Source organism: Parasegetibacter sp. NRK P23, from assembly GCF_023721715.1.
Lineage (GTDB): Bacteria > Bacteroidota > Bacteroidia > Chitinophagales > Chitinophagaceae > Parasegetibacter.
The window spans coordinates 115,344-173,014 of record NZ_JAMDLG010000007.1 but is presented as its reverse complement, the minus strand read 5'-3'; the positions used below and the strand labels follow the sequence as shown (position 1 = coordinate 173,014).

The 57,671-nt window shown below is 48.4% G+C and carries 47 protein-coding genes (2 of these 47 cut by a window edge); 17 read left to right on the top strand and 30 right to left on the bottom strand.

All coding sequences use genetic code 11. The features are described from left to right. The 6 genes from M4J38_RS17395 to M4J38_RS17370 form a co-directional block, all read right to left on the bottom strand. Positions 1-255 carry the beginning of a hypothetical protein gene (locus M4J38_RS17395; RefSeq protein ID WP_251761078.1) on the bottom strand. The gene continues 270 nt to the left of window position 1, outside the view, so the window shows 255 of its 525 coding nt (coding positions 1-255); the start codon lies at positions 253-255; the stop codon falls past the left edge of the window. A gap of 188 nt (positions 256-443) precedes the next feature. Continuing rightward, the gene (locus M4J38_RS17390; RefSeq protein ID WP_251761077.1) at positions 444-965 is read right to left on the bottom strand and encodes a hypothetical protein; all 522 of its coding nucleotides are present in this window, start codon (positions 963-965) and stop codon (positions 444-446) included. A 191-nt stretch (positions 966-1,156) separates the two neighbouring features. Beyond that, a complete protein-coding gene (locus M4J38_RS17385) occupies positions 1,157-1,672 on the bottom strand; it encodes a hypothetical protein (RefSeq protein ID WP_251761076.1) in 516 nt (171 codons plus the stop codon). 120 nt (positions 1,673-1,792) lie between these two features. Continuing rightward, complete coding sequence (locus M4J38_RS17380; RefSeq protein WP_251761075.1) at positions 1,793-2,983, bottom strand: tyrosine-type recombinase/integrase; 1,191 nt, start codon at positions 2,981-2,983, stop codon at positions 1,793-1,795. A gap of 251 nt (positions 2,984-3,234) precedes the next feature. Beyond that, on the bottom strand, positions 3,235-4,278 hold the full coding sequence (locus M4J38_RS17375) for an asparaginase (protein ID WP_251761074.1): 1,044 nt from the start codon (positions 4,276-4,278) through the stop codon (positions 3,235-3,237). Further along, positions 4,275-5,048 carry a TatD family hydrolase gene (locus M4J38_RS17370; protein WP_251761073.1) on the bottom strand — a complete coding sequence of 258 codons (774 nt, stop codon included), beginning with the start codon at positions 5,046-5,048 and terminating at the stop codon, positions 4,275-4,277. The genes M4J38_RS17375 and M4J38_RS17370 overlap by 4 nt, the downstream gene beginning before the upstream one ends. Positions 5,049-5,160: 112 nt before the next feature. Between M4J38_RS17370 and M4J38_RS17365 the strand changes: the two genes are divergently transcribed. Next, the gene (locus M4J38_RS17365; RefSeq protein ID WP_251761072.1) at positions 5,161-6,027 is read left to right on the top strand and encodes a hypothetical protein; all 867 of its coding nucleotides are present in this window, start codon (positions 5,161-5,163) and stop codon (positions 6,025-6,027) included. Positions 6,028-6,134: 107 nt separating this feature from the next. Here M4J38_RS17365 and M4J38_RS17360 read toward each other — a convergent pair whose 3' ends face one another. The 3 genes from M4J38_RS17360 to M4J38_RS17350 are packed head-to-tail and all read right to left on the bottom strand — an operon-like array spanning position 6,135 to position 7,360. Then, on the bottom strand, positions 6,135-6,758 hold the full coding sequence (locus tag M4J38_RS17360) for a polysaccharide deacetylase family protein (RefSeq protein ID WP_251761071.1): 624 nt from the start codon (positions 6,756-6,758) through the stop codon (positions 6,135-6,137). A 3-nt stretch (positions 6,759-6,761) separates the two neighbouring features. Further along, positions 6,762-7,142 carry a hypothetical protein gene (locus M4J38_RS17355; protein ID WP_251761070.1) on the bottom strand — a complete coding sequence of 127 codons (381 nt, stop codon included), beginning with the start codon at positions 7,140-7,142 and terminating at the stop codon, positions 6,762-6,764. Further along, positions 7,142-7,360, bottom strand: a complete 219-nt coding sequence (locus tag M4J38_RS17350) for a hypothetical protein (protein WP_251761069.1) — start codon at positions 7,358-7,360, stop codon at positions 7,142-7,144. Before M4J38_RS17350 ends, M4J38_RS17355 begins: the two co-directional genes overlap by 1 nt. A 74-nt stretch (positions 7,361-7,434) precedes the next feature. Here M4J38_RS17350 and gltX point away from each other — a divergent pair, with 74 nt between their 5' ends. The 4 genes from gltX to M4J38_RS17330 all read left to right on the top strand — a co-directional run bounded on the left by gltX (position 7,435) and on the right by M4J38_RS17330 (position 11,424). Then, positions 7,435-8,979, top strand: a complete 1,545-nt coding sequence (gltX, locus tag M4J38_RS17345; protein ID WP_251761068.1) for a glutamate--tRNA ligase — start codon at positions 7,435-7,437, stop codon at positions 8,977-8,979. Next, entirely contained in the window at positions 8,976-9,392 is a 417-nt protein-coding gene (locus M4J38_RS17340; RefSeq protein ID WP_251761067.1) for a cobalamin B12-binding domain-containing protein, read from the top strand. Before gltX ends, M4J38_RS17340 begins: the two co-directional genes overlap by 4 nt. Positions 9,393-9,899: 507 nt before the next feature. Then, positions 9,900-10,562: an outer membrane beta-barrel protein gene (locus M4J38_RS17335; RefSeq protein WP_251761066.1), complete on the top strand. Its 663-nt coding sequence runs from the start codon at positions 9,900-9,902 to the stop codon at positions 10,560-10,562. Positions 10,563-10,647: 85 nt separating this feature from the next. After that, the gene (locus M4J38_RS17330) at positions 10,648-11,424 is read left to right on the top strand and encodes an enoyl-CoA hydratase/isomerase family protein (RefSeq protein WP_251761065.1); all 777 of its coding nucleotides are present in this window, start codon (positions 10,648-10,650) and stop codon (positions 11,422-11,424) included. A 78-nt stretch (positions 11,425-11,502) separates the two neighbouring features. Here the strand turns inward: M4J38_RS17330 and M4J38_RS17325 are convergent, their stop codons facing one another. The 5 genes from M4J38_RS17325 to M4J38_RS17305 all read right to left on the bottom strand — a co-directional run bounded on the left by M4J38_RS17325 (position 11,503) and on the right by M4J38_RS17305 (position 19,995). Further along, the gene (locus M4J38_RS17325; RefSeq protein ID WP_251761064.1) at positions 11,503-13,488 is read right to left on the bottom strand and encodes a M1 family metallopeptidase; all 1,986 of its coding nucleotides are present in this window, start codon (positions 13,486-13,488) and stop codon (positions 11,503-11,505) included. 391 nt (positions 13,489-13,879) lie between these two features. Further along, positions 13,880-16,816 carry a pitrilysin family protein gene (locus M4J38_RS17320; protein WP_251761063.1) on the bottom strand — a complete coding sequence of 979 codons (2,937 nt, stop codon included), beginning with the start codon at positions 16,814-16,816 and terminating at the stop codon, positions 13,880-13,882. Positions 16,817-16,901: 85 nt separating this feature from the next. Next, on the bottom strand, positions 16,902-18,128 hold the full coding sequence (locus tag M4J38_RS17315; protein WP_251761062.1) for an FN3 domain-containing metallophosphoesterase family protein: 1,227 nt from the start codon (positions 18,126-18,128) through the stop codon (positions 16,902-16,904). A 323-nt stretch (positions 18,129-18,451) separates the two neighbouring features. Continuing rightward, the gene (locus tag M4J38_RS17310) at positions 18,452-19,207 is read right to left on the bottom strand and encodes a geranylgeranylglyceryl/heptaprenylglyceryl phosphate synthase (protein ID WP_251761061.1); all 756 of its coding nucleotides are present in this window, start codon (positions 19,205-19,207) and stop codon (positions 18,452-18,454) included. A gap of 65 nt (positions 19,208-19,272) precedes the next feature. Next, positions 19,273-19,995 carry a DUF2490 domain-containing protein gene (locus tag M4J38_RS17305; RefSeq protein WP_251761060.1) on the bottom strand — a complete coding sequence of 241 codons (723 nt, stop codon included), beginning with the start codon at positions 19,993-19,995 and terminating at the stop codon, positions 19,273-19,275. Positions 19,996-20,347: 352 nt separating this feature from the next. Between M4J38_RS17305 and M4J38_RS17300 the strand changes: the two genes are divergently transcribed. Continuing rightward, the gene (locus tag M4J38_RS17300; protein ID WP_251761059.1) at positions 20,348-20,827 is read left to right on the top strand and encodes a YcxB family protein; all 480 of its coding nucleotides are present in this window, start codon (positions 20,348-20,350) and stop codon (positions 20,825-20,827) included. Here M4J38_RS17300 and M4J38_RS17295 read toward each other — a convergent pair whose 3' ends face one another. From M4J38_RS17295 to M4J38_RS17280, 4 genes are all read right to left on the bottom strand, one after another. After that, complete coding sequence (locus tag M4J38_RS17295; protein WP_251761058.1) at positions 20,828-22,159, bottom strand: TolC family protein; 1,332 nt, start codon at positions 22,157-22,159, stop codon at positions 20,828-20,830. It lies immediately after the preceding gene. An 11-nt stretch (positions 22,160-22,170) separates the two neighbouring features. After that, positions 22,171-25,290 carry an efflux RND transporter permease subunit gene (locus M4J38_RS17290; RefSeq protein ID WP_251761057.1) on the bottom strand — a complete coding sequence of 1,040 codons (3,120 nt, stop codon included), beginning with the start codon at positions 25,288-25,290 and terminating at the stop codon, positions 22,171-22,173. A gap of 6 nt (positions 25,291-25,296) precedes the next feature. Beyond that, the gene (locus M4J38_RS17285; protein ID WP_251761056.1) at positions 25,297-26,376 is read right to left on the bottom strand and encodes an efflux RND transporter periplasmic adaptor subunit; all 1,080 of its coding nucleotides are present in this window, start codon (positions 26,374-26,376) and stop codon (positions 25,297-25,299) included. 130 nt (positions 26,377-26,506) lie between these two features. Next, positions 26,507-26,944 carry a GNAT family N-acetyltransferase gene (locus M4J38_RS17280; RefSeq protein ID WP_251761055.1) on the bottom strand — a complete coding sequence of 146 codons (438 nt, stop codon included), beginning with the start codon at positions 26,942-26,944 and terminating at the stop codon, positions 26,507-26,509. 85 nt (positions 26,945-27,029) lie between these two features. Between M4J38_RS17280 and M4J38_RS17275 the strand changes: the two genes are divergently transcribed. From M4J38_RS17275 to rnc, 3 genes are read left to right on the top strand one after another with little or no spacing between them, the layout of a single operon-like run. Further along, complete coding sequence (locus tag M4J38_RS17275) at positions 27,030-27,266, top strand: acyl carrier protein (protein WP_026751146.1); 237 nt, start codon at positions 27,030-27,032, stop codon at positions 27,264-27,266. A gap of 38 nt (positions 27,267-27,304) precedes the next feature. After that, positions 27,305-28,558: a beta-ketoacyl-ACP synthase II gene (gene fabF / locus M4J38_RS17270; protein WP_251761054.1), complete on the top strand. Its 1,254-nt coding sequence runs from the start codon at positions 27,305-27,307 to the stop codon at positions 28,556-28,558. A 5-nt stretch (positions 28,559-28,563) separates the two neighbouring features. Beyond that, positions 28,564-29,292, top strand: coding sequence for a ribonuclease III (gene rnc, locus M4J38_RS17265; RefSeq protein WP_251761083.1), 729 nt, complete (start codon positions 28,564-28,566; stop codon positions 29,290-29,292). Positions 29,293-29,488: 196 nt separating this feature from the next. Here rnc and mce read toward each other — a convergent pair whose 3' ends face one another. Beyond that, positions 29,489-29,893, bottom strand: coding sequence for a methylmalonyl-CoA epimerase (gene mce / locus M4J38_RS17260; RefSeq protein WP_251761053.1), 405 nt, complete (start codon positions 29,891-29,893; stop codon positions 29,489-29,491). Between the two features lie 143 nt (positions 29,894-30,036). Between mce and M4J38_RS17255 the strand changes: the two genes are divergently transcribed. The 4 genes from M4J38_RS17255 to fumC all read left to right on the top strand — a co-directional run bounded on the left by M4J38_RS17255 (position 30,037) and on the right by fumC (position 33,884). Next, complete coding sequence (locus M4J38_RS17255) at positions 30,037-31,254, top strand: IscS subfamily cysteine desulfurase (protein WP_251761052.1); 1,218 nt, start codon at positions 30,037-30,039, stop codon at positions 31,252-31,254. A 76-nt stretch (positions 31,255-31,330) separates the two neighbouring features. Next, positions 31,331-31,750, top strand: coding sequence for a Fe-S cluster assembly scaffold IscU (iscU, locus tag M4J38_RS17250; protein ID WP_251761051.1), 420 nt, complete (start codon positions 31,331-31,333; stop codon positions 31,748-31,750). A 14-nt stretch (positions 31,751-31,764) separates the two neighbouring features. Next, positions 31,765-32,097, top strand: a complete 333-nt coding sequence (locus tag M4J38_RS17245; RefSeq protein ID WP_251761050.1) for an iron-sulfur cluster assembly accessory protein — start codon at positions 31,765-31,767, stop codon at positions 32,095-32,097. 389 nt (positions 32,098-32,486) lie between these two features. Then, positions 32,487-33,884 carry a class II fumarate hydratase gene (gene fumC / locus M4J38_RS17240; protein WP_251761049.1) on the top strand — a complete coding sequence of 466 codons (1,398 nt, stop codon included), beginning with the start codon at positions 32,487-32,489 and terminating at the stop codon, positions 33,882-33,884. A gap of 70 nt (positions 33,885-33,954) precedes the next feature. Here the strand turns inward: fumC and M4J38_RS17235 are convergent, their stop codons facing one another. Together M4J38_RS17235 and M4J38_RS17230 are read right to left on the bottom strand one after the other, a co-directional pair. Continuing rightward, positions 33,955-37,113 (bottom strand): glycoside hydrolase family 2 TIM barrel-domain containing protein, encoded by a 3,159-nt coding sequence (locus tag M4J38_RS17235; RefSeq protein ID WP_251761048.1) that lies wholly within the window; start codon positions 37,111-37,113, stop codon positions 33,955-33,957. A gap of 54 nt (positions 37,114-37,167) precedes the next feature. Then, the gene (locus M4J38_RS17230; RefSeq protein WP_251761047.1) at positions 37,168-38,823 is read right to left on the bottom strand and encodes a glucose/sorbosone family PQQ-dependent dehydrogenase; all 1,656 of its coding nucleotides are present in this window, start codon (positions 38,821-38,823) and stop codon (positions 37,168-37,170) included. A gap of 182 nt (positions 38,824-39,005) precedes the next feature. Between M4J38_RS17230 and M4J38_RS17225 the strand changes: the two genes are divergently transcribed. Both M4J38_RS17225 and M4J38_RS17220 read left to right on the top strand, forming a co-directional pair. After that, the gene (locus M4J38_RS17225; protein ID WP_251761046.1) at positions 39,006-41,249 is read left to right on the top strand and encodes a T9SS type A sorting domain-containing protein; all 2,244 of its coding nucleotides are present in this window, start codon (positions 39,006-39,008) and stop codon (positions 41,247-41,249) included. A gap of 207 nt (positions 41,250-41,456) precedes the next feature. Then, positions 41,457-43,688 (top strand): T9SS type A sorting domain-containing protein, encoded by a 2,232-nt coding sequence (locus tag M4J38_RS17220; RefSeq protein WP_251761045.1) that lies wholly within the window; start codon positions 41,457-41,459, stop codon positions 43,686-43,688. A gap of 15 nt (positions 43,689-43,703) precedes the next feature. Here the strand turns inward: M4J38_RS17220 and M4J38_RS17215 are convergent, their stop codons facing one another. From M4J38_RS17215 to gldF, 6 genes are all read right to left on the bottom strand, one after another. Next, positions 43,704-44,534: a hypothetical protein gene (locus M4J38_RS17215; protein ID WP_251761044.1), complete on the bottom strand. Its 831-nt coding sequence runs from the start codon at positions 44,532-44,534 to the stop codon at positions 43,704-43,706. Between the two features lie 90 nt (positions 44,535-44,624). After that, the gene (locus M4J38_RS17210; protein ID WP_308217829.1) at positions 44,625-45,290 is read right to left on the bottom strand and encodes a lipoprotein signal peptidase; all 666 of its coding nucleotides are present in this window, start codon (positions 45,288-45,290) and stop codon (positions 44,625-44,627) included. 39 nt (positions 45,291-45,329) lie between these two features. Continuing rightward, positions 45,330-47,816, bottom strand: coding sequence for a bifunctional UDP-N-acetylmuramoyl-tripeptide:D-alanyl-D-alanine ligase/alanine racemase (locus M4J38_RS17205; RefSeq protein WP_251761042.1), 2,487 nt, complete (start codon positions 47,814-47,816; stop codon positions 45,330-45,332). Positions 47,817-47,818: 2 nt separating this feature from the next. After that, positions 47,819-48,748, bottom strand: coding sequence for a TerC/Alx family metal homeostasis membrane protein (locus tag M4J38_RS17200; RefSeq protein WP_251761041.1), 930 nt, complete (start codon positions 48,746-48,748; stop codon positions 47,819-47,821). 29 nt (positions 48,749-48,777) lie between these two features. Continuing rightward, positions 48,778-50,472 carry a gliding motility-associated ABC transporter substrate-binding protein GldG gene (gene gldG, locus M4J38_RS17195; RefSeq protein WP_251761040.1) on the bottom strand — a complete coding sequence of 565 codons (1,695 nt, stop codon included), beginning with the start codon at positions 50,470-50,472 and terminating at the stop codon, positions 48,778-48,780. Between the two features lie 7 nt (positions 50,473-50,479). Then, positions 50,480-51,202, bottom strand: coding sequence for a gliding motility-associated ABC transporter permease subunit GldF (gene gldF, locus M4J38_RS17190; RefSeq protein WP_251761039.1), 723 nt, complete (start codon positions 51,200-51,202; stop codon positions 50,480-50,482). Positions 51,203-51,337: 135 nt separating this feature from the next. On the opposite strand from gldF, the gene M4J38_RS17185 reads away from it, so the two are divergent. Next, positions 51,338-53,413 (top strand): T9SS type A sorting domain-containing protein, encoded by a 2,076-nt coding sequence (locus M4J38_RS17185; protein WP_251761038.1) that lies wholly within the window; start codon positions 51,338-51,340, stop codon positions 53,411-53,413. Positions 53,414-53,576: 163 nt separating this feature from the next. Here the strand turns inward: M4J38_RS17185 and M4J38_RS17180 are convergent, their stop codons facing one another. The 3 genes from M4J38_RS17180 to M4J38_RS17170 are packed head-to-tail and all read right to left on the bottom strand — an operon-like array spanning position 53,577 to position 55,946. After that, complete coding sequence (locus M4J38_RS17180; RefSeq protein WP_251761037.1) at positions 53,577-54,797, bottom strand: ABC transporter permease; 1,221 nt, start codon at positions 54,795-54,797, stop codon at positions 53,577-53,579. Then, positions 54,797-55,195, bottom strand: a complete 399-nt coding sequence (gene rbfA, locus M4J38_RS17175; RefSeq protein WP_251761036.1) for a 30S ribosome-binding factor RbfA — start codon at positions 55,193-55,195, stop codon at positions 54,797-54,799. The genes M4J38_RS17180 and rbfA overlap by 1 nt, the downstream gene beginning before the upstream one ends. 7 nt (positions 55,196-55,202) lie before the next feature. After that, positions 55,203-55,946 (bottom strand): glycosyltransferase family 25 protein, encoded by a 744-nt coding sequence (locus M4J38_RS17170; RefSeq protein WP_251761035.1) that lies wholly within the window; start codon positions 55,944-55,946, stop codon positions 55,203-55,205. 151 nt (positions 55,947-56,097) lie between these two features. Between M4J38_RS17170 and M4J38_RS17165 the strand changes: the two genes are divergently transcribed. Beyond that, positions 56,098-57,671, top strand: partial view of an ABC transporter ATP-binding protein gene (locus M4J38_RS17165; RefSeq protein WP_251761034.1) — the 5' portion only. The gene runs 253 nt beyond the window's last position; only the first 1,574 of its 1,827 coding nucleotides appear in the window; its start codon is at positions 56,098-56,100; its stop codon lies beyond the right edge, outside the window.

The window sequence follows — 57,671 nt, the reverse complement described above, 5'->3', positions numbered from 1 at the left end:
TATCTCGTCAACAAAAGCCATTGCATAATCAATGGCCGCCTGTCTTCGATCGGGAAGAGTTATATTTAGTTCCTTAAGCGAAAAATCAAAATAATAGTCAATAACAAAAGAAGATTCGGATTCACCGAGTCCAGCAAGTATCCGAAGCGATGGGCTATCGAATCCTTCTTCAAGCCCGATCATACCGACAGAAGGAAGTTGGCTTTTTGTCAAGTTTCCCGTCACATACTTTGCTATCTGTTGTCTGAAATTCATTATTTGTACGTCGCCATAAAATTGTGCATAACGTAACGGCTTTGCGATGGCCGGGATTTAAAATCGTAAACAGTCTTGCCGTGAGTGAATTTACTTTGAAAACCAAACATCACGTTACCCGTCTTACCCGGCTATTGCAAAACTATTGTTGCCTGCTGCCATATTTTAGAAACAGTCAGTTAGTTGTGCTAAAAATGTTTTAGTAACACAGAGTCTTTGTCAACTGAATTTGCAATAATAGAATCTAATTTGTCAATCACTTCTGCCCTTAATCTTTTACTCATTCGCTCTTTCTCTGTTTTGTCAATGTAAACTTTATCTCTTGGATTTTCAATAATCATTTCATCCCTGTCAACATTATAAGCCATTCGGACATCTATGCCTTGCCATTGTACACAATAAATTTCTTTGGGTGATTTGTCAAAATAGAATTTTGTCATATTAATAAACTTATATCCAGAAGTCATATGTGCACTTGGATCGTCATTAGGAACTTTATATTCGGGAAATATGGCCAGAAAAGTGTCCGCATACTTCTCATAATATTGTTGCTGATATCTGTAATTTTCGATTGTTGTCACTGAGCCTAAACCTGAACCGGCTTGATACAAGCCGCCATTATTACAAGACCTTGCGAATAGTATTACAAATACTACAAAGACAATCAAAATTGTCAAACCGATGTAACCTAAAATTTTACCAATTGTCATTATGATGTGTCAAGGAGTGGTTGCAGGCAACGGTACGGCTTACTGATGGACGGGAGTTTGGAAACGTAAACAGTCTTACTGTGACTGAATTTACTTTGAAAAATGAACATTGAGTTTACCGTCTTACCCGGCTAGCAGTAAACCGCTGTTAGCACCAGTTATTTTCCCATCAATCTGTCCGATATACTTCTTTATTCTTTCTTGTCACGGAATTTTTCAACTACTTCGCCTGTCGGTAAACCAAGATATCGAGTCGCATTATATGCCACCAAATATTCTTTATGATTTCGGTAACTTTGATGCAATTCTGTAATTCGCTTGTCTTTGAAGTCAGGCAAATAATACAAAACGTCAATAAGTTCATATTGGTTAGTTATTCTCGGCATTGTTTCAAGAACAATTTCTATCATTTTGGTGTCCTGACATATTTGAAAAATCGAATGTGCAATGGTCACTTTCATTGCACCTTTACTTTTGTCGAGCAAGTCATAAAGTTTAGGCAATGCATCTTTTGATTTTATATGTCCAAGTCCAACTATTGGCCAATTGTCTTTTAGGCTTACAACGTCAATAAGTTCAACTTCTGCAATTTTCATCTGCTCGTCAGTCAAGTTGTCAAGCAGCTCAAGAGGAACACCGTCCTTTCTCTGTGCCCAAGTATTCGCTTCTAAAAACTCCTTTCTAAATATGTCTAGATTATTTGTCACCGTCTTTTTTTTATAATTGGTGCTAACTCCCTATTATGCGCTCCCATTCAATTTCTACCTCACTCCCTACTCCCCCAGCACCATTTATATATATCAGTAACCGCATAGTTAAAAAATATACTACATCAATTTGAGATCATCGATCGGACTAACAACCTGCAACAAATCCCGATTCGTTACATGAAGATACCTCAAAGTAGTCTTTATGTCGTTGTGGCCTAATAACTTCATAATCATTGTTACATCCGTCCCCTTATCCAGTAAATGCGTGGCAAAACTATGTCGCAACGCATGGATGCTGCCTGGCTTTAAGATGCCCGCACGCTTCTTGGCACGCTCTAAAACCAATTGCAAACTTCGCGCACTGTATGGATGCCCCGGATGCTGCCCACTAAACAAATACCCTTCCGCCGCAACCTTGTATTCCTTTTTATACTCGCGGAGTACAATCACCAAAACCGGACTTAATTGTACGATCCGGTCTTTTTTACCTTTAGCCCTGTGGATAAAAATACAACGACGCCCTTCATCGACCTGAGGGACACGCAAAGAAATTGTCTCACTTACCCGTAAGCCGGCACTGTACGTTAACATCAACATGGTACGGTGCTTCAGGTTACCCGATGCTTTTATAATGGAAGTAATCTCATCCTGGGTGAAGAACCGGGGTAAAAGTAAAGGCTTCTTGGGACGGGGAATATCAAAAAAGAACTTCTCCTTATTCAATACCCGTTCATAATAGTATTTTAAAGCATTTATTCTACTGTGTAAGGAGCTTTCGGTCAAACCGTCGGTTACACATTTCTGGAGATACCGCCTGATGTCTTCAGGGGAAAGATGCTCGGGGGAAATGGGACCAAGTAGCTTAAAAAAGACATGCAGCTCGTTTCGGTAAGTTGTAATCGTGCTCTTGCTGTAATGTTTTAAGACAAGATGCTGTACCACCCGCTTCAATACCGCTTCATTTACCGGCGAAAGCTCTGGATAAGATCGACCGGTTAAGGCATAAGCACGGAGTGTATCTTTCCCAGGATGCTCCACATCGGAAAAAACAGGCTCCTCATTGGCTTTACGCTCTTCAAGGAACTGCTTTAATTCAATGGTGTCCAGTTCTACTTTTCCCGAAAGGAGCTTTTTGAGCCGGTCAAAAATATCTTTCTCTAATGGGATATACCAACACCGGTGGGTTCTGCTCCAACGGGCCAGTAACTCCTTCCGCAAAATCGCATTGACAGAAGGGTAATGTTCATAATATAACCCCATCCAATCCTGACCTCTATGGTGAAGAGGTCGTACATACATCGTGATCATAATTATCCTTTTGATGATTATGACCGCAGACGATGAATAAGGAAATATTTTTCAAATATCTACTTATCCAGGGGGATGTCAAACCGTGTTTTAACTGGAAATGATGGGGATTTTCACCTATTCAGTAAGTTCCGTACAATGCTTCGCCTCCTCACTCACATAATGGTTCATGGTAAGGTTTATGGGGAATCTACAAACCAATTTAGGAACTTTTCTGAAAACGCCAAAGGGCGCCCGACTTATTTTTTTCGTTAATCCGTGGTCATTTCACCGCGGAGTGATGTCTGCATCAGTCTTTTGATATCCGATTTGGAAAGGTTCTGGCCAAGCAGGAACATCAACTTGGTGACCGCCGCCTCGAAGGTGAGGTCGTAACCACTGATGACACCCGCTTCCTGGAGGTATTTGCTGGTCTCGTATCTGCCCAATTCCACCGCTCCACCATCGCATTGAGTGATGTTCACGATGATCAGGCCCGATTTGATGGCCTTTTTTACAGAGTCGATGAACCACTGCTGGGTGGAGGCGTTGCCACTCCCCCAGGTTTCCATGATTACAGCACGCGCGTTGGGCGTCTGGAACACCGCATCCACAGTGGTTTGGGTAATGCCGGGGTAAAGCCGAAGTACTGCAATGTCCTGGTTCAGTTTCTTGTGCACCTTTAACGGAAGTTCCGGATGTTTAAGGATGAACTGACGCTGGTATTTGATGGTAATGCCCGCTTCCGCAAGCGGAGGATAGTTCATAGAGTAAAAAGCTTCGAATTTCTCGGCATTGTATTTTTTAGAACGGTTGCCGCGGAAAAGCTGGTAATCGAAGAAGATACATACTTCTGGTACCAACGATTTGTTACCCCTCCTGGCCGCCGCTATTTCCAGGGCCGTGATGATGTTCTCGCGGGCATCGGTGCGGATTTCACCAATCGGCAACTGTGAACCGGTAAGTACCACGGGCTTTCCTAAGTTTTCCAACATAAAACTCAATGCTGAAGCCGTGAAAGCCATGGTATCGGAGCCATGGAGTACAACAAAGCCATCGTACTGGTGGTAGTTCTTTTCGATGATCTTCGCCAGCTCAATATATGACTGGGGGAGCATATTGGAAGAATCGACCGGAGGATTGAAAGCGTGTACCTGGAACTCATAGCCCAAACGGATGATCTCGGGAATGTTGTCGCGGATTTCCTTAAAACCGATGGGACGCAAGGTGCCCAATACATCGTCATATACCATCCCCACCGTTCCTCCCGTGTAAATAATGAGGATACGTGGCGTGGTGCGGTTAGCAGCAGTCATAATGCAGGCGTAAATAGTGAGGCCGCATTGGCAGTGGTGATCCTGGCCACTTCTTCCACATCCATCTCTTTCACCTCGGCCAATTTGGCAATAATATGTGTAAGGTAACTACTTTCATTTCTTTTTCCACGGAAAGGTACCGGGGTAAGGTAAGGCGCATCCGTTTCCAATACAATGTGCTCCAGCGGAATATCTTTCAGCACTTCCGGCAGACCAGCATTCTTATAGGTAAGTACGCCGCCAATGCCCAGTAAAAACCCCTGTTGTACAATCTGCCTCGCCAATTCCGCACTTCCGGAAAAGCAATGGAAAACACCTTTCAACCCACCATCCCGGAACTCTTTTACAATGTTGATGCACTCCTGCGTGGAATTGCGGGAATGGATCACGATGGGAAGGGAATACTCCTTCGCCCAGCCAATCTGGGTTCGGAACGCTTCATATTGCTGGACCTCAAAGGTTCTGTCCCAGTAAAAATCAAGTCCTATCTCACCTACAGCGGCAAATTTCCTTTGTTGTAACCATTGCCTTACAATCTCGAGTTCTTCCAGGTAGTTTTCTTTTACATAACAGGGATGCAGCCCCATCATGGCAATACATTCCCCCGGAAACCTTGCTTCCAGTTCAAGCATGGAAGGAATGGCCGTACTGTCGATGCCAGGCAGGTAAAAACGTTTTACGCCCGCTGCTTTCGCTCTTTCAATCACCTGGTCTATGTCCGCTGTAAATTCTTCTCCGTATAAATGGCAATGGGTGTCCACCAATTCCATAACTCCCCCTGTTTTGCGCAAAGGTGGAAAATTTCCACGAATAATTAAACCTCACATAAGATTAGCCTTCCCAGGAACGTTATAGAACGCATTTTTACCTTAAAACCACTTTATGAAAACAGTACGTTTACCGCTACGCGGCGTTCTTGCCGCGGCCACATTCAGTTTGTTGTTCATTTCCTGCGATAAAAATCCCATCGCTAAAATCCTGGAAGAAAAAGAAGCCACCGTACTTTCCGCCGAAACGGATGTTACCGCAGAAGCCGCCTTTGATGATGTTTTTAATAATGTAATGGGCGTGAATGATGAGGTAGGTATGGCAGGAACAGGCGCCTTCGGAAGGGTGAATGAACCCTGGCACTGTTACACGGTCACCGCTACCAAACTGGACGCACCCAGAACCTTCCCCCTTAAAATTGTTGTAGACTTTGGCACAGGCTGCACCGGAAGGAATGGTGTGCTCAGAAAAGGTAAGATTATTACGACTTACTCCAACCGTCTCACGGTAAAAGACGCCACAGCCGTTACTACTTTTGAAGGCTTTTCTGTAAATGGTGTTAAGCTGGAAGGCACCCACACGATTACGCAATTAGGCAGTATCAACGATACGTTGAAGTTTGGACTGAAGATCGAAAATGCCGTTGTTACGAAAGAAAACGGGGAAGCCGCCGCATGGCAAAGTACCAAAACGCTGAAACAGATTGGCGGAAACAGTACGCTTTACCAGCCCGGTGATGATGTGTACAGCCTTACGGGGGAATCGAACGGAACGGTAACTTTGTCAGGGAACGAATACAGCTGGTCGAAAAGGGTGATTAACCCGTTGATAAAGGCAAACAGCTGTGAATATATCCAATCGGGAAGTGTGGGTATCAGCCGGAACGGGAAGGAAAATACGATCAATTTTGGAGACGGAACCTGCGATAATAAAGCCACCATTACCATAAATGGCATCTCCGTAACAATTACTTTGAGATAAAAATAAATTGTTATACCTTAGTCAAAGTTTTCATAGGGTACGGATTAAAAACGGGCCAGGGTTTCTACCCCGGCCCAAACTTTTTATAGCCCCAGGTAGTCATTCTGTCAGTATGGTATAACCGAAAACCGGTACCCCAACGCCGAAAAATGTGATAAGGTTTGTGGAAGTGCGACCCGAAGTCTTGGGAACGCTTTGATGCTGTCGTGAAATACAATAATTGAGCCAGAACCCCCATGAAGGATAATATTTTGTGCACAACGCTCCGGGGTTAGTTTTAGATCAAAGTCTCCACTCAGTACCGTCCACATGATGATATCGTATCCCAGTTTCTCTTTTATTTGCTTTAGCTGGAACCTCGAAATCCGTCCATAAGGCGGACGAAATAAAGTGGAATCGATGTACTTCCCTGCTTCCACCACATCGTTGATGTAGGTGGTATCATCCGTTTTCCAGCCATTCAGGTGCTTCCAGGTGTGGTTCCCTACCCTATGCCCCTCCGTTAAAATACGTTCATACAATCCGTGATTTTCTACCACGTTCTTTCCAATACAAAAGAAGGTTCCCTTCGCATCGTATTTCGCCAGTTCATCCAGTACAAAGGTGGTAGCCTCCGGGTGCGGACCATCATCAAACGTGAGGTATAGCACTTTCTCCTCCGAAGGAATTTCCCAGGTACAGGAGGGATATAATTTTCTCAGCAACCAGGGTGTTTTTACGAGGTAAGACATCTTCTATTCTGTATGGTCAATAATATCATTTTCTGATCCGCCATGCGCCCACAAATAAGCCAGTCCGCCCAACAGGTAACACAATACATCTATCCAATCCGCTGTGAAACGCGGACTCATCAATGGAAATAATCCTTCTACCAATAAACTGATATAGATCACCGCGGAAAATACATCGGTCGCACCCAGTGTTTTTCTATCGCCCCATACCCATCCTTCCACAGCAAGACCCCGTAAAAAAACGGGCATAAAAACAAGGGGATCCAACCAGTTGTCAAGCCATTCAATATGAATATGCCACACCCTTACCATCAATTGGTGCAGTGCAAACAGCAACAGGCAAACAATGGTCAACGGCGTAAAAAATGAAGTAATCCGTTTCATTAAAATGTGGCGATAAAAACGATGAACAGTATAACGGCAGCAACTGGCGATAGCGCAATCACCAGTATTAACAGGGGCAATTTAAGGAAGAATTTTCCCACCTGAACCAACTTTCCTTCCCCCGGCTTCGGCATGAACCAGGTTTTAAGTGACCGGAACCGTTCTTTTGCCAGTTGCTCCAATTCTTCCCGCAATGTGGCCGGACCGCTATTCTTCATCCCGATGTTTTTATGTTATACCCAAAAAAACATGCCGGAAAGGGCAATCAGGTCAAAACTAATATCTTTGCCCCATGAATCAAAAACCCGTAAGAGTAAGGTTCGCGCCCAGCCCCACCGGAGGTCTGCACCTGGGCGGCGTGAGAACCGTGTTGTTCAATTACCTGTTCGCAAAGCACCATAACGGAACTTTTGTTTTAAGAATTGAGGATACCGACCAAACCAGGTACGTACCCGGCGCGGAAGAATATATCGTGAACTGCCTGGAATGGTGCGGCCTGGCACCGGATGAAAGCCCGCAGAAGGGCGGCAACTACGGTCCATACCGCCAAAGTGAACGCAAACCGATGTACCGGCAGTATGCGGAACAGTTGGTAGCGCAGGGTAACGCCTATTACGCTTTCGATACACCGCAGGAACTGGAGCAAATGCGGGAAGATTTTAAATCGCCCGAAAATCCTTCACCCCAGTATGGTCATGCGGTTCGGATGAAAATGCGGAACTCTATATCCCTGGGCGCAGCTGAAACAGAAAAGTTACTCGCCGAAGGTGTTCCCCATGTGATCCGCATCAAAATGCCGGAGGATACCTCTATTTCATTTACCGATATGATCCGGGGAGAAGTGAGTTTTTCCAGCAATACAGTAGATGATAAGGTTTTGCTGAAAGCCGATGGTATGCCCACCTACCACCTCGCTGTTGTGGTGGACGATTACCTGATGAAGATATCGCACGCCTTCCGCGGGGAAGAATGGCTACCCTCCGCCCCCGTGCACCTGCTGCTGTGGGAATACCTGGGCTGGAAGGCCGACATGCCCCAGTGGGCACACCTTCCGCTGATCCTGAAACCCGACGGCAACGGAAAGCTCAGTAAAAGGGACGGCGACAGGCTCGGGTTCCCTGTTTACGCCATGAACTGGACCGATCCGAAAACAGGTGACCTTACGCAGGGATTCCGGGAAAGGGGATTCTTACCTGAAGCTTTCGTGAATATGCTGGCCATGATCGGCTGGAACGATGGTTCCGGCCAGGAAATATTTTCACTGACCGAACTGGTTGAAAAATTTGATATCGGCCGCGTACACAAAGGCGGCGCCAAGTTCGATTTCGAAAAAGCCAAGTGGTTCAACCATCAATATATTCAGCAGAAAAGTAACGATGAACTCGCAGCGCTGCTGCAACCCGTGCTCCTGGCGAAAAATATTGCCGCCGATGCCGCATATGTTGCAAAAGTATGCGCGCTGGTAAAAGAACGGTGCGCTTTCGTGAATGAAATATGGGACAACGGCTTCTTCTTCTTTGAAGCACCCGCCTCTCCCGACTTCTCGCCTGTTCTCCCCAAGTGGAACGATGAAAAACATGGTTTCTTCGGAAAATGGATAGAAATTCTCCGCGGTTCCTCCAGCTGGGATGCCGCTACGCTCGAAGCCGATTTCAAAGAGCTTGCCGCCAACTCCGCCATCAAACCCGGTGAACTGCAACTCCCCTTCCGCATCATGCTGGTGGGCGGAAAATTCGGTCCCGCTGTATTCGATATTGCCGCCACTATCGGTAAAGAACAAACGATTGCCAGAATAGAAAGCAGTCTGCTGCTTATTAAAAACGCTATTGCTTCATGAAACAATTGAACCGCCCCGTACGGGTGCTGGTCGCCAAAGTGGGCCTCGATGGCCACGACCGCGGCGCCAAAGTGATTGCCACCGCATTGCGTGACGCCGGTATGGAAGTGATCTATACCGGCCTCCGCCAAACGCCAGAGATGGTGGTAACCGCCGCCCTGCAGGAAGATGTGGACGCCATAGGAATCAGCATTCTAAGTGGTGCGCACATGACGGTGTTTCCACGCATCATTTCCATTATGAAGGAGAAAGGAATGGATGATGTGCTGCTTACCGGGGGCGGTATCATTCCTGAGACAGATATGCAGGCGCTTTATGCGATGGGCGTGGGGAAGCTTTTCCCGCCAGGAACGCCTACGACTGAGATCAGCGCTTACATAACAGAATGGGCGAAGGGGCATAGGGCGTTTTAAGATTTCACGCAAAGACGCGAAGGAGCAAGGACGCAAGGCATAGTTTGTTTTCAATTGGTTTTAATTTTTGAGTTTTTTTTCACGCGGAGACGCGGAGCGTTGGCGGGTTGGCAAAAGGTTTCTTTGGGGGAGTATTTTTTATTTCCCGCAACGGCGCTACGACGCAACGTTGGACCCTGATTAGATTTTCTGTTTGTTAAGGACCAACAACAATGTTTTCTCCTGTAAATAATTGGATGCTTAGAGGCGAAAACTAAACGCCAAGGTTGGGGTGATACGTTGCGAAGCATGAAACAATAGCGAGAAACGCTTCACTCCTCTCCTTCTACAAAAAATCAATTCTTTCCCTGTCGCACCTCAACCGCTCCTTGCGCCCTTGCTACCTTGCGTCTTTGCGAGACAATCTTTACCTAGCGTGAAAAAAAATATTTTCCTCCGCTGTAACCTTTCCGTGTCATGATTCGTACAACCTCTATACAACAACAATTAATTTCTAAAACACGAGTCATGAAAAACATCATCATCTTCGCATTATGCGCATTCGCCCTGGTACAGTCAGTTTCCGCTCAGGAAAAAAATAACGATAAGGTATACACGACCTTCGGCGGAAATGGCGGGATTCTATCTTTCTCCGATGTGAAAGATAACGGCACCAAAGTGAACAACATCCCGCGTTTTACCTTCTTCTTTAACATCGGGACAAACTATAACTATGATGTAAGCGATCATTTCGGTTTCTTTTCCGGAACCAATATCAAAAACATCGGTATGATCACGGAAGTAGGTGATACCAAGTTGAAAAGAAGGGTATACACGCTGGGTGTTCCGGTAGGTTTTAAAGTGGGAAATGTTAAAGATGGTATCATGCTGTTCGGTGGCGCAGAAGTGGACCTCGCTTTTAACTACAAAGAAAAAACATTCGTGAATGATGATAAGAAAAGCAAATTCAACGAATGGTTCAGCGATCGTACACAAACACTGATGCCCTCCGTTTTCGCAGGTTTCCAGTTCAGCGAGCATTTTTCCATCAAGGGCCAGTATTACCTGAATAATTTTTTCAACCAGGATTATTCTTCCAATGGCGTAAAACCTTACCAAAACCTGGATGCGAAGCTGTTCTTCGTTACCCTGGGCTACAATTTCAGCCGTAAAGATTTCGCAAAAAAATAGCCACTTCCTTCTATAGCCAGCAGAAACAAAATACCGAAAGCCTGAGTTTTATTAACTTAGGCTTTTCTGTTTAAAACACTGCCGTATGTACAACAATATCACCGTTGAAACCAACGAACGCATCACGACCATCACCATCAACCGCCCAGACAAAATGAACGCGCTGAACAAGGGGGTGATGGACGAACTGGATGAAGCCATCATCGCCTTCAAAACAAATCCCGAAGCAGGTGCAGCCATCATTACAGGAAGCGGCAGCAAAGCTTTTGTGGCCGGCGCCGATATCGCTGAATTTACCGGACTTTCAGTGCAGGAAGGAAAAGCACTCGCTCAACGCGGACAGGATATTTTCTCCGCCATCGAAAATTCACCCAAACCCATCATCGCGGCAGTGAACGGTTTCGCCCTGGGTGGCGGATGTGAACTGGCCATGAGCTGTCATTTCAGGGTCGCTTCTTCCAACGCAAAGTTTGGTCAGCCCGAAGTGAACCTGGGACTGATACCCGGTTATGGCGGCACCCAAAGGCTTACTCAACTGATCGGAAAGGGCCGCGCCATAGAATTGCTGATCACCGGAAATATGATAGATGCCGCAACAGCATTGCAATACGGACTGGTGAACCATGTTACAGAACCCGATGCTTTATTGAATAAATGCAGGGAAATATTGCATATTGTGCTTTCCAAAGCGCCATTGGCCGTTGCTAAATGTATAGAAGCCGCAAACACAGCGTATGAAAGTGATGGAGCCGGTTTCGTAAAAGAGATGGATGGTTTCGGATTTTGCTTCGGAACAGAAGATATGAAGGAAGGCGCCGGAGCATTTCTAGAGAAGAGAAAAGCTGTTTTTACAGGAAAGTAGGGAGAGATTATAAATGTTGAATGATGGATTTTGAATTGAAAGAACCTAATTCAAAATCCATCATTCAAAAATGCAATATTACAATTTCAATGTATTGTTGGCCGGGTTGATATCCGGGAAAGCTTTATCAGGATCAATTACAACAGTGGTGATCTTTTCTTTTGAAGCTATTTTCACCGTCCAGGTTTTATTGCGCTCCCATATTTCCACTGGAACCATCATACGCTCTTTTTTACCGGAGGCGAAGGTTACTTCAAGATCAACTGGCATGGGCATTTTCTCGAGGTTTTGCAAAGTAATGAGGGCGCCCTGCGCAGGATCATCCTTTACATACTTCACGGCAGTAACGGCCTGATCAAGTTGCCAGTTGTTGAGGAACCAGCCGCGCCAGAACCAGGATAGGTTTTCGCCCGCCACGTTCTCCATGGTGCGGAAGAAATCCCAAGGCGTGGGATGTTTAAAGGCCCAGCGCTCAATATATGTTTTAAAGGCGCGATCAAATCTTTCTTCTCCGAGGATCTGGTCGCGGAGAAGGTGCAGCCCCACCGCTGGTTTGTAATAAAGCAGTAGTCCAATGCTTCCTTCCCGCATTCCTGCAGGAGCGGTCATGATGGGTTCAAGCGTCTGGTTAGTAAGCGCTCGTCCCATTTGGTGCATATTGGGTTTACCTTCTTTGTATTCACCATTGTTGAAGGCATTGGTAGAAATAAAATTGATGAACGTGTTGAAACCTTCATCCATCCAGCCATATTGTCTTTCGTTCGAGCCTACTATCATCGGGAACCAGGTATGCCCGAACTCGTGGTCTGTAACACCCCACAGCCCGCTTGCGCGTGATTTGTAGTGGCAGAACACGATACCGGGGTATTCCATACCGCCCTCGTTACCCGCCACGTTTACCGCCGCTGGATAAGGATAAGGGTACCATTTGTTGGAATAGTGCTCAATAGAGGCTTTGGTGTATTCAGTGGAACGCTCCCAGGCATTGCCGCCATCACTCTCAACGGGGTAAGCAGATACCGCCATAGAAGTTTTCCCGCCAGGAAGATTGATGCGCGCGGCATCCAGGATGAAGGAAGCGGAAGAGGCCCAGGCCACATCACGACTGTTCTGCATTTTGAATTTCCAGGTAAGGGTGGAACCGGAAGGACGGCTTTCAGGCTTCGTCACTTCTTCCGCACCGCGGATCATCACCGTTTTTTCACTGGTTTTGGCCTGGTTCCAACGCTGTTGCTGCGTTGCGGTAAACACCTCTTTTTCGTTGGTCAGTTCACCGGAGCACACCACGATATGTGACGCGGGCGCCGTGATGTTCACGTTAAAATCTCCATAAGTGAGGTAGAACTCTCCGGGACCTGTATAAGGAAGGGTATTCCAACCCAGCACATCATCAAATACGCACATGCGGGGATACCACTGCGCGATGGTGAATATTTTGCCGTTTTTCGTTTCCTGGATTCCGGTACGATCCGCCCCGAAAGAAGGACTCTGGTAGCTGAATGCTACTGAGAACCTTATTTTACCGCCGTTCGCCTTCAGCGGTGTGGGCAGGAACACCTGCATACGTGTATCGGTGATTTCAAACTTCAGCGCACCAGCGGTTTTATTGCCTTTGGCCTGCAACATTTCCACATTCCCGATATTATGTCCGCCAACAAAGGTTTCCCCCTTTGAATCGTAGCGGCTTCCGCTTACGGGCACAATGGCTTCGCCACGGGAACCTTTCTTGAAGAGGTTCTGGTCGAGGTGGAGGAAAAGGAAGTCAAGGTTCTCGGGGCTGTTGTTGGTGTACGTGATCACCGCTTTACCCGTGAGTGTGTTGGTGGTCTCATTCAGGGTTACATCAATGTCGTAATCAGCTTTGTTCTGCCAGTACTGGGGCCCGGGCGCACCACTTGCGGAGCGGTACACATTTCCAGACTGGGGATAGAACAAGGGTTGAAAAGCTTCGTAAAAACTGTACTTTGATTCAGTGGCGGCATCTTTCTGCGCTGTTTGTCCCATAACGGTAGCCGTTAGCAAAGAACAGCAGAACGCCAATGCCAGTAAAAAGGTGTTTCTCATATAAGAATAAAATATATAAGGGCGTAAGATACGAAAGGCGCATAAAAAAGCCGCTCCTTTTGGAGGAGCGGCGGGAAGTAGTACACGTAGTTAAAGGATTTACAACGCTAATCAGCTTTTGTATGTTGTTTTAACGGACTTAGTACCCGTTTTTTACACGGTACCCGGTGGCACCGCTATAGCGGTGCCACCGGGTACCGTGTAAACACCATTACTTCTTCCAGTTTCTTTTCGAGGTTTTCCCCTCTCAGGTTATTTATAATCGACTTAAAATTCATTATTTACCGGGGCCGGTACTCCATGGCGTAAAAATGCTGCTTGGGCATAAAAAAAGGGTATACCGAAAACTACGATATACCCTCTTTACAGTATTTAAAAGATACCTGCGCCGCTAGTAGCCAAAAAGTTCTTCCAGCGTCAACACCTTCACCTTGCCATACTTTTCCAGATCGGCAGGTTTCACCTGTTGCTCACTGGCCACAATGGTGTAAGCATATTTCTTATTGGAAAGATTTTGTTTGTGGAACACTTCCAAAGCGGAAAAAGGCATTGTTTTCAATTGCTGGTACTGCTTCTTCCGGATGTCTTCATTCAGGCCCTTTTTCTGCGCGGATAAATATTCAAAAATAATTCCCTCTTTGTCGATACGACCTGTTTCAAGGTCCTTCAACAAACTTTCACGGGCCGCATCCAGGTTCTGTTTTCTTTCCGGAAGCACGTTGATGAGTTCGTTCATGGCGCCTACGGCATCGGGCAGTTTATCGGCCTGACTTCCCACATAGCCCATGAATGCAAAGCGGTCCGCTTTTTTGTCTGGCGCATCCACATAAGCATAGGTGGAGTAAGCAAGCGCTTTGGATTCACGGATGGTCTGGAACACCAGGGAGCCCATGCCGCCACCGAAATAGCTGTTGAAAAGGTTGGTGAGTGTTTCCGTGTCCGGATTATACGTTCCCAGGTTGCGCACCCACATCATCTCGGCCTGCACCATATCATAAGTGGCAAACAACACTTCGTTCTGTGTCTGTTCGGTGCGGTTGAACTGCTGCTTCACCGGCACCGCGGTCCATGCCGATGGCATGGGATGCGACTTCAACACCTCCGTGGAAAGCGCGGCTACACTGAGCGGACCGTAATAAAGCACTTTATGTTCGAAAGCTGGCAACCCATGAATAATGTTCACCAGTTCCGTGGCCGTAAGCGCATTCAGTTCGGCATCAGTAAGCACATGGTTGAATGGGTTTGAAGCACCATACATGGCATGGTTCATCAGCCCGTTCATGATGGCCCCTTTGTTGAGTTTGTTGTTGGTTCTGGCTTTCTGCAACCTGTTCTTCAATCCTTCCAGCGCGGCTTCATCCGCTTTGCAATTCCTGATCAGGTGTTCCAGCAGGGAAAGCGCTTCACTGAAATTCTCCTGCAGACCGTTCAGTTGAATGGTACTCTCTTCGTTGCCGGCATTGGCCGAGAAATTAGCGGCGAGTTGGTAGAACTTCTTGCTGATCTCCTCCGAACTGTATTTATCCGTTCCCAGGAACTGCAGGTATTGCAGGGCGATCGGAAGTTTTTTGTTGTTCCAGCTGCCCATATCGAAATGGAAATACAATTTGAAGAGCGCGTTTTCTTTATTGGGTACGTACAGCAATTCGGCCTTCCCGATTTTTCCTTTCTGAAGGTCTTTGGAGAAGTCGATCCATTTCGGAGCGATGGGGGCCAGGGGCATGGCGTTGATCTGTTGCACGAAAGGAGATTGTTTACCGGCATTGGTTTCCACCGGTGTAATGGGCGGCTTATCTACTTTTACGATGCTTTTGTCCTCTCCCTTTCTTTTGTACAATACGAGGTAGTTGTTGTCGCCGAAGAACTTGTTCGCGAAGGCCACCAGTTCCGCTTTGGACACCTTACTCATTTCGTCGAGCACGGCCACTTCGTTCTTCCAGCCCGTTCCTTTGTTTTTAATGAAGCTGTTCATCAATGCCTCCACGCGGTTGTTGTTGCTTTCCAACGCCTGGAGTTCCCCCAGTTTATAGTTGGCCACGATGGCCGCGATCAGGGATTCATCGAAACTGCCGCTCTTCAGAATATTGAGCTGCTCCATCAGCAGGTCCTTCGCCTGTTCCAACGATTGGCCCTGTTTGGGAGAAGCGTACAGGAAGAACATGCCGTAATCTTTGTACTGCCTGTAACCTGCGCCTGCGCCCAATACCTTCTGAGATTTGTTGAGGTTAAGGTCCAGCAACCCGGCCTTTCCGTTGGAGAGGATGGAACTGGTAAGGCTCAGCAGGAGCGCTTCGCGTGTTCCTTCTTTCCCGCTGCGGTAAACGATGCGCATGTTCTCGGCGCTTGGTCCGAAGATTTCTTTTACAACGGGGGCGGCAATAGGCGCTTCAGGCGCCGGGTTGTATTCTTCCACCGGCTTCGGTTGCATATAAGAGAAAGCCTGCTCAATTTTACGCACCATCACATCGGGGTCGAAATCTCCGGCCATGATCACCGCCATATTGTTGGGCACATAGTATTTGTAATAATACTCACGGATGGCGGTCAGGGAAGGATTCTTCAGGTGTTCTATCGTACCGATGGTGGTTTGCTGGCCATAATTGTGTGTGGGGAAAAGGTAGGTGTGCATGGCTTCCTGCATCTTCCAGCCATCGTTGTCCATGGTACGGTTCTTCTCTTCATACACCGCTTCCAGTTCAGTATGGAAAATACGGAGGATGGGGTTACGGAACCTTTCCGCCTGCACGGCGAGAAAACGGTCGGTGGCATTGGAGGGGATGTCTTCTTCGTACACCGTTTCTTCCACCCAGGTATGCGCGTTGGTCCCCTGGGCGCCCATGGCGGTCATCATTTTATCGTATTCATTCGCGATCGCGAAGGTGGAGGCTTCACCGGAAACACGGTCTATCTCCTTATAAATCTCTTTGCGCTTCGCTTCGTCGGTGGTGCTGTTGTATTGCTCATACAGCGCGTCAATCTTATCCAGGAGTGGTTTCTCCTTCTCCCAGTTCAGGGAGCCGAATTTGTCGGTGCCCTTGAACAGCAGGTGTTCCAGGTAATGCGCCAGTCCCGTATGTTCTTTGGGATCGGTATTGCTGCCCGCTCTCACGGCGATGCGCACGGCAATACGCGGTTCTTTTTTGTTCGGGCTCAACATTACGGTTAACCCGTTCTTCAACGTGTAGATGCGGGTCTGCATGGGATCGTTGGAAACATACTGGTACGTATACCCGGCGGCGGTGGCCTGTTTCCAGTCATGTGTCTGTTGCGCCACGGCGGTTGAAAAGAACAACACACCGGCAAGCGCCAGTTGGCAAATTTTCTTCATAAAATAAAATCACTTGTACCGGCAAGTAAACAAAAAATTACTTACCGGTAAAGTGATTCTTTATGAGTGGAAAGCTTTTTAAAAATTACCCATTTACCACGAACTCCCCTATTTTACTGCCGTCATCCTTCCACAACTGCGCTTTCAGTTGTCGCTGGTCCGCGTCCACGCGGATCAGTGTTCTGTTGCCTGTTTTCGGTCCGCCCCCGATGATGATGGGAAAATTATGTTGGCCTTTCACAGCAGGGTGCATTCCGAATTTGTGGGTATGTCCGCAAATAAGCAGGTTCACTTTGTATTGGTTGAAGAGGGGCAGAAAAAGTTCCCGGCATTGAAGGGTGCCATGTTCTTCATCGGAATACAGCGGGGGAATATGCATCATCACCACGCGGTATTTCGCTTTCCGTGCGGCGTTGGAGCGCAGTTGCTTTTCAAGCCATAACGCCTGTTCCCGGCGGTAAGCGTCAAAATCCACGATACCGGCGTAAACGGGATGGGTATCGGGCTTATCTTCTCCTGTATCCAAAACAATGTTGAACACGGGCCCTTGTTTGTAGGAGAAATACTGTGTATGCCCTGGATTCGTATAATAATCGGCGATATTCCGGGCGAAACGTCCACGTGTTTCGTGGTTGCCACGCACGAACAGGAAAGGTTTTTCAGCGGCGAAAGCCGTGGTGCAGGGCGCAAGCAGATGTTTGATGAACTGCGCCTCATCGGTCTGGTAATCGAACATATCTCCGTTCAGGAAAACATAGTCGTAGGGAGCGGTTCCGTTGAGTTGAAGGAGCTCCTGGAAAGAACCGGGCCTGTCGTGGATATCGTTCAGTACGAGCCAGCTTGCGGTATCCGCGTTGATGGCAGGTGTGGTGAAGTATTTCAGTTCAGACGTTATGGTTTCGCCATAGGTTACTTTGTAAGGCTGAAATTCTTTGATCTGTTTGCTGTGTACTTTGTAGCCATATTTCGTTCCAGGTTTCAGCCCTTTCAATACTATTTTGTTTACCCGGTTCCACGCATTTACCAGGCCATTACAGCCTTCCTGTGCTTTCTGGTTCAATTGACCCGCTTCCCCGTATTCCACCCAACTGTGGCAAAGTTCGTTGGTGATCCACATGATGGTCATGCTATCGGGTTGCGGGGCCTGGAGGTATGGATTTGCGAGAAATACGTGACCCGCTTCGGGATCGGCAGAGAACACCTCGTTCAGTGTTTCATTTTCTCCGGAGGGAACAAATTGCGCGAGGGCATTTGCGAGACCGATTTTTCCGATGGCCGAAATAAAGTTCCGGCGGGCTGTGGGATGGGACATGTTAAAAACTTTACCGGAAGTTAGGGAGAAGAAGGAAGAGAAATTGGAGCAAACGGTTGCGGGAATTTTCTCGCGGCCGTATCTTTTTCGTGTATTTCTGAAAGTGGAGTTAAGAATTATTTTCTCGCCACGACGCCACGGCGCAACGTGGGCAGCCTCTTAGTATAATTCTGCAGTAGAAGTGTGCCATGTTTGCGCACAACATCACAAGCACAATCTGATTTATATAAATGAGCGTGTTTAACGTAGCGCCGTGGCGTCGTTGCGGGAATTTTTGTGCGAGTCGATGGGAGATTGCTTCGGTGCCTGCGGCACCGCGCAATTTAGATAGAAACCGCCGCTTCTTTCACGGCAGCGCTCATTTCTTTAATCAGCGTAATGTCTTTTTCAATGGCGTTGCCTACAATCACCACATCCGCTCCGGCCCTGCAATTGCGCCAGGCTTTTTCGGGTGTGGTAATGCCGCCGCCCACCAGCAAAGGCGCCTCGATAGAAGCGGAAACAGCCGCGATCATTTCTTCGGAGATGGGTTTGCGTGCACCACTGCCCGCGTCCATGAAAATGAGTTTCATGCCCAGCATTTCACCGGCCATGGCGGTACAAACCGCAATCTCATTTTTATCGGAAGGAATGGGCGAAGCATTGCTGATGTAAGAAACCGTGGTAGGCGCACCGCCGTCGATGACCATATACCCGGTAGACATGATCTCCAAACCACTCTTCTTGACGAAGGGGGCAGAAATCACATGCTGACCAATCAGCAACTCCGGGTTTCTGCCGGAAATAAGTGATAAGTACAAGAGCGCATCCGCGTGCTTACTGATCTGGGAAGGACTTCCCGGGAAAAGGATCACCGGGATATCCGATTGCTGTCGGATCTGAAGAATACATTCATCAAGGTGCTGGGATACCACCAGGCTGCCGCCCACCAGCAGGTAGTCCACCCCGGCTTCGTTGGCCAGCCGGGTGAGTTGATCTATCGCGGGCATATCCACTTTATCGGGATCGATCAGCACACCGAAGGATTTCAGTGCGCGTTGTTTCTTTTCCGTAAGTGATTGATAGATCTGTGGCTTCATCCGTTATTAAACGTTGGTATGCTTGCAAAAATGCGAAAAAATCCTGGCTTTTATCTGCATAATTATCAAAGTCTTGTATAAAGCGCCAGTTGCGCCACATGCGTATTCGTAAAGTTCGAACCGCGCCCGTTCACATATTGGTTCAGATAACCAGCTTCTATATCAATCTTTTTACTAATGCGATAGCCGCCGGCCAGGTAAAGCCTGTTCTGGTCAAAAAACTTGCCATTTACATTGGATTTCTCTCCAATATTGCCAAAAAATTCATTTTGAACGGCAGCGAACCATCCCTTTTCAAATGTTTTCGTTTGTTGCAAAGGAATCACGGAACGGAAAAAATACCGGAGCCTGTTGGCTGTATTGTAGTCGTCGGTCTTTAAACCGGAACCATCCACCACAGGCTGGCCAATAAACCGCTGCTCCAGCCGGAAACGGTGCTGTACTGCCGCGCTTACCACGGGATGCGTTACAATAAACTGCTCCCATATCCTGTGTTCAGGTGCGTAGCCGGAAACACCGGTAATGTTCCTCCTGTTTTCTATCAAAGCATAACCCACGGTAGCGGTCATGTTCTTGCGGAAATGATAGTTAAGACCGGGCCGGAACAACATGGTCTGCATCTGCTTCCATTGACCGGAGGAACGGAACTGCATATCGTAGTGAATGCTTGTTTTTTTACCGGTCTTAATGGTGTTGAAGGTTGCGAGCCAGCCCGCAGATTGTGTTTGGGCGGCAACATAAAAAGAAAAGGCCATAAGGATCAATGTACAAACAAGGGTCTTTTTCATCACAAAGGTTTCAAGGTAAACCTGAAAATTAAGCACTATTGCGCTAAATCAATTCCGTTTTTTATTTTTTTAAAAAGTTGGTTCTACTATTTAATTCTTTTATCAAATCACCGCGAAAATACTTACGCTTTACGGGAAAATCCCCTAAACAGGGTATTGTAGAAAAATATACCACTTCGTAGTATTGCACTTATAATTCGACGCCGATATCTTTGCACTCATAACAATCAGCCTTTAAGAAATCACAAAATATTACATAGGACGGTTCAGGGAAAAAAGGTCCATTTGCGAAAAGCAGGTGGACTTTTTATTTCATTCAATACCTTTGCCAACATTCATCAAAAAAGGCTCCATGACCATTCAGTTCGGTTACGATAAAAAACAGGTGATACAGGCATTACGCTATCATTTCCTGAACAGGCCCGAATTAAAGATACTTGTGATTATTATTAACCTGTTCGCGCTTACTTCTGCCGTATTCTTCTACCTCAAATACATTCAAACCATCTCCTTCCTGATATTTTCTTTGCTGTGGTTCGCGCTGATGCTGGTGATATGGCGCATTCTTCCCGGCAGCATCTACAAAAAATCACACACCTTCAAAGATCATTTCTCGATGAGTTTCCGGGATGAACATATTGTGTTGCGTACACAAATGGGTGAACGTTCCTGGAACTGGAAACAGATCAGTTATTACATGGAAAGTCCTTATTTCTTTCACCTCTACTTCGATGCGAAATCTTTTTTCCTCGTACCGAAAGATGCGATGCAGGGCGATCCCAGCACCATTGAGGTGAGAAAATTCATCAGCGAACGGGTAAGAAAAGGCTGATCAGCGGGTGATGATGAGTTCTCCCTTCTGCCGGAGCAACTCGGTTTCAGCAAGTTTGGTATTGTACCGTGCGGCGATCAACCTGTTGTAGCCCTGTTCCAGACTGATTTGCGCTTCACGCAGTTCCAGGTTGGTGAACAGTCCCTGCTTGAAGCGCGCCAGCGCGATCACCACATTTTCTTTCGCCAGTTGAATGTTCTCTTCTTCCAGCGCCAGCAGGTCCTTCTGCAATACATAATCCTTGAAAGCATTGCTGATGGCCACGTTGATGAGTGAACGCTGGTTGTCGTAGAAGGTTTCCTGGTAAGCGATGTCCAGTTCAGCCTGTTTAATGAGTCTTCTTGTATTGAATCCGTTGAGAATGGGGACCGATAAACCGAAGCCGTAATTGAAACCCAGGTTCTGGTTGAACAACGGCGTAAAGGTGTTGATCACCGCTTTGTTCACATTACGTGAAAGGTTATACGATGTATTTAAACTCAGTGTGGGCCAAAGTTCCGCCCGTCTTTCCTTCAATACCAGCCCGGCGATATCTATGTTCTTTTTGGTCAGCAGAAGTGCGGGGTTGGTCTGGTCCAGGTTCTGCGTGATTTCTCCCAGACTTAACCCGCTGTTGATGGGAATAGAATCAAGTACTTCGTACACTTCTCCCACATTCAGGCCTATCAGTTGGTTGAGCTGGTCGCGGAGTTGCCCTATTAACGTTAATTGTTCCAGCCTGGAAGCTTTTTGGGCGTTCAGGTCCACTTTCGCCTGGAGCAGTTCGGGTTTGGAACCCAGCCCCGAAAATATCTTCTGATCGGCGATTTTCACACGCTCTTCGTTGATCGACATCTGCTCTTCGATGGCGCGCAGTTGTTGCTTCTGGCGAACAATATTGTAATAGTTCACGAGCACATCGGCCACCGTATTCACCACCTGGTTCTTCACCGTTAATTCGCCCAGTGCCTGGAATTGTTTCAGTCTTTCGCGCGTGGCGAACATTTTAAGGCCATCGAACAGGGTCCAGTTCATTCCGATAGAGGCAGATAGGTTGTTGGATTGAATGCCGCTGGTATCGCGTTTGGTGCCATTGCTCAGTTCCTGCTTCTGCCGGTTCACGTTCCAGGTTTTTGAAGCCGTACCGTTGATGCGGGGTAGGAAGCCGGCATAGGAATACTGGTAATCCACGGCGAAGGAAGCTGAATCGTTCCGCACCAGTTTTATATCGTAGTTTTTCTCCAACGCGGCAGCAATGGCGTCTTCCGGCGTAAGCAGGTTTTGCGCGGAAATACCGGTTGCCAGAAAACCCAATGTGGTGAGCAGTATAGATCGGAGCAAATATTGCTTCATGCTGATGCTTTTTATACCTGGGCCACGGAAATGCTGGCTTCTTCGTCTACCAGTTCATCCGCGTCCTTCGATTTTTTTCTTCTTGACAAATAAGAATACATCGCTGGGATCACGTACAAAGTGAGTACCAGCGAGAACATGATGCCACCCACAATTACAATTCCAAGCGGGATACGGCTGGTAGAAGCCGCGCCGAGCGACAGGGCGATGGGTAAAGCGCCCAACGCCATGGCCAGGCTGGTCATGAGGATGGGCCGCAAACGCATGGAAGATGCTACAATTGCGGCTTCCGACTTGCTCAATCCTTCGTCGCGCTTTTGGTTCGCGAATTCCACGATGAGGATACCGTTTTTCGTGACCAGCCCGATCAGCATGATCACCCCGATCTGGGAGAAGATGTTCCAGGTTTGGTCGAATATCCACAGGGAGAACAACGCTCCGGCAAATGCCAGCGGTACGGTAAGCATGATGGTGAGCGGGTCGATCCAGCTTTCGAACTGTGCGGCCAGTACCAGGTAAATCAGTGCCAGGGCAAGGAGCAGGGCAAAGGATGTATTGGAGCCGCTTTCAGCGAAATCGCGGGAAGAACCGGATAGCGCGGTATTGAATGAATCGTCCATCACGCCTTCCTTTTTCAGTTTGTCCACTATCCCGTACATCGCGTCCACCCCGTCGCCAATTGTTTTGCCCGGTGCCAGGCTCGCTGAAACGGTGGCGGATTTGTACCGGTTGAAGTGGTAGATCACAGGCGGACTCGTCTTCTCTTCAATAGTAACGAGGTTATCGAGTTGAATGGCTTCGCCCCGACTATTTCTTACATAAATATTCTGGAGATCGGCGGGTTTATCGCGGTTGGCCCGGAATACCTGCCCCATCACCTGGTACTGCTTTCCGTTGCGGACGAAATAACCATAGCGCAGGTTACTGAGCGCCAGTTGCAGGGTTTGAGAGATATCATCTACAGAAACTCCGAGTTCACTTGCTTTTGCACGATTGATCTCAATACGGAGTTCTGGTTTATTGAATTTCAGGTCCACATCCACGTTCGCGAAAACGGGGTTCTGGCCGGCTTCGTCGAGGAAACGCGGCAAAACCGCGGAAAGACTATCAAAGTTGATGTGCTGCAATACGAAGGAAACGGGTAACCCTCCCCTTCTTCCCACCTGGATGGTCTGCTGCTCGGTGGCGAACACTTTTCCCTGCGGGAAATTCTTCATGTTGCGGTTCACCATGTTCACGATATCCTTTTGTGAGCGTGTCCGCTCATTGGGTTCGTTCAAAACGATATTCGCGAAGCCACTGTTTACGGCGCCCGCACCACTGAATCCAGGGGAAGTAACGGTGATGAGGGCCTTTTTTTCAGGAACGGAATCAATAATGAAATCAACCACTTCATCCATGTACGCGGCCATATAATCGTATGCGGTACCTTCCGGCGCGGAGAAGGAAAGCCTGAACTGGCTACGGTCCTCCAGGGGCGCCAGTTCCGATTGCAGGGAACGGAAGGCGAAAAAGATGAGCGCCACACAACCCAGGATAATCAGCATAGCGGTCCACCTGATTTTCATGAATTTTTCCAGGGAACGTTGGTAACCCGTTTCCATACCTGTAAAGAAAGGTTCCGTTTTGCGGTAGAACCAGGAATGGGTGTGCGTTTTCTTCCCCAGTTTCACGTTCAATACAGGTGTTAACGTAAGCGATACAAAGGCGGAAACCAATACCGCACCCGCTACCACGATGGCGAATTCACGGAACAGGCTTCCTACGAAGCCCTCCAGGAAAACTATGGGCAGGAACACAAAAGCCAGCGTGATGGACGTGGCGATGACCGCGAAGAATATTTCTTCAGAACCTTCTTTGGCGGCGCGCATCCGTGGCATGCCCGCTTCAATTTTTTTGTAAATGTTTTCTGTTACCACGATGCCGTCATCCACCACCAGTCCTGTTGCCAGTACAATGGCCAGTAACGTAAGGATATTAATGGTGAACCCGCACAAATACATGATAAAGAACGCCGCGATCAGCGAAACGGGAATGTCTACCAATGGGCGGAAGGCCATGAGCCAGTCGCGGAAGAAAAGGTAGATGATCAGGATCACCAGCACCAGCGCGATGATGAGCGTTTCTTCCACTTCGAGTATCGATTTGCGGATAAAACGCGTATTGTCAAAGGCTACATTGGTGATGATGTCTTCGGGAAGGTCTTTTTTGAGCTGGTCGTATCGTTTGTAAAATTCATCGGTAATGGCTACATAGTTGGAACCCGGCTGCGGCGTTAACGCCAGCGCCACCATGGGTACACCCGATTCTTTCAGAATGGTTTCCTCATTCTCCGGACCAAGTATAGCCTGCCCGATATCACGGAATCGGATGGTGCTGCCGTTTTCATTTTTAAGGATCAGGTTGTTGAAATCGTCTTCTGTATTAAGTCTCCCGAAGGTGCGTACGGTAAGCTCCGTGGCGTTACCCGCGATCTTCCCACCGGGAAGTTCCACGTTCTGTTGTTGCAGCGCGGCTTGCACATCACTTGGTGTAAGACTATACGCTGAGAGCTTTACCGGATCCATCCAAAGCCGCATGGCGTAACGCTTTTCGCCCCATATACGGATGGAACTCACGCCGGGAATGGTTTGTAATTTCTCTACGAGTACATTACTCGCATATTCCGTGATTTCCAACTGGTTCCGGACATTACTCTGCACGGTCATGGCGAGGATGGCGTCGGAGTTCGCGTCTTCTTTGGAAACCACGGGCGGCGCGTCGATATCCGGGGGCAAACTGCGTTGTGCCTGGGAAACCTTGTCGCGCACGTCGTTGGCGGCGGCTTCCAGGTCGATACCCAGGTCGAATTCTACCGTGATATTGCTGGAACCCTGGCTGGAGCTGGAAGAGATATTTTTGATACCGGCGATGCCGTTGATGGATTTCTCCAGCGGTTCGGTGATCTGTGTTTCAATGATATCCGAATTGGCACCGGGGTAGGAAGTGCGCACGTTCACAATGGGTGGATCGATGGCAGGGAAATCGCGGACGCCAAGGAAAGTAAAGCCCACCACACCGAACAGTACGATGATGATGTTCATCACGATGGCGAAAACCGGCCTTTTTAACGAGAGGGATGGTAAACTCATATATTATCAGGCTGGTTTTTTCAGGTTGGTGAACTTCACGGGCATGCCGGGTTTCGCCTGCATCATGCCACTGATGAGGATGGTATCGCCCGGTTGCAGACCGGAAGTGATCTGTACTTCCTGTTCGGTACGCAAGCCGGTTTCCACGGTCACGAACCTGGTTTGACCGTTTTCAGACACAATTACTTTTTTATCGCGGGAGCCGGGAATCACCGCCTGGGAGGGAATCATAAGGGCATCCGGGGTATTGCGTAAAACAAGTTTGATGCTGGCGAACGTGCCTGGAGAAAGCTTTCCGGAAGGATTGGAGGCCAGGGCCCTGATCTTCACCGTGCGGGTGGTGAGGTCGATCTGTGGATCGATTACATATATATTACCACGATAGCGGTTGGTATCGCCGGCTACGGTAAACTCTATATAATCTTTGGTATTGATGACGGGGCGGTACTTTTCGGGGATGGTGAAATCTATTTTAAGGGGATTGTTCTGCAATAAAGTAGCGATTACAGTGGTGGGCGCGATGATCGCCCCCTCGCTGATGTTGCGGATTCCGATGATGCCGCTGAACGGTGCACGCAGTTCCGTGCGTTGCAAAAGCGCCTTCTGGTACAACACATCAGCATTATATATATCTACCTGATTGGCGGAGATATCTACTTCCTGCTGACTTATACCACTTATTTTCAGCAATTCTTTCTGCCTTTCAAGCGTTTTTTCGGCTAAACTCTTCTGGTATTCCAGTTTTTTGATCTGTGCCCGGATATCTTCATCATATAGTTTCACCAGCAGATCACCCTTTTTTACCTGGGCGCCTTCTTTAAAAAATATACCTGTTACCCGGCCCGTGATCTCGGATTTGAGTTCTATCATTTCGTTGCTGGCAAGTGTACCTGCCGCATCCACGGAATTATTGATGGAAGAAGTGGCCACCACGAAACCATCGGCCAGGAAAGCGCCGGAACTTTTTGCAGGGGCATTCTTTTCAGCGGCCTTTTCGGTGCGGGAAACTTTCTCTACCACCAGCCAGGTAATTACCCCCAATATGGCAAGAATCAATACGATACGGAGAATTTTTCCGATGCTCATGTGCTGTATTATAGATTAGAAACAACTAAAAAGCGGATAAAGTTCCGGTAATAATCCGGTGCGCAAAAGGTAGATTTCACAGAAAAGCAGGTAGGACGAATGTTCTGCAACAACTTCTCCGTGTAAAAGATCAGAACTGAAGCAGGGATTTCTCCATTACATAATGCGGGATAGTCACTTCCAGGAATTCGTCGCTGCAAACATTGTAACCCAGTTTCTCATAAAAGCCTACCGCGGTTTTGCGCGCGTGCATGGTGAGCCGGGTAAAACCTCTGTCGCGCGCGATATTTTCAGCGAAGTTCATCAGGGTGGCGCCTATTCCCTTGCCCTGCAGGTTATTCTGTACCGCCATCTGCCTTAACCGAACCGTATCACTGTCTTCTTTTGTGAGTACACAACAGGCGAGCAGGTCCTCTTCATCAAATGCCCCGATGAGTATATCTTCCTTTTCCGCCGCGAGTTGGACGTCGTCGAATGACAAACCCAGCGGTTGACGCAATACCTGGTAACGGAGGTCCACCATTTGCTTATATTCCGGGGAACCGTGCTCGATGAGTTTCAGTGCCATGAAGAAGTTTTTTAACAAAAATCTGTGATTGATTGCAATTTGCTCAAAAATTCTATTTTTGCACCCATAATTAAATCTTACAAAAATGTCAGACATCGCAACAAGAGTGAAGAAAATCATTGTCGACAAATTAGGCGTTGATGAAGCTGAAGTAACCAACGAAGCTTCTTTTACGAACGACTTAGGTGCTGATTCACTCGACACCGTGGAACTGATCATGGAATTTGAGAAGGAATTCAACATCTCTATTCCTGATGAACAAGCTGAGACCATCACCACTGTAGGACAGGCAGTAGCGTACCTCGAAGAGCACGCGAAGTAATTTCCCTCCATCTGAAAGTAACATCCAGAAAGGATAATATGGAATTAAAAAGAGTTGTAGTAACTGGAATCGGTGCCCTCACTCCATTGGGTAATTCTGTTTCTGAATCTTGGAACGGGTTGATCAATGGCGTACCTGGCGCCGATTTCATTACCCTCTTTGACAGCAGCAAGTTCAAAACACGTTTCGCGTGCGAACTGAAGAACTTTGAAGCCACCAATTATCTGGACAAAAAAGAAGCCCGCAAACTCGACCGTTTCACCCAAACGGCCCTCGTGGCCAGCGATGAAGCGGTAGCCGATGCAGGCATCTCCAAAGAATCCGTTAATCCCGACCGCGTAGGTGTGATCTATGGCAGTGGGATCGGCGGATTGATTACTTTCCAGGAAGAGGTGACCAATTTCGCGAAAGGTGACGGTACTCCCCGCTTCAATCCTTTCTTTATTCCAAAGATGATCCTCGATATCGCAGCCGGGCATATTTCCATGCGCCACGGTTTCAGAGGACCAAACTTCTCCGTTGTTTCCGCCTGTGCCTCTTCTACCAACGCCATCCTCGACGCCTTCAATTACATCCGTCTCGGAAAAGCCGATATCATTATTTCCGGCGGTTCTGAAAGTGTAATCAGTGAAGCAGGTGTGGGTGGGTTTAACGCCATGAAAGCGCTCAGCGAAAGAAACGACGACCCCAAAACAGCCAGCCGCCCCTTCGATAAGGAACGCGATGGTTTTGTAATGGGTGAAGGCGCAGGTGTGCTGATCCTGGAAGAACTGGAACACGCGCTGAAAAGAGGCGCCAAAATTTATTGTGAGATCGCCGGAGGCGGCGCAACCGCCGACGCGCACCACCTCACAGCCCCTCACCCCGAAGGACTCGGCGCAAAGAACGTCATGTTCGCCGCCCTCGCAGACGCGGGAATGAAACCGGAAGACATCGACTACATCAATGTGCACGGCACTTCCACCCCACTGGGTGATATCGCCGAAACAAAGGCCATCAAACACGTATTCGGAGAACACGCGTATAACCTGAACATCAGCTCCACCAAGTCGATGACGGGTCACCTCCTGGGTGCCGCAGGGGCCATAGAAGCCATCGCTTCCATCCTCAGCGTACAAAACGATATTGTTCCTCCCACCATCAACCACTTTACGGACGATCCCGAACTGGACCAGCAACTGAATTTTACTTTCTGGAAAGCACAACAAAGAACCGTAAGAGCAGCACTCAGCAATACTTTCGGATTCGGCGGACACAATGCTTCACTGATTGTAAAAAAATTCGTAGCTTGACCACTGTGGAATTATTCGACAGACTCTTCAGGAAATCGACCGGGGAAACTGGTTTTAAGGCGCAATTAAAGAATGTTATCGGGTTCACCCCTGGAAAACTCTCCCTTTATAAGACAGCGCTGACCCACCGCTCCGTTCGCGACAACGCCGATCAGAACAACGAACGCCTTGAATACCTGGGCGACGCGATTCTCAGCGCCATCATCGCCGATTATCTTTTCAAAAAATATCCCTATAAAGAAGAAGGTTTCCTCACGGAAATGCGGAGCAAAATGGTGAACCGCCAGCAGCTCAACGAAATTGCCGTGAAAATGGGGTTGAAAAAGATCACCGCCTTCAATAAGCTGGATAACTCTCTAAAGATCAGCCAGATTTTCGGCAATACGCTGGAAGCCGTTGTGGGCGCGGTTTACCTCGATAAGGGCTACAACAAAACCAGGATATGGGTGCTGGAACGCATCATCATCCCCCACTTTTTTATGGACGACCTCGAAACCCTCGAGATCAACCACAAAAACAAGTTGTACGGCTGGGCAAACAAAAACGGACACAACCTCGAATTTGAAACCCTCAGTGAAAAATTTGAGAACGGTCGCCGCCTTTTTACCATCGGCGCCGTAGTGGATGGAAAACTGCTGGCCGAAGGCAAAGCCTACAATAAGAAAGACGCCAGCCAGATCGCGGCCCAGATCGCCGTTGAAAAACTCGGTCTCTCCAAACCCGAGGAAGAGTAATCCACATTTCTCCCGCACGACCTACCGGCTTCAGGTATTTATCCCCAATTTAATAATTTTAATATGTTTAAATAAAAACACTTATTATCTTCGGTATAACTACGTAAAATAGCTAAGGTTTTTTTTATCGATCGTTCGAAATAATATTTTACAAAGGTTAGGAATCAAGCCCGGTATCTCCATACCGGGCTTACTTTTAACCCCTGATCTCCTGGCACAATTCCACCAGCACACCACCCGTTGTTTTGGGGTGTACAAAACAGATCAGTTTATTGTCGGCCCCGCGTTTGGGTTCGGGATTAATAAGTGTAAAACCTTCATTTTTAAGTCGTTCCATTTCAGCATAAATATCGTCCACCTCGAATGCGATATGGTGTATCCCCTCCCCGTTCTTTTCGATGAACCGGTTGATGACGCCATCTTTCGTTAAGGAACCCAGCAACTCAACTTTGGAAGGACCGGTCTGGAAAAAAGCCGTTCTTACCTGCTCGGAAACCACCTCCTCCGTTTTATAACAGCCTGTGTTCAGTAGTTTCTCATACAAGGGAATGGCTATTTCAAGGTTCTTCACCGCTATGCCGATGTGTTCAATTCCTTTCATTATACCTTGTTTTTCAATCCTGCAGCGGATTTGGCACCATTGCTTTTATCTATGCCGGAATAACCAGAAATTATGACATAAGAAACGGAAACTCCAACCCTTTGCAGTATTTTTGTATTGTATAATCAAATATAAACAAGACAATGCTCAAATTTCCGATCTATCTCGATAATAATGCCACAACGCCGTGTGATCCGAGGGTAGTGGAAGCCATGTTGCCTTATTTCACCGATCATTTCGGGAACGCGGCCAGCAGGAACCACTCTTTTGGCTGGAGCGCTGAAGAGGGCGTGGATTATGCCAGGGAGCAGGTGGCGAAACTGATTGGCGCCGATCCCAAAGAGATCATTTTTACTTCCGGTGCCACCGAAGGTGACAACCTGGCCATAAAGGGTGTATACGAAATGTACGCCAGCAAAGGAAACCACATCATTACCTGCGTTACCGAGCACAAAGCCGTGCTGGATACCTGCAAGCATATTGAAAAACAGGGTGGAGAAGTAACTTATCTTCCTGTAAATCCTGAAGGGCTGATAGATCTGAAGGAACTGGAAGCCGCCATCAAACCAACTACCATCCTCATCGCCATCATGTACGCGAATAATGAGGTGGGTGTGATTCAGCCTGTAAAAGAGATTAGTGCACTTGCCCGTAAGAACGGCGTGCTTTTCTTTACGGATGCCACACAGGCAGTAGGTAAAGTTCCGGTAGACGTGAACAAGGATGGCATTGACCTGATGGCGTTCTCCGCACATAAAATGTACGGTCCCAAAGGTGTTGGCGCACTGTATGTTCGTCGTAAGAATCCCCGCGTGAAAGTAACCGCGCAGATGGACGGTGGCGGCCACGAAAGAGGCATGCGCAGCGGCACGCTGAATGTACCCGGGATTGTTGGTCTGGGTAAGGCCTGCGAACTTTGCATGAACGAAATGGAAGCCGATACCAAACGCATCAGCGCATTGCGCGACAAATTGGAAAACGCGCTTACCCAAATCGAGGAGTCTTATGTAAACGGCAGCAAAGAACACCGTCTGCCACACGTTTCCAACATTTCCTTCAAATACGTGGAAGGTGAGGGATTGATGATGGGTTTCAACAAGAATATCGCGCTGAGTTCAGGTTCCGCCTGTACTTCCGCTTCACTGGAACCATCTTATGTACTGAAAGCGCTGGGACTGGGCGACGACCTCGCGCACTCTTCCCTCCGTTTCGGCCTGGGCCGTTTTACAACAGAAGAACAAGTAGATTATACGATAAAAGCCGTTACTGATACCGTGAACAAACTCCGTGAAATGAGCCCGCTATGGGAAATGTTCAAGGAAGGCATTGATATGGAATCGGTAGCATGGCAGCACCATTAATAATTTTGAATGATGGATGTTGAATTATTCGCAAACATCGTTCGGAGCTCAACATTCACTATTAAAACAAAATATCATGGCATACTCTGAAAAAGTGATCGACCACTATAACAACCCCAAAAACGTGGGTACCCTGGATAAAGCACAGAAAAACGTAGGCACCGGACTGGTAGGCGCTCCCGAATGTGGCGACGTAATGCGCCTGCAGATTGAAGTGGACGACGCTACCGGCGTAATCAAAGACGCAAAATTCAAAACCTTCGGATGCGGTTCCGCTATCGCCTCTTCTTCTCTCGCCACCGAATGGCTGAAAGGAAAAACAGTGGACCAGGCCCTCAGCATCGACAACATGGAGATCGTGGAAGAACTGAACCTTCCACCCGTGAAAATTCACTGCTCCGTACTCGCTGAAGACGCCATCAAAGCCGCCATCAACGACTACCGCGTGAAGAACGGTCTGGAAGAACTGGTGTTCGAAGAGAAAGGTGTTCACTAATTAAATTTCGTACGATGATCTACGTGAGTGATAAGGCCAAGGACAAAGTGGGTAAGCTGATGCAGGATGCTGCCATCGAAGGATCAGGCGATTATTTCCTCCGTGTATCGGTGGTGGGTGGCGGATGCTCAGGTCTCAGCTATAAACTGGACTTCGACAACGAACAAAAACCCATGGACCAGGTATTTGAAGACAATGGCGTAAAAGTGGTAACGGATTTGAAGAGTTTTCTGTACCTCGTCAATACCACACTTGATTTCTCCGACGGGTTGAACGGAAAGGGTTTCTATTTCAGTAATCCGAATGCGAGCAGGAGTTGCGGGTGCGGAGAGAGTTTCGCGGTGTAGTTTCTCGCAACGGCGCTACGACGCAACGTTGCATTAAGTAATAGCAGAGAGGGTGTATCAAAAGAACGATACACCCTCTTTTTATTCGGGTCCCTGATGGAGGCAATTTTCGTTTATGCTATTCTCAGAGGCTTCATTTAATTTTTGAAAACCTCTCTTTCTTCTTTTTCTATACCGCAAACACATCAGCCAAAATTCAGGTTAACAGATATCCCAAATAAAACGCCAAACGTTGCGTCGTAGCGCCGTTGCGAGCATCTTCCTCCTCCTTATAGAAACCTTCCCACCCACCAACGCTTTGCCTCATTGCTCCTGCGAGGTACGAAGCAATCGCGTGAAACAAATTCCCACCCGAAAACCCCTACCTTTGCCCCGAAAATCTACCAAAAATGGAATACAGAATAGAAAAAGACACTATGGGCGAAGTGAAAGTACCAGCCCAAGCTTATTTCGGCGCGCAAACCCAGCGTTCTATCGATAACTTCCGCATTGCGCAGGATATCAACCGTATGCCGAAGGAGATCATCAAAGCCTTCGCCTACCTGAAAAAAGCAGCTGCTATTACCAATTTTGAAGCCGGCGTTCTCCCTGAAGAAAAAGCACAACTGATCGGACAGGTTTGCGACGAAATCCTTGAAGGAAAACTGGACGACTATTTCCCCCTGGTGGTTTGGCAAACCGGTTCCGGTACCCAAAGCAATATGAATGTGAATGAAGTGGTTGCCTACCGCGGACATGTACTGAAAGGTGGCTCCCTTACCGATAAAGAAAAGTTCCTGCACCCCAATGATGACGTGAACAAATCACAGTCGTCCAACGATACTTTCCCTACCGCGATGCACATCGCGGCTTACAAAACACTGATCGAAGTAACCATCCCCGGTATCGAAAAACTCCGCGACACACTGGCAGAAAAAAGTAAAGCCTACATGAAGGTGGTGAAAATCGGCAGAACCCATTTCATGGATGCCACGCCATTGACCGTAGGACAGGAGTTCAGCGGTTATGTATCTCAACTCAACCACGGACTGAAAGCCATCCGCAATACGCTGGCGCACCTTTCTGAACTGGCACTCGGCGGAACCGCCGTGGGAACAGGCATCAATACACCCAAAGGTTATTCAGAGAACGTGGCGCGTCATATCGCCAACCTAACCGGATTGCCCTTTGTAACCGCGGAGAACAAGTTCGAAGCGCTTGCCGCGCATGATGCCATCGTTGAAGCACATGGCGCGTTAAAAACCGTTGCCGTGAGCCTGATGAAGATCGCCAATGATATCCGTATGCTGTCCTCCGGACCGCGCTCCGGCATTGGCGAATTGTTCATCCCCGACAATGAACCCGGCTCCTCCATCATGCCCGGAAAAGTGAATCCCACCCAATGCGAAGCGCTCACCATGATTGCCGCACAGGTGATCGGAAACGACGTGGCCATTAACGTGGGCGGCGCCACCGGCCACTTTGAACTGAACGTGTTCAAACCCATGATGATCTATAACTTCCTGCACAGCGCCCGACTCATCGGCGAAGGATGTGTTTCTTTCAACGATAAGTGCGCCGTGGGCATCGAACCCATACAGGCCAATATCGACAAACACGTGAACAACTCGCTGATGCTCGTCACTTCCCTGAATACAAAAATCGGTTACTACAAAGCAGCCGAAATCGCGCAAAAAGCACATAAGGAAGGAACCACACTGAAAGAAATGGCCGTGAAACTCGGTTATGTTACACCTGAAGAATTTGACGCGTGGGTGATACCGGTGGATATGGTAGGAGAACTGTAATAACTTACACTTCAAATAAAAAGGTGGCAGTCGGAATATTTCCTGCTGCCACCTTTCCTTTTTATACGCTTTACTTCACCGGAAGTATCCAGTAACTGTATGCATAATTCCTGAATTTCAGCCTATACTCCTCCAGCGGCCATGCACCCCAGCTATCGATGCCCTGCATACCGGTTTGGTTCAGGTCGATATGAAGGTATATCTCAGGGCGTGGTTTTAGTTCTCCCGAATGGTATTGCTTCTTTTCCGTTTCAGGATCCAGGTCATCCAGGTTATAAGGCAATGCGGACACATTCAGTAATGAATCTTCCGCGATGATGCGAATCCCCTTCCCTTTTTTGTTCGTAAAGCTTGCCCAGCGCACGTCGGATTTATTGCCGCTTTCCTGCGGACGTGCATAAGGAAAATACTGCTGCTCCAGCGTTTGAGCATACTGCGCTACAAGCGAAGCGGTTTTCCGGTCCCAATAGTTCTCCCCGGGCCCTCTTCCGTACCAGGAAATATTTGAGAATGCTTTGTTGAGCTGAAGATCGTTCCCCATGCGCAGCAGGAGTTTATGGTTCCCTTTCAGCGCCTTAAAGCTGTTGTGCACCTGTACCGATCCATCGGCAAATACCGTGAAACGCTGTTCCTGTGCCGCATCGCCATTCAGCAACACTTTTGAGAAAGTTACCTCATACGCGCCGTTCTCCAGTTGTTTTAACGTGGCTTTGGTGTCTTTTCCTTCGGCATAAGCATTGCGCCACATACGGAGTGAACGGTTGAAACCCGCGCCAATGTCATTGTCCGTTGGGGCACGCCAGTAAGAAGGCGCAGGCCCTTGTTGTAATACAGTTTCGCCTTTTATAGCGTATGTTTTCATGGTGCCGGTGGAGGCATCGAAAACTACATTGAAATCCTTTCCTTTTATGGTAATCGAATTGCCTTCTTCTTTGCCTTCCAGTTTTCCCAATGCTGGTTTTACAGCAACCGGAGCATAGGTTCCCAGCGCGAACTGTTCGTAAGCGATCTCGTAACCTGCTTCCAGGAAAGGTTCTGCATTCTTCAACACATAACGCACATTCAGGAAATATTCACTTCCGGGTTTTTGTTTCGTTTTTACTGGTAAACTGAAAGCAGCTTTTGCACGGGGTGCTATATTCAACTGGGGAATATTTCCTTTCTCCACCACTTTTCCGTTTTCAAGCAGTTCCCAGTTTAAAGCATAGTTTTCTATGTTCCTGAAGAAATAGGAATTGAATACTGCAATATTGAAATTGCTTTCCAATGTAGTCTTCACAAACTGATGCACTTTCTTTATCTCAATGGCCATAGGTGTGAGACAACGATACGCCGTAACCACACCCTTCACGCAAAAGTTGTTATCGCTGAAGTTCTCGTTTACCGGGCCTTCCAACGGGAAATCACCACCATAGGCCATAATACGTTTGCCGTTCTTAACCGTATCTATCGACTGATCGATCCATTCCCAGATGAAGCCGCCCTGCAAACGCGGATGGCTTTCAATGTTATCCCAATACTCTTTAAAGTTACCCAGGCTATTGCCCATGATGTGCGCGTATTCACTCATAATCATCGGGCGCTTATCCCTGCCCGTTGAATAACGGATAAGCCAGTCGGGACCGGGATATTGGGGCACGATCATATCTGTATTGAAGTCTGATTCAGCCCTTTCATACTGGACCGGACGATCATCCTTTTGTTTCAGCCATTCGTAGGCCTCATAAAAATTAACACCGTTCCCGGCTTCGTTCCCCAGCGACCAGGTGATGACGGAAGTATGGTTCTTATCACGTTCATACATACGCGTAATACGTTCCAGGTGCGGGTTGCGCCATTGCCTGTCGTTGGCGAAAGTATATTCCAGGTCGTAATACCTTCCGTGCGATTCAATATTCGCTTCGTCTATCACATACAAACCATATTCGTCGCACAGCTCCATCCAGTAAGGGTGCGGCGGATAATGTGAATGTCTTACTGCGTTCACGTTCAGCTTCTTCATCATCTCCATATCCTTGCGCATATCCTCCATCGTGAGGGTATGCCCGGTGGTTGGATTGTGTTCGTGCCGGTTTACACCTTTGAGAAAAACACGTTTCCCGTTCACCAGCAGATCACTCCCAACGATTTCCACGGAGCGGAAACCAATTCGCTGGGGAACCACTTCCAGCACCTCGCCATTCCTGTTTTTTAAGGTGATGTACAACGTATAGAGATAAGGAATTTCAGCGGACCACAATTTCACGTTTTCGATGGGCCTGGCAATCTGAATATTTTTTTTATAGTTGCCCAGTACGGCGAAGCCGCCATCAGTGCCCACCTCTTCTTTCCACACCTGCTTTCCATCGGCATCCATCAGTTCATACCCGATTAAAAATGTATCGGGGCGACTGTGCAACGTGTTTTTATCAATCTTAAAACTCTCCACATCCGTGCTGATGCTGAGCCATCCTTCATTATCATCCGAAGGTTCCGCTTTCACTTTAAAATCATGGATGTGTAACTTCGGCGTGGCGTACATATACACTTCCCTTTCAATACCGGAAATCCGCCACATATCCTGGCATTCCAGGTAACTGCCATCGCTCCAGCGGTACACCTGAAGGGCCACCACGTTCTCGCCGGGCTTTACGTAATTCGTAATGTCAAATTCCGCGGCCAGCTTGCTGTCTTCGCTGTAACCCACTTTTTTACCGTTCACCCAGATGAAGAACGCGGATTTAACGGCGCCCAGGTGAATGAATACCTGTTTGCCTTTCCAGGAATCGGGCAGGGTGATCTTTTTGCGGTACGAACCAACAGGGTTGTTGTTTTCCGGGATATCGAAAGGCGGATCGAGCCTGGCGCCTGTTTTGGCCCTGCCTGTAAATTCGTAGGGGTGGTTCACATAAATCGGCAGGCCGTATCCATTGAGTTCCCAGTTGGCGGGCACTTTAAAATCTACCCATTTGGAATCGTTAAAATCTGTTTTATAGAAATCCTCCGGTCTTTGGCGGGGATCCTGCACCCAGTTGAATTTCCAGTTTCCGTTCAGGGAAAGGAAATTGGCGGAGACTTCCTTTTTACGTTGCGCAGCCAGTTCCCTGTTCTCGTACGCAAAAGCGGAAGCCCGCATCGGGAGCCTGTTCACAGCCACTATTTCCGGGGTTTGCAGTTCCGTTGGCAGTGATTGCGCCTGGGAACCAAGGGCGAAAAAAACGCTGAAAGCAGCGGTCACAATTGTTCTCATGCCCGGAAATTACCCAATAAATCAACACGGCCGTATGGCAACCGTTTGCGCATTTTACTGCCTGATGATCTTTTTAAGTGGCAGCACTTCTCCCGTAGCGGTGGTGATGCGCAGGAAATACATGCCCGAAGGGAAAGGTTGAAGATTAATTTCAAAATTGTTCCTGCTGCTTACATTTTTAAGCAACATCCTTCCGGCCACATCCACCAGTTCGTAGTGGAAAGGACGGCGCAGACTGGTTCCGATGCTCACTGTTACGGTTCCCGTTGTGGGCACCGGATAGATGTTTACTGCAACATTGACACGGTCGGGATCCACGTCACCATTCTCGCGGATCGGCGTAACAATGCCCACGTATTCGAATTCAAGAATGGCCCCGGGATTGGCCATGGAAGATGTGGTAGAACCGGAAGGCCCGGAGGTTTGTCCTCCGTTATCGGTGGCCACATATATTTTCAACTGGTTGGACGAAAGTGCGATGTCTCTATAACGGTTCTGTGTGTACGCGAAAGAAGTGGTATCTCCCGAAATCGCGGAATAATCGCTGTTCATCTTCAACCTGTAAATTCTTCCTTTTTTAAGACTGGGGACGAGGATAGAATGTTCCCAGTTGATGATGCCGCCTAATCCCCTCGTGTACACATCAATACTGGATGGCGCGATGGTGGGCCATTGAATGTAATCGGAAGGAAAACTGTACCCCGCCGGTTTGGTGAAGAAGGTATACACAGGTGTTTCAAAAGCACTCGAAAATGTATTTTCCGCCTGTACGGTCGCACCTGGGGGAATGGTACTCTCGCCATATGGCGTACTGGCGCAGGAACCGGAAGAAGACCAGATCACGTATTGGTAATTCTGGTTATCGTTGTAACCGGCAACGCGGGGCCAGCCGTAATTGCTTCCGGGAAGAATTTCATTGAGTTCATCGTCCGACCGTGGACCGTGTTCCGAAGCGAAGAGTTTGTTGTTCGGCGTGAATACAATGCCCTGAGCATTCCGGTGTCCGTAAGAATAAATATGGGAACGAACGGCGTTGATTTCCGGGTTATCGACAGGGATGGAACCATCAAAATTCAGCCGGAGGATCTTACCCTGGTAACTCAACCGGTTGTTGTTGTTTACATCGGTTTGAGATGGCAGTGTTTGCGCCTGGATGGTCTGGCATTTATTGTCGAACTGATTATAACCCATGTCTCCGATGGTATAATAGAGTTTGGAATCAGGGCCGATTCTTAAACGTCCGGAGTTATGGTCGTTACTGGCGGGAAGATTGTCTATCAGGGTAACGGACGAACTGAGTGTTGGGCTGGATGGGTTCTGGTTGTAGGTAAGCTGAACGATTTTGGTTTTACGGTTCACGCCGCCGCCGGCATCCGCGTCGTAGGTGTAAGCCACGTACACATAAGGAGAATCGTTCAGCAATTTGGGATGCAGCGCCATTCCCATCAGACCGTCCTGGCCCGCGCTCTGGTACACTTCATTGATGGTGATAAGCGTTTGTTTAACGCCTGAGGCCGGGTCTACTCTGGTCACTCTTTTCCCGGTGCGTTCCGTAACCCAGATAAAATTATCTGGTCCCGTGGTTATTTCCCAGGGATAACTGAAGCCGGTCGCGACTACGCGCATATCAAAACTCTCCTGCGCACGGGACAAAATAGGGATGATCAGTGCAAATAACACGCATCCAATCGGGGTAAATCGGGTGGGCATAACGGGGATATTGGATAGAAGTTAGGGTTTTTTCCGCTTTTTTTATAAGAATACTAAGGTAAATCAATCGGTTACAACGGGAAAGGTAGAAACACGCAATCTTCCGAGTAGAAACACGTTTCAGTTACCATATCCTGTTTCTAATTTCGTGACGGAACGACATACCCCTAAAATCCATTCCGATGAAAAAAAATCTACCCATCATGCTTTTGATGCTGGGTTTGTACCTCCTTCCTATGAATGCCCTCTCCCAGCAATTCGGGAAAAGCTTCGTGAACATTACGAAGGGCACCATAGGCGGAACTTATGAACCCGGCGACATTCTCGAGATACGCGCCACTGTGGCCGTAGGCAACAACCTTACGCTCTCTCAGTTCAGGTTCGTGGACACGATTTCTTCCAACGCCACCTATATCGCCGGAAGTTTGAAAATCCTCACCAATGAGGGACTTGTATTCCGGAGTTATTCTGATGCCGCCAACGACGACGCGGCTATGTACGATGGCGCGACCCAGACGGTCCGCATTAACATGGGCAGTAGCGTTAACGGCGTTATGGGCGGCAGTTGCGGTAATACGGACCCCGCCGATGTGCCGGACAATGGGGGCACCATCGTGTACAATGGCCGTCCATCTTTTTACAACGCCACCTGTATTATGTCCGCGTCCTACCGGATACAGATCAATCCGGCCTTGCCGCTGGGTTCAGGTATAAGTTTAAACGGCGGAGGCTTTTATTACAGGATGAGCGCTTCCGGAACCGACTTCCGCTCCAGGATTTTCAGTTCCTATAGCATCGCGCTGTCTTCCAATATCGGGTTGTGCAGCAATGCCATTGGCGCGAACGCCGTGCTGGACAATGGCGGCACTTTCGGAAGCGGAGATGTACAGAACAGAACCGCGTCGGCCATCGTAGCGGGCTACGCTAAACAAAACATTTCCTCCTCGGATATCAATCGTCCCAACGATGGGGAATATGCGATCGTCAACAACCTGAGTCCAAGCGGAACCACCAATACCGCGGCGCCTTATTCAGGCGGGAACCGTGTATTCAACGCCTGGGACATTACAGGCGACCATACTTCAGCCGCTTCCGAGTCGGCGGGGAACGCACCTGTGGCACCCGGAACAACCGGCGGTTACTTTGTGGTGGTGAACGCCAGTTACGCGAACGGCGAAGCTTTCCAGCAACCCGTTTCCGGACTTTGCGGCGATACCTATTATGAATTCTCTGCCTGGTTTAAAAACGTATGCTCCCGTTGCGCCTGCGATTCAGTGGGCAGGGGGTCAACCAATGGCTCCTTCAACGGACCGGACCCCGCGGGGGTGCTGCCCAACCTTACTTTCGAAATTGACGGCACCGCCTATTATTCTACGGGGAACATCACGTATTCCGGCAACTGGGTGAAAAAGGGATTCATCTTCAAAACCAGTCCCGGACAAACCTCTTTCACCCTCACCATCCGCAACAACGCGCCTGGCGGCGGCGGCAATGATTGGGCGATAGACGACATCACTTTCGGGACCTGCTCGCCGGAACTCAACTTTAACCCCTCTCCCGTAGCCAGCGTTTGCGCAAACGCCCAGGCCGTGGAACTGAAAGCCATCGTAAGTTCTTACTTCGACAACTACCGCTACTGGCGTTGGGAAAGGAGCACCGATGAAGGCGCGAACTGGAGCAATACCGGTGAAGAAGGCTCCTCAACCCCGGTTAATGATGGGACCAACCATACTTACCAGGTGGATTATCCGCCATTTATAGCAGGCACGGCAGACAGCGGTCATCTCTACCGGCTGCGCATCGCCACTTCAGCTACCAACCTCAACAACAGTTGTTCCTTTGCGGATGGAACCAATATCCTCACCCTCCAGGTAACGGATTGCACGATCCTTCCGGTTGAAATAAAGCATTTCACCGCGCAATTGCGCCAACAAAAAGCAGTGCTCCACTGGCAGGCGCTGAACGCTTCGCCCGGTACAATACTGGTGGTGGAGAAAAGCACCAATAACCGCCACTTCAGAGAAGTCGGACAGATGGCAGCCGGCACACAAACCGCTTTTCAGTGGAACGATCCTGAAATCATCACAGGTGCTACTTACTATCGGATACGAATAGCCTATCACAACCTGAAAGCCTATTCCAGGACCACCATGGTGAACAAACCTGATGGCAGCGATTTCATCATCCGGGGCATACAGAACCCGTTTGTCAGCTCGCTTGAAATGGAACTGGCAACACAAAAGTCTGGTCAACTGCAATTGCTCCTGACAGATTTACAAGGCAGGGTAGTACGGCAACAGGAACAACTGCTCTCCGCGGGCGTACAAAAAATCGCGTTCACACAACTGGCCGGGTTGCCCAAAGGTATATATGTGTTGAAAATCAGGTGGAACGATGAAGTTTATTACCAACGGGTGGTGAAATAAAAAGGACCCCACATATCCAAATTACCTAAAAGAATACACTTACAAAAGAAGAGGGGTTTCCCTCTTTTTTTGTAAGAATACTAAGGGAAATCAATCGGTTACAGGGGGGAAGGGAGAAACACGCAATCTTACGAGTAGAATCACGTTTATATTGTGGTGATCAGTTGTTAATTTCGTGTTGGAACAACGTACTCTAAATCCATACCGATGAAAAGAATTCTACCCATCATTCTTTTGATGCTGGGTGCATACCTCTACCCCACCACCGCTTTTTCCCAGTTATTCGGGAAGAGTTTTGTGAACATCACGAAGGGAACCGTGGGGGGAACTTATGAACCCGGGGACATCCTCGAAATACGCGCCACAGTGGCTGTGGGAAACAATCTTCGTCTTTCCCAATTCCGTTTCGTTGATACCATCGCCACCAATGCCACTTACATCACGGGCAGCCTGAAAATTGTAACCAACGAAGGACTGGTTTTCAGAAGCTATACAGATGCTTCAGCAGATGATGCGGCTATGTATGACGCAGCAACGCGAACGTTGCGCATCAACATGGGCAGCAGCGGAAACGGCGTGATGGGAGGAACCTGCAGCACTACCAACCCCGCAACAACAACAGGAGGAGGCACCATTCAATACAATGGCAGGCCTTCATTCTTTGGAAGCACCTGCATCATGTCGGCCTCCTACCGTATCCAGATTAATCCCGCTCTTGCCCTTGGTTCAACGCTTTCATTGAATGGCGGCGGATTTTATTACAGGGTGGGCACTTCAGGCACCAATTATCAGAACAATATTTTTAAAGCGTATAATATCGCGCTCTCCTCCAACATCGGACTATGCTCCAATTCCGTAGGCGCCAACGCGGTATTGGACGACAATGGCAGCTTCGGCTCCGGGAATACCCAGAACAGAAGCTATGACGCCATCGTGGTAGGTTATCCCCGCCTCAATGTAGGTGCCAACTCTCCAAATGACGGGAATTACGCCGTCGTAAACAACCTCAGTCCAACCGGCTCCACCAATGTAAACGCCGCCAATCCCGGCTCCGACAGGGTATTTACGATATGGGACATCACCGGCGACCATACCGGTGCCTCCGACCTGGCCGCGGGTAACGCACCCGTAGCACCCGGAACAACAGGTGGTTACTTTGTAGTGGTGAATGCGAGTTACGCCAATGGAGAAGCGTTCCAGCAACCCGTTTCAGGACTTTGCGGAGAAACTTATTATGAATTCTCCGCCTGGTTCAAAAACGTATGCTCCCTCTGCGCCTGCGATACCATGGGGCGCGGCTCCCAAGACGCAAACTTCAACGGTGCCGATCCATCCGGGGTTAACCCCAACCTCACCTTCGAGGTGGATGGGACTGCGTATTATTCCACTGGAAACATAGCCTACTCAGGCAACTGGGTAAAGAAAGGATTTATCTTCAAAACCAATCCCGGACAAACCTCTTTCACCATCACCATCCGCAACAATGCACCAGGTGGCGGCGGCAACGATTGGGCAATAGACGACATCACATTCGGAACCTGCTCGCCTGAACTGAATTTTAATCCCTCTCCAATTGCGGCTGTTTGCGCTGATGCACAGGCCGTGGAACTAAAGGCGATCGTAAGTTCCTACTTCGACAACTACCGGTTCTGGCGCTGGGAAAGGAGTACCGATGGCGGTTCCAACTGGAGCAATACAGGTGAACAGGGCGAATCAACCCCGGTGAACGACGGCACCAACCATACCTACCAGGTGGATTACCCCGCTTTCATTGCCAGTGCAGCTGACGATGGTCATCTTTACAGGCTGCGTATCGCTACTTCAACCACCAATCTTAACAACAGTTGCTCCTTTGCCGACGGCACCAATATTCTTACGCTCCAGGTGAACGATTGTACCATCCTTCCCATAGAAATCAGGAATTTCACTGCGCAGTTGCGTCAGCAAAAAGCCATGCTCAACTGGCAGGCACTGAACGCCTCACCCGGCACCCTCCTGGTAGTGGAGAAGAGTACCAACAACCGCAATTTCCGCGACATGGCCATCATACAGGCAGGTACGCAAACCGCTTTCCAATGGAGCGATCCGGAACTGATAACAGGTGCTACTTACTACCGGATACGCATAGTTGAAAATAATGTAAAAGCATACTCCGGCACCGCCATGGTGAACAAGCCAAACGGAAGTGATTTTATTATCAGAGGTGTTCAGAACCCATTCAACGCATCGCTGGAAATGGAACTGGCCGCGCAACGTTCCGGAAAACTGCAACTATCCCTCACGGACTTGCAGGGAAGGGTGGTGAAACAGCAACAGCAGCAACTGTCAGCAGGTGTACAAAGAGTTTCTTTCCACCAACTGGACCAGATGCCAAAAGGCATGTATGTGCTGAAAATACAATGGAACGATGAAGTTTTTTACCAAAGGGTAGTGAAGTAAAACTTATAGGGTTCGTTACCTGCACAGGTAGCGAACCTGGTTTTTCCCACTATAAATGCCAAACAGGAATAATTCATCATTATCCACGACGTAACTGGAAACACGCCCCTCACTGTCAAACTTATAATTATAAAAAGTGGTGGTGGTGGTTTCGTCAACGGATCCGGTAAAAATATCGTAAGTAGTGACTTTAATCGTTTTTACCGCATGCGTTGATTTTGCCCCGAAATTAAACGCAAGATCAAATAGGGCATCCTGGTCCGCATGCAGGTAAAGAAAATTTTTCACGGGAAGGTCGGTGTAATAGGTATATTCTACTTGATAAACGTCGATAGCCCCCATCATTGGGATATTTACGGAAGCCCTTGCCGACTTCAGGTCACCGGATTCCCAGTTGTACGCTATTTTCAATAATTCCTGCCCTGCCTCATTGTGCACTTTACTGATCACCTGTCCGGCAGCATTATAACTGTATTGCAACAATGGATCGAAAGGTAAAATTGAATTGTCCGCTTTGAAGAAAGAAGTCTTTACCCTGTTATTGTTAGTGGGATCAAGCACATAATATTCATCTGTATTGATTTTTACAGTATCCCCTTTTCTAAGAAACGCATAGTTGCTGATAAAAGTATTATTCGTGCTGTCGTAGTCCGTCAGGCCCGATACCCTGTTATCCGCTCCAACGGTTATCCCTATATAGCCTAATGATTGATTCGCAACGGTGTCTATTTGCGAGATGCGATCAATACGGCAGGTTTCTTCTTCTATGATGCCGTCTTCTTCGGAAAGCTCCTTCTGGCAGGAAGCGAACAGCAAAGCAGGTACCAGCCATTTTAACTGTTTCATGAGGCTTAGTTTTGATTGATGGGCCGGGCGGAACCGTCCCGCAACAGGTGTAGAAAATGTATTATAAATGTACACCTATTGCTTCAAAACTCATGCCTGTTCTCCGGCAGCTACTTCAGCGGGCGAATCGGAGGGTAATTCTTCTTTCTTTTTGAGGAATTTTTTCTGGAAAACGATAATAGCAATCACACCAATGGAGATGGAAGCATCGGCCAGGTTGAATACCGGGCGGAAGAACTCGAATTCTTCTCCACCCCAAACCGGTACCCAGGAAGGGAAGTGCGCGTCGCGGATGATGGGGAAGTAGAACATGTCCACCACTTTGCCATGCAGGAAGCCCGCGTATCCTTTAGCCGGGAACATTTGCGCGAGGTTACGGGTATACGGATCACTGTTTTCGAAGATCATGCCGTAGAACATGCTGTCTATAAGGTTGCCCAACGCGCCCGCAAAGATGAGCGCGGCGCATACGATGAAGCCGGTATGGTATTTTTCTTTGATGATGCGGCGGATGTAGTACACCCCGAATCCTACGGCCACAAGACGGAACAACGTGAGCGCTATTTTGCCGAATCCACCTTCTCCGAGTTGCCAGCCCCAGGCCATGCCTTCGTTTTCAATAAAATGCAGCCTGAACCATTCTCCGATCACTTTCCGCTCTTCCCACATATAGAAGCTGGTCTTCACCCATATTTTCAAAGCCTGGTCCGCAATAACGATCAACAAGATCAGCAAAAAAACCTGTTTTCCTTTCACGTTTAAAAATTGTTGGTCAAAAGTAAAGAATTTTGCCTGCTACTCTTCAAAATACACCCGCTTCACCCGTTGGGAAACGCCGGTAAGTATTTCATAAGGAATGGTGCCCGCCCATTTCGCCACCTGCTCCACCGGTAATTCGGGACCAAATACCACCACGTTTCCACCTTCTTTTACGCCGGGAATGCCGGTCACATCAATCATGGTCATGTCCATGCAAACGGAGCCAATCGTGGGCGCAAGGTGTCCGTTCACCCACATTTTCCCGGTTCCGTTACCCAGTCGCCGGGGATAACCATCGGCATAACCGATGCGCACAGTGGCGATGGTGCTTTCCCGCTCAATCTGGCCCCTCCTTCCGTAACTCACCGTATCGCCGGGATGTAATTTCTTCAGTTGCGCGATGGTGGAACGAAGGGTGCTCACGGCCTGGAGCGGAAGCGATACATCTTCCGTAGTATTGATGCCATACAATCCAATGCCCAACCGTACCATATCCAATTGTAATTCCGGGTGGCGCGCGATGCCCGCGGTATTCGAAATATGTTTCAGGAACGGATATGGAATCAGTCTATCCAACTCAGCCACGGCTCCGTTGAACAGCGCGGCCTGTGTGGTGGTAAAGGCATCCTGTTGCGGATCCTCACTTGCCACGAGGTGGGAGAACACGGCTTTCACCCGGAATACGCCCGATTGCCTTATCCGTTCGCCCAGTTGTTTCACTTCATTCAATGCGAAACCCAGCCTGTTCATACCCGTTTCCAGTTCAAGGTGCACGGGATAATCCACCACACCCTGCCGCCGCATGAATTGTTCGAGTTCCTCCAGCAATTGAAAACTGTAGATATCGGGTTCCAGGTCATATTGAAGGATCGATTCAAAAGTGGCCGGTTCGGGATTCATCACCATAATGGGCATGGTAATACCGCCCTTTCTCAGTTCTACGCCTTCATCGGCATAAGCCACGGTAAGGTAATCGACCTGGTGGAACTGGAGGTGCGCGGCTATTTCCACGCTGCCGCTGCCATAGGAGAAGGCTTTCACCATGGCCATCAGCTTTGTGGTGGGCGCGATCAGGCTTTTGTAAGCACGAAGGTTCTGCGCCAGCGAAGAAAGATTTATTTCCAATACTGTCTGGTGCACTTTCTGTTCCAGCAACTGGCTGATCTGCTCAAAACCGAAGCTGCGCGCACCTTTCAGCAGGATGGCCTGGTTCCGGAAGGCTTCCGGCCGGAAATCATTTTTAAAAGCAGCTGTATCGTTGTAGAAGATGGTTTCGAGGGAAGGATCAATTGAAAAAGCAGTTTTGTGCTTTGCTATTTCCTGCCCGATACCGATGAAGCGCTTCACTTTATGCTGGAGCAATTCCTTCGCCACGGCTTCATACACCCGTTGCGGGTCAAGCCCGTGCTGCGGAATATCGGACAGAATAACGGTCTTTATTTCGTGTTGCCGTTGCTGTGAGAGGAACTCCAGCGCGATGCGGAGCGAACCGAGGTCAGCGCTGTAACTGTCGTTGATGATGGCGCTCTGTAAAATACCTTTCTTCAGTTCCAGCCGCATGGCCACGGTACTTAGTGAAAGAAACGCGGGCAGCAACTCGGCCACGGGTATTTTCAGTAACAACAAGGCGCACCAGCAGGAAAGCGCGTTCTCTAAGGAGGCATTATCAGTGAAAGGCAATACCAGCTTTTGTTCTATGCCTTCGTGCAACGCCCTCAGTTCCGTTATGCCCTGTTCCGTCCGCTGCTCCAGTAACCGGAGATTGGCGCCGTTATTCCGCCCCCAGGTAAAGGGCATTCCATTCAGTTTACCTTCCCCCTTCAACTTTATAGCGGCTTCGTTCACCCGAACATCATCACTGTTGTAAATAAAATGTGCCGTATTACTGAATAGTAAAAGTTTCTCCCTGATCTTTTCAGAAATTCCGGGGAAACCTTCATCATGCGCCTCCCCGATATGGGTGAGGATGCCGATATCCGGGGCGATCATCTTTTCAAGCCTGTGCATCTCTCCTTCCGTGGAAATACCGGCCTCAAAAATACCCAGTTCATGATCGGGGCCCATCTGCCATAGGCTCAATGGTACACCAATCTGGGAGTTGTAACTTCTCGGACTTCTCACAATATGAAAGCGGTGCTCCAGCAACTGGTTCAGCCATTCCTTCACAATGGTTTTCCCATTGCTTCCCGTAATGCCGATAACAGGATAAGTGAATTGTTGCCGGTGGTGCGCCGCCAGCAGTTGCAGGGCACGGAGGGTGTCCTTTACCAAGACGAAAGCCGCTTCAGGAAAGGTTTCCATTTCAACCGGATCGCTGACCACAAAACAACGGACGCCCTTCGCGTACAGTTCCGCCACAAATACACGGCCGTTTCTTTTCTCCCCCTTCAGGGCGAAAAAAACCGTTTGTGCCGGGAAAACAAGTTTGCGGCTATCCGTTAACAGATAGGCTACCGGGATGGCTGCTCCTTCGCGAAGCAGTGTTCCTTCCACAATCCTGGCCAGCTGGGAAGGCGTATACATGATCAGGAGGGAATTTCCCTTTTATTCTTCCACATCGACAGGAAAATAGAGCCTGCAATACATACCACGATCACCGAGAGGGATATGGCGATATGAATGTGAATATGGAAGAAAGTAACCAGCATTTTGATACCGATGAATACCAGCACAATAGCGATGCCCTGCTGGAGGTAGGTGAATTTATCCACGGCGCCACGCAACAGGAAGAACAACGAACGCAGCCCCAGTACCGCGAATATATTAGAAGTATATACCACCAGCGGGTTGCTGGAAATGGCGAACACCGCGGGAATACTGTCGAGCGCGAAAATGATATCGGTGGTGGCGAGCATGGCGATCACCACGAACATACTGGTATAGAACCTTTTCCCGTCGCGGATCACGGAGAGTTTACCGTCGCCGTCTTCAGGAATCAGGGGAAGAATTCTTTTCAGGAATTTATAGACTTTGTTGCTTTCGATGTCTACCTCATCTTCATTGTGCGCACCGAACATCTTGATACCGGTATACACCAGGAAGGCGCCGAAGATGTACAGCAGCCATTCAAAACGCGTCACCAGTTCAATGCCCACGGTGATGAAGATGATGCGGAACACGATGGCCATAAGGATACCGATGAGCAATACGCGGGGGTAGAACTTCTCTTTGATGTTGAAATACCCGAAAATGAGGATGAACACGAATATATTGTCGATACTCAGCGACCATTCCATCAGGTAGGCGCTGATGTATTCGAGGGCCACGGTTTTTCCTTCCTCGTACCAAACGAATCCGCCGAAAGCGAATGCGAGTCCCACCCAGAAGCAGGTTTGCACCAGCGCTTTTTTGATTGACATGGTGGCGTTCTTTTTGGAAAGAAGCCCCAGATCCAATACCAGTGCTACAACCAATACAATTCCAAATACAAGGTAAGTGATCTGCTCGTGGGTCATGATGCGTTTATATGAAGCTCAAAAATAGGTTAATTGTATTTCTTTTTCCTACGCCACTGGAAAACGGCGATCAGTGCAATCATCAGGGCTACGGGAAGAGCGATGTTGAACAATTGCCAGTAAGTCCTTTCCTGTTCCGCTTTTTTCGCGTCGATAAGGCGGAGGGTGAAGTCTTTGGAGCGTGTTTCCAGGATGCCGGAATGGCTTACCAGGTATTCCATCATATTCTGGAAGAATTCTTTGTTGGCGAACGGGTACCGGGTATAAGGATTCACGCCCATCGGCAACGGACCTTCCTGGTTGTTCACATGGTTCAGGAAAATATCACCGTCGGAAAGCACCACTAAGGTAGCACCGGGAGCGGCCATATTCCTGAACGGCCTGTTCATGGCTTTCAGCGAATCGGCCGTTGCTTTGGGCAGCCTGTTGGCAAACATGGAGGGGAACGCGCCTTCAGCGAGCACACCTACAGGAATATCGGGCTTGATGAAGGTGGCCAGATCGGCTTCCGTTTTTACACTGTTCAGGGAAACGATCGCCGGCGTTTGTAAGGCACGCGCGTTTTTAGATGTGGTAAGCAGCATTGTTTTAGAAACTCCCGGCGCCGTAACGGTATCAATAGAACTCGGGAAATACGACAGTACTTTATCCAGGTTCTTCGATATGGGGTGTTGCGTGCCGTTCAGCTGAACAAAATAGGGAAACGGAATCAGCTCCATTTGTGGCTTTCCGCCTACCACGCCTACCACCAAAGGCACTTTATCGCTCTGGATATCCTGTACAAGATCGGGGTTGATGCGGATGCCATATTTAAAAAGCTGGTCCTGCAGGTTGAGCCCCCGGTCAAAAGCGATAAAATCGCTTTGTGCGCGTTGCAGGCTATCGAATTCCGCATTCAACGGATCCAGCGCCATCACTACCTTTCCGCCACCCATCAGGTACTGGTCGATCTTGAGTTTTTCGGATTCTGTGAAAGCGACTGTGGGTTTAACGATCAGCAATACGCCCACTTCATCGGGAATATAAGCTGTGGTATTGAGGTCGATTTTCTGCGGATAATAATTGTTCAGTAATACATTGGTAAGGTCCTCTACGCGGGCATCCTCAATTTCACCATTACCCGTAGCATAGGCGACGATGGGTACACTGTCGCGCAACACTTTTTCGATGGCACCCGCGAATTTATATTCCAGCAGGGCCTCGGCGCTGTTTAAGGTATTCAATCCTTCGTTGGAACTCAGCCCCTGCAACAGGTCAACGGGATAAACGCGGTCTTGGTAAGAAACCAATGCGCCTGGATAAACCAGCCGTTGATCGGAGCCTTCTCCTTCTTTCGCCTGAGCCTTTACATTCAGTGGGTTCAGGCCCATCATACGGAGGGAATCGAGGAAAGCCGCTTTTGCATCGGCCTCTAGCCCTTCTCCGGGTTGTATGAATCTGAAACTGAAATTGCCGCGTCCGTATTCCTTGAAGGAACGGAGCATATCTTCAGCGCTATTGGCCAGTTTTCTAAAGCCTGCGGGAAATTCTCCTTTCAAAAAAACAGTTATGGTAACCGGTGCGGGCAGTTCCATCAGCATGCGTTTGGTGGGCTTGCTGAGGGTATACCTTTGCTCTGCGGTAAGGTCCAATCTGGCGGGAAAGAAAGATACTATATAGTTGATACCTGCCAATACAACTATCAGCAGCAATATGCCAAAACGTGAACTGATTAATTTCTTCATGGGAGCCTTAGCGTTTTTGAAGATTGCGGTAAGTAATGCAGCCGGCAAGCAAGATCACCGATGCGAAGTATACGATATCCCTGATGTCCACCACGCCCCTGCTGATGCTGTTGTAATGAAAGTCGATACCGAGCAGTTCAATATAATAATCGGCGGTTCCGGCAAGGCCTGGAACGCGGCTCAGCGCGTTGAAACCGCTGTACAAAATGAAGCACGCGAACACACTGATGAGGAACGCGGCCACCGCATTGGATGTAAAACTGCTGCAGGCCACACCAATGGCTGTAAATACCGCGGCAAGCAGGAACAACCCTATATACGCACCAATTGTGGCGCCCATATCCAGTCCCCCGGTCTCCGAAAGTTGCTCCACGGAATACATATATATGAGTGTGGGTAGCAACGCTATGGTAACGATCAACAGGCAACCGAGGTATTTCCCCGCGATAAGCCTGGAAAAGCCGATGGGCCTGGTTTGCAGGATTTCAAAGGTGCCCGATTTGAATTCTTCTGAAAAACTGCGCATGGTTATGGCCGGTATCAGGAAAAGTAATATCCATGGCGCAAGGTCAAAAAATGGCTGTAAACTGGCGTAACCATAATCAGGGATATTGGTATCGGGGAAAACAAAAAGGAAGAGGCCGGTCAGCAACAGGAAACCCGCCACGGCAATGAATCCCGTGAGACTGCTGAAGAACTGGCTGCATTCTTTTTTACAAATGGACCACATAAGGGTGGGTGTTTTAAACGTGCGTTTTACCGTGAAAGAACGGGCAATAATACGACTTAAAACGGTTCCGCACCTCCATGCCCACCCGTAATTTTGTGTTGTTGCGGAATGACCCGCAGCGGTAAAAAATGAAGTATGAGGAGAGGGATCTTGGTGAGTTGTATGCTCATTTTATCGTTACAGGCCGTTTCGCAGCGCGCGTACAGGTGGGTGGCCCCGGATGGGGGATGGGCCGTTCCCGGGAATTGGCTTCCCGAGCGAACGGCCCCCCATACCGGGGATACATTGGTGTTTGGAGATACAGCCTATATAAATACCTTTCCAGGTACCGATACGGTTTCAGTGGTCAGGATAGAGACAGGCGCGGTTGTGCAATGGACCACCGCATCCACTTTTAAACTGGTGGTAGCCTCCGGAATGCTGGAGCTGGAACCAGGCTCGGAGCTTCAACTTTCCGGCAGCGGCGGGGTGGAAATACATATTGCAGGGGAAGGCAGCGCGCAAATCAATGGCGCAATCAACTGCACATCGGGACCACATAGGTTATTGTCAGTTGATGGGGGGAAGATATATTTTGAAGCGGGCGCAGTGTTCAGGGCAGGAACGGGGTTCACGGGCAATCCCTTTGGAACAAGCGCCCTAAACAGTGTTGTATTCAGAGCCGATGCCACCTATATCAGCATAGCCGGCGCGAACCCGTTTGGTGCGGCGGCGCCCAATACTGTGCTGCTGTTTGAACCCGGCTCCGTTTACAGGCACCAACGCGCCACCGCTCCGCAACTGAGCGGCCGGTCCTTCGGGTATTTCGAAGTGGCCGCGGCCGCATCCTACAACCTCTCCCTCCCGCAGGATGTGGTGATCCATAACGACCTGATCGTGGCGGAAGGACAATTTCTTTTCCGGCCATCAGGAGGAACAGGGAACCTATTGTTGTACGGTAATATCATTCAAAACGCCAGCGGGCCTGTTCAGCTGGGGCAGGAGCAATGGACGGGGGAAGTGCGCCTTGGGGGACCTCATGCACACCAGGTATCGGGAAATAATATAGCGTCATTGTCCATTCATCATTTGGCGCTGAAAGGTGGCGACCTCCTTTTGAAGAAAGAAATTTCGGTTACCGGGAGACTGGTTTTTGAACAGGGGATCGTGTATTCATCCGATACGGCAATGCTGATTTTAGAGCAAAAGGCCACAACCAGTTCTGTTGGCTCCGTTTACTCCAACCTGAACGCCCCTTTCTCCGGAACGAATAACAGTTATATTAACGGCCCGGTGTTGAGAAGAAGTCTTGAACCAGATTCGGTTTATGTTTTTCCAACGGGTGGTTTGGGTTACGCAAGACCCATTCTCCTATCAGGTTCTTCAGGCGATGTCACGGTAAGTTACAAAGGAGCGGCTCCGCCACTTTCAGCAGCCATACAACCCGAAAGCGGTCTGGCGCACATCAGCGGAACGGAGCATTGGGAAATAACGGGACTTACGGGAAACGCACACCTGGAGGTAAGTTTCCTCCAACCGGTGAGCGGTGGCATTGCGGATGTGCAACACCTTCGGGTAGCGGTTTTAAAGGATGAGCAATGGTCCATGTTGCCACATGTTGCAGTTACAGGATTCCCGGGCAGCAACGGAGCGGTGAGCGCCAATGTAAGTAGCGGAACCCTTTTTACCCTGGCCAGCACCCACCCAGCTTCCACCCTACCTGTGAACACGGGTCGGATAGCATGGAAAAAAAGTGACAATGAATTTCATCTCCACCTGGAATCTTCTGACAAAGAGGAAGTTGTCCGCTTTCAATGGTATTCATCCTATAACGGCATTCAGTGGAATACGTGGGGAAGGCCGTTGCGAGAATCCGCTTTTTCCTGTGCGGCTTCGGGACCGCCCGGTAATTTCCCAGATCCGCAGTATAAGCTCATCCGCTACCTCACAAACGGAGACAGTTCCATTCACCGCACCACTGTTCCGTTTGCACCGGAACCCCAACTAATACTTTACCCCAACCCCGCTTGTGAAAAAATTTTTATTTTTTTTAAGGGTTCAAGCAGCAAATCAAAAATTGATATTGTCTCTATTACCGGTACAATTGTACAAATGGTGGAAATGAGGGGTGAAAAAGCCGAGATTGAGATCAGCCACCTACCTAAAGGAATGTATTTTTTACATCTGAGAAATAAGAACAAAGACCGTATCCTCCCTTTCCTGAAGCAATAAAATATTGCACCAAAACCAACTGCAGAAAGTCCCGCCACCGGCGGGATTTTCATTTTGCGACTGTTCCCGATACTATTGACCACTATTCACCGCGTAGCCGCGAGCAAATTCATCCATAAAGTAATTGGAAAAATACCCTTGTTTGTTGCGATGCTCTTTTAGCCTACCCTTTCAACGACACCTCCATTTTCGCCGCCTTCCGGGCCGGGATCCATGCCGCAAGTACGGCAATGGTAAAAATAGTGAGCACCACCAGCAGGAAATCACCAGGGATCATCTTAACCGGGTAATAGTCAATGATAAAACTCCCTCCCTCCAACGGAATGAGTTTGAATTGGATTTGTGCCCAGCACAGGGCGATGGCCAGCACCGAGCCTATCAGCGTACCCACGCCAGCCAGCAGGATACCTTCAGAGAGAAAAATCTTCCTGATGTATCCGTCGTGCGCACCCAATGCTTTCAGTACATGGATGTCTTTTTGCTTTTCCAGCACCAGCATCATCAGGGCGCCTACTATGTTGAATGCGGCGATGATCATGATCAGGGTGAGAATGCCATAGATCACCCATTTTTCCAGCTGCATGATGGAAAACAAAGATTGGTTCTGTTCAAAACGGGTCTGAACTTTATAATTGTCCCCCAGCAAAGTGGAAAGGGCTTTTTTGACCTTGTCTTCTACGCCGGGTTCCGTGATCTTTATTTCCAGGGCGGTGTACTGGTTTTCGGAAAGTCCCATCATCCTCCGCACGAAATCCAGGTTGGTGAGTACATATTTGTTGTCAAAATCCTGCTGGATCAGAAAGGCGCCCGAGGTATTGGCATACCCGGGTAACGGGAGGTCCATCGGGTTGTACGTATTGCTTTTGGTACGACGCACCATATACACCGTGAGCGGGTTCATATTGCGGTCCGCGTTCACGGCAAGCGAGTTTTCGATTCCCGCGCCCAGTACCAGTCCTGGCGCGTCAGCGGTACCGGTATTAAATTTACCATTGAACATTTTCCCGGCCACGCCGGTAACATCCTGGTAAGCCTCGTCCACTCCTTTCATGGAAACGAATTGCTGGTAATCGCCGTTTTGCACCAGCGCCTTTTCCTCTGCAATACGGGTGTAATGGGCCACCCCCGGCACTTTTTGAATGGCTGAAAGTTGATTGGGTGTAAACTCAACCACCTTACCGGAGACGGCACTAACTTTAATATCCGTGTAAAACGAGGCGTAGAGCGATTTCACCAGGTCCTCGAACCCGTTAAAAGCGCTCAATATTATAATAAGCGCCGCGGCGCCCACCGCGATAGCGGTAACGCAGACCCACGCGATCACGTTGATGGCCTGTGTGCTTTTACGGGCCCGGAAATAACGCCATGCGAAGGTGAAGTACATTAAGCTTCGGGATTGGTATTGTCAGATGAACCGAATTGCTTTCTTTCTTCATCGATCTTCCGGAAAATAGCATCAATCTTGTCCACGTGCTCTAACGTATCATCAAGGTAATAAGTAAGTTCTGGCATACTCCGGAGCTGGTGGCGTACGCGTTGTGAAAGTTCTTTTTTGATTTCCCAGGCACGTTCTTCCAGTTTCTTCATATAAGCCGCCGGGTCGTTCACCTTGAACAGGCTAAGGTACACACGCACCTGGAAAAGGTCGGGCGTCACTTTTACGGAGGAGATGGACACCATTCCGCCTTCATACATATTCAATCCCAATCTTCTGAAAATATCGTTCAGTTCCTCCATGAGGAGGCCGGCTACCTGCTTTTGTCGTTTCGATTCCTGCTGCATATTCTTCCTATTTTACTTTACTGTAAATGTATTTCTTATAAAACCGCTGGACGACCCAGCCGATGCGTCTTAAAATACCAACTCTTTTTTTCCGTTGTAATGAGGACCTGAAAACACCATTATGACTCCCCTGTTCAACAACTGTGGGAAAGCACCAGAAAATATTCATTTCTGGCGAAGCCTCGAATACCTTATTCAGCCATAAGTCATTCGGAACATCCATTTTATGTTTATTCGTCCATTCAACCATTATCCGTGCAGCCTCATAGGAAAGCAGGTAAGCACCTCCACCTCGGGTTTTTTCTGCCCTATACAACAATTGTCCCTTCCGTTTCTTTCCCGCAGGAAGGTATTCCAAACCAGTATTCTCAAAAGATATATACAAGTTCGAATGATCGATATCGGTCCTTTCCCTTGCTTCCAATACTGAACGGTTAAAAACTTCGTTAAAGCTGACATCCATGATGGCATCGTCTTCCATAACAAGGGTGTATGGAATTTCCTCTTCTACAATCTTTCTCCAGATCAACAAGTGCTTTAATGCACAGGATGTAACGGGACTGCTTTTCTTCATTTCCCCTTTAAAATCCCGTTCAAGTATCTCCTGAGTAATATCCTCCATATCACCATCCAGCATAAATTCAAAAGGTATTGCCCTTTCAGCCAGCTGTTTTTCCATAAACGCCCGGCGGTTTTCATATCCCTTCTTAACATGCGCAACAAAGACCCTGTCAACCAATATCCCTTTCATTCTGATCCTATTATTCTCCCAAAAATCGGAAATTAATCCGGCACTGCCTTTTTATATTGATCCGACATTAAATATAAAGGGCTGCCAATTTCCCATTACAAACGATAATTAACCCTAGCTTTGCCAAAGTTCAGCAAAATTGACCGAAGGAATGAAAGTACTAAAACGTTTAATCCCCTACATAAAACCGATTCACCATTTTTTACCGGAATACCTTATATATATCACTTTTGGTATTTTATTCGGACTGCTGAATTTCTCCTTACTGATCCCGGTGCTGAACGTCCTTTTTAAAATTACAGAAGCCACTGTGGTGGAAACTGAACCCGTTTTCAGTCTTTCTATCACTTATTTTATAGACCTGTTTAATTATCATTTCAACAGGCTGGTGGTGGAAAAAGGTGAAATGTATGCATTAGGGTTTGTGTGCGGACTTATTTTCCTGAGTACGGTGTTGTCGAATTTCTTTAAATACATGTCTTCAAGGGTATTGATGCGGCTCCGGTTCCGAGTAATGGAAAAAATCCGCAATGATCTTTTCTACAAAATGAGCGGGCAGTCGCTTCGCTTTTTCAACAACCACCGCAAAAGCGATCTGCTGAACGTAATCACCAACGAAGTGCAGGAAATTGAACTTTCGCTGATTACTTCTTTACAAGTCTGGCTCCGCGATCCGTTTATCATGATCGGCTATTTTATCGGACTGCTGTATATCTCGCCCAAACTCACCTTATTCACGATTGTATTTTTCCCCGTTTCCGGAATCCTGATTTCTGTTATTACGAAGCGGCTTAAAAAATTCAGTTTCTTCAGCCAGGAATTGCTGGCCCGTATCCTTGGTTTTGTGGATGAGCACCTTTCAGGTATACGGGTTGTACAGTCTTTTGTTTCGGAGCAATACGCCAGGAGTCGCTTTGCGGACATCAACCGCTCTTTTTCGCAGAACAGTAAAAAGATGTACCGGGTACGCGAACTTGCTTCTCCCACCTCAGAAACCCTGGGCGTTATTGTAGTGCTGGTGCTGGTGCTTTACGGCGGAAGTTTGCTTATCCCGGGTGACACAGCCCTTACCGGCTCCATGTTCATCTCCTACCTCGCCATGTACACACAGATACTGCCTCCTTTGAAAAACCTTTCCAATACAACCACATCGGTTCAAAGAGGGATCGTAGCAGCAGAAAAAATTTTCGAGACCATTGACGCTCCCGTCGACATACAGGAAAAAGCAACAGCTATTGAAGCACCTCCATTTGCATCATCCATAGAACTCCGGAACGTGACTTTCCGTTATGAAAACAAAGCGGTGCTTTCGAACATCAATCTCGTGATTCCTAAAGGAAAAACGATTGCCCTAGTGGGTGAAAGCGGATCGGGAAAATCTACACTTGCCGATCTTGTTCCAAGGTTCTATGATCCTTCTGAAGGCGCTATTCTGCTGGATGGCCGCGACCTCAGAGACCTTTCCCTGGAAAGCCTGCGGAAGCAGATCGCCATCGTTTCCCAGGAAGCCGTACTTTTCCACGATACTATCTTTTCCAATATAGCCTTCGCCCAACCCGATGCCACGAAGGAAGATGTGGTTGCTGCCAGTAAAGTTGCCAATGCCCACCAATTCATTGAACAGTCCGAAAACGGCTACGACACCGTCATCGGCGACCGCGGCATGAAACTCAGTGGCGGTCAGCGTCAGCGGCTTACCATCGCCCGCGCTATTTTCAAAGACGC

Coding starts and splice junctions, on each gene's coding strand:
- M4J38_RS17390 (WP_251761077.1), bottom strand. CDS start 965: ATGACAATTGGTAAAATTTTAGGTTACATCGGTTTGACAATTTTGATT.
- M4J38_RS17380 (WP_251761075.1), bottom strand. CDS start 2,983: ATGATCACGATGTATGTACGACCTCTTCACCATAGAGGTCAGGATTGG.
- M4J38_RS17375 (WP_251761074.1), bottom strand. CDS start 4,278: ATGACTGCTGCTAACCGCACCACGCCACGTATCCTCATTATTTACACG.
- M4J38_RS17370 (WP_251761073.1), bottom strand. CDS start 5,048: ATGGAATTGGTGGACACCCATTGCCATTTATACGGAGAAGAATTTACA.
- M4J38_RS17365 (WP_251761072.1), top strand. CDS start 5,161: ATGAAAACAGTACGTTTACCGCTACGCGGCGTTCTTGCCGCGGCCACA.
- M4J38_RS17360 (WP_251761071.1), bottom strand. CDS start 6,758: ATGTCTTACCTCGTAAAAACACCCTGGTTGCTGAGAAAATTATATCCC.
- M4J38_RS17355 (WP_251761070.1), bottom strand. CDS start 7,142: ATGAAACGGATTACTTCATTTTTTACGCCGTTGACCATTGTTTGCCTG.
- M4J38_RS17350 (WP_251761069.1), bottom strand. CDS start 7,360: ATGAAGAATAGCGGTCCGGCCACATTGCGGGAAGAATTGGAGCAACTG.
- gltX (WP_251761068.1), top strand. CDS start 7,435: ATGAATCAAAAACCCGTAAGAGTAAGGTTCGCGCCCAGCCCCACCGGA.
- M4J38_RS17340 (WP_251761067.1), top strand. CDS start 8,976: ATGAAACAATTGAACCGCCCCGTACGGGTGCTGGTCGCCAAAGTGGGC.
- M4J38_RS17335 (WP_251761066.1), top strand. CDS start 9,900: ATGAAAAACATCATCATCTTCGCATTATGCGCATTCGCCCTGGTACAG.
- M4J38_RS17330 (WP_251761065.1), top strand. CDS start 10,648: ATGTACAACAATATCACCGTTGAAACCAACGAACGCATCACGACCATC.
- M4J38_RS17325 (WP_251761064.1), bottom strand. CDS start 13,488: ATGAGAAACACCTTTTTACTGGCATTGGCGTTCTGCTGTTCTTTGCTA.
- M4J38_RS17320 (WP_251761063.1), bottom strand. CDS start 16,816: ATGAAGAAAATTTGCCAACTGGCGCTTGCCGGTGTGTTGTTCTTTTCA.
- M4J38_RS17315 (WP_251761062.1), bottom strand. CDS start 18,128: ATGTCCCATCCCACAGCCCGCCGGAACTTTATTTCGGCCATCGGAAAA.
- M4J38_RS17310 (WP_251761061.1), bottom strand. CDS start 19,207: ATGAAGCCACAGATCTATCAATCACTTACGGAAAAGAAACAACGCGCA.
- M4J38_RS17305 (WP_251761060.1), bottom strand. CDS start 19,995: ATGAAAAAGACCCTTGTTTGTACATTGATCCTTATGGCCTTTTCTTTT.
- M4J38_RS17300 (WP_251761059.1), top strand. CDS start 20,348: ATGACCATTCAGTTCGGTTACGATAAAAAACAGGTGATACAGGCATTA.
- M4J38_RS17295 (WP_251761058.1), bottom strand. CDS start 22,159: ATGAAGCAATATTTGCTCCGATCTATACTGCTCACCACATTGGGTTTT.
- M4J38_RS17290 (WP_251761057.1), bottom strand. CDS start 25,290: ATGAGTTTACCATCCCTCTCGTTAAAAAGGCCGGTTTTCGCCATCGTG.
- M4J38_RS17285 (WP_251761056.1), bottom strand. CDS start 26,376: ATGAGCATCGGAAAAATTCTCCGTATCGTATTGATTCTTGCCATATTG.
- M4J38_RS17280 (WP_251761055.1), bottom strand. CDS start 26,944: ATGGCACTGAAACTCATCGAGCACGGTTCCCCGGAATATAAGCAAATG.
- M4J38_RS17275 (WP_026751146.1), top strand. CDS start 27,030: ATGTCAGACATCGCAACAAGAGTGAAGAAAATCATTGTCGACAAATTA.
- fabF (WP_251761054.1), top strand. CDS start 27,305: ATGGAATTAAAAAGAGTTGTAGTAACTGGAATCGGTGCCCTCACTCCA.
- mce (WP_251761053.1), bottom strand. CDS start 29,893: ATGAAAGGAATTGAACACATCGGCATAGCGGTGAAGAACCTTGAAATA.
- M4J38_RS17255 (WP_251761052.1), top strand. CDS start 30,037: ATGCTCAAATTTCCGATCTATCTCGATAATAATGCCACAACGCCGTGT.
- iscU (WP_251761051.1), top strand. CDS start 31,331: ATGGCATACTCTGAAAAAGTGATCGACCACTATAACAACCCCAAAAAC.
- M4J38_RS17245 (WP_251761050.1), top strand. CDS start 31,765: ATGATCTACGTGAGTGATAAGGCCAAGGACAAAGTGGGTAAGCTGATG.
- fumC (WP_251761049.1), top strand. CDS start 32,487: ATGGAATACAGAATAGAAAAAGACACTATGGGCGAAGTGAAAGTACCA.
- M4J38_RS17235 (WP_251761048.1), bottom strand. CDS start 37,113: ATGAGAACAATTGTGACCGCTGCTTTCAGCGTTTTTTTCGCCCTTGGT.
- M4J38_RS17230 (WP_251761047.1), bottom strand. CDS start 38,823: ATGCCCACCCGATTTACCCCGATTGGATGCGTGTTATTTGCACTGATC.
- M4J38_RS17225 (WP_251761046.1), top strand. CDS start 39,006: ATGAAAAAAAATCTACCCATCATGCTTTTGATGCTGGGTTTGTACCTC.
- M4J38_RS17220 (WP_251761045.1), top strand. CDS start 41,457: ATGAAAAGAATTCTACCCATCATTCTTTTGATGCTGGGTGCATACCTC.
- M4J38_RS17215 (WP_251761044.1), bottom strand. CDS start 44,534: ATGAAACAGTTAAAATGGCTGGTACCTGCTTTGCTGTTCGCTTCCTGC.
- M4J38_RS17205 (WP_251761042.1), bottom strand. CDS start 47,816: ATGTATACGCCTTCCCAGCTGGCCAGGATTGTGGAAGGAACACTGCTT.
- M4J38_RS17200 (WP_251761041.1), bottom strand. CDS start 48,748: ATGACCCACGAGCAGATCACTTACCTTGTATTTGGAATTGTATTGGTT.
- gldG (WP_251761040.1), bottom strand. CDS start 50,472: ATGAAGAAATTAATCAGTTCACGTTTTGGCATATTGCTGCTGATAGTT.
- gldF (WP_251761039.1), bottom strand. CDS start 51,202: ATGTGGTCCATTTGTAAAAAAGAATGCAGCCAGTTCTTCAGCAGTCTC.
- M4J38_RS17185 (WP_251761038.1), top strand. CDS start 51,338: ATGAGGAGAGGGATCTTGGTGAGTTGTATGCTCATTTTATCGTTACAG.
- M4J38_RS17180 (WP_251761037.1), bottom strand. CDS start 54,797: ATGTACTTCACCTTCGCATGGCGTTATTTCCGGGCCCGTAAAAGCACA.
- rbfA (WP_251761036.1), bottom strand. CDS start 55,195: ATGCAGCAGGAATCGAAACGACAAAAGCAGGTAGCCGGCCTCCTCATG.
- M4J38_RS17170 (WP_251761035.1), bottom strand. CDS start 55,946: ATGAAAGGGATATTGGTTGACAGGGTCTTTGTTGCGCATGTTAAGAAG.